Source organism: Prosthecodimorpha staleyi (assembly GCF_018729455.1).
GTDB classification, from domain to species: Bacteria; Pseudomonadota; Alphaproteobacteria; order Rhizobiales; family Ancalomicrobiaceae; genus Prosthecodimorpha; species Prosthecodimorpha staleyi.
This window is the reverse complement of sequence record NZ_JAHHZF010000013.1, coordinates 173,162-222,470: the sequence shown is the minus strand read 5'-3', so window position 1 is coordinate 222,470 and position 49,309 is coordinate 173,162. Positions and strand designations below refer to the sequence as shown.

Below are 49,309 nucleotides of genomic sequence, written 5' to 3'. Positions count from 1 at the left end.
GTCTGCACCGCGAAGGGCGTCCGGCTGTGCCGGCCGAGCGAGACGGTGCTCGACCTCCTCGACCGCCTGCCGCCCGGCCCCTTCGCCAAGGAGGACGGCGCGCCGCTGATCGACCCGGAGGGACGCAGGGTTGGCTGAATCCGACGAGACGACCCCACAATTGGACGAAACCTGCTTCCGGCTAGTTGAGCCGGAGCGGCTGTTCCCCGCCACCCTGGCCGACCACCCGCCCCGCATCCTCCTGCTCTATGGCTCGGTGCGATCGCGCTCTTTCAGCCGGCTTGTCACCGAAGAAGCAGCGCGCATTCTGCGGCGCTTCGGGGCGGAAACCCGGACCTTCAACCCGTCCGGAGTGCCCTTGCCCGACGATGCCGACACAAGCCATCCGAAGGTGCAGGAACTCCGCGAGCTGGTCACCTGGGCAGAAGGCATGGTCTGGTGCTCGCCCGAGCGGCATGGCGCGATGACGGGCATCATGAAGGCCCAGATCGACTGGATCCCGCTGTCGCTCGGTGCGGTCCGCCCCACCCAGGGCAAGACCCTCGCCGTCATGCAGGTGAGCGGAGGTTCGCAGTCGTTCAACGCCGTCAATCAGTTGCGTATCCTGGGTCGGTGGATGCGGCTGATCACGATCCCGAACCAGTCGTCGGTGCCGAAGGCCTTCACGGAGTTCGACGAGAACGACCGCATGAAGCCGTCCGCCTACTACGACCGCATCGTCGACGTGATGGAGGAACTGGTGAAGTTCACCCTCCTGACCCGCGACCGTGCCGACTACCTGGTCGACCGCTATTCGGAACGGAAAGAGAGCGCCGAGGCCCTGTCCGCCCGGGTGAACCAGCGCTCGATCTGAGCGTGTCCGAAGTGCAAAGGACGCCGGAAGCTGCGTCCGGGTCAGAGGGCGGGGACTGTCTCCCTGCCTCAGGGCGGACCATCCGACGCTGCACGCCGAGGTCGGGGCCGCGTCCGGCATGCTCGACGACGATGTGGACCTCTATTTGGCCGACAGCCGCGTCGACGAACAGAGCTGCCCGAAGGCGTTTCCGATCAGCGTCGGCGCCAGGCCTGGGTTCGCGCCAGGACGCCGGCGGAGAGCAGCGTGTACGCGACCCTGACCGCCGTTGCAGCGAAGAATATGGTCATCGCCATGGCGGCAGCCGGGGCTACGTCGCCAGCATCGTCCATGTTGAGGACGGCGATCGAGGCGAGCGTGGTCTGCGGCGAATAGAGGAATACCACGGCCGATACTGTCGTCAGCGCGTTGACGAAGAGATACATTGCAATATCGAGCACGGCAGGGAGGCAGACCGGCAATGTGACTCTCCCGAAGGTCCGGTAGAACGGTACGCGCAGCGACGACGATACGGTCTCGATCTCCTGGTCGAGTTGCTTCAGGGCCGTGACCGCGGTCAGATGCGCGACCGAATAGAAATGCGCCATGGAGCAGACGACGAGAATGCTCATGGTACCGTAGATAAAATTGGCCGGGTTGCTCGGAGAATTGAAGAAAAAGATATAGCCGAGGCCGAGGACGATCCCCGGCACCGCCAGCGGCAGCAGCGCGAGCAGTTGGAAGAGGAAGCGGCCTATGCCGAAGCCCTTCGTCTTCTCGACCAGATAGGCGCCAGTGAACACCACGATGGTCCCGAAGACTGCCGTCAAGCCGGCCATCTGCAGCGAGTTGTAGAAGCTCTCCCAGCCGCCGCCGTCCATGTTGTCGAAGTCGTAGTTCTTCAAGGACGGCGTCAGATTGTAGGGCCACAGGGTGGCGATCGACGCGAAGAAGGCCATCCCGATGACGACCAGGATGACGGCGGCGATCATGCCGCAAACCACGAAGGCGGCCCCGTCGATCGCGGCGTTCGGCTTCGGCTCGTAGGGCAACGCGCGCGACGACAAGGCCGCCGACTGCCGGCGCTGCACCCACTGATCGACGGCGAACGAGAGCATGGCGGGCAGGAGCAGGAGCAGGCCGACGACCGCGCCCATCCGGAAATTCTGCTGACCGATCACCTGCTTGTACACATCGGTCGCCAGGACATTGTACTGCCCGCCGATGACCTTCGGGACACCGAAGTCGGTGATCACCAGCGTAAAGACGACGAAGGTCGCGCTGATCAGGCCGTAGCGGGCGCCGGGTATAGTCACTGTCCAGAAGGTCCGCCAATTGCTGGCCTTCAGCGCTGCGGCCGCCTCGTAGAGGCGCGCATCCGAGGTCGAGAGCGCGGTCGTCATGATGATGAGAGCGTGCGGGAAGGTCCAGAAGACTTCGCCCATCACGAGGCCGATCGGGCCATAGATCGAGGCGCCGAACAGGAGATCCTTGGCAACGCCCTGGTTGCCGAACAGGTAGACGAGACTGATCGCCGGCAGCAACGACGGCGCCAGCAGCGGGATCTGGGAGATGAGCCGGAACACGCTGCGACCCGGCATGCAGGTGCGCGTCATGCCGTAGGCGAAAACGAAGCTGAGCAGCACACAGATGGCCGTGCTGACCAGCGCGATCCAAACACTGTTGCCGATCGATGCCGTCAAAGCCGGATTGGAGAAATACTGGGCGAAATTCGCCAGCCCGACAAACTCGCCGGACGGGCTTTCGACGCTCTTGATCAGCAGGGCGCTGAGCGGCAGGAGGACCGTGACGATCAGCCAGACGGTGAGCACGCCCAGGATGAGCCGCATTAGAACATCGTCGCGGCTGGCGCGCTGACGCACCGGTCTGGCATCGGAAGCCGCCGGCAGACCGGACGGCGGAAGAGTGCTCGCTGACATCGTCACGATGGACCTTTCAACACGGTACCGGGGCGGAGAGCCGCGCCGCTCTCAGGCGGCGGACGCGAAGACGCGCAAACGGTCGGTCGGCAGAGAGGCCAAGACACGGGCTCCCGGCTTGATGCCGAGATCGCGGACGTCGTTCATCGAAAGGTCGGCGGAAATGTTCAGGTTCGAGCCCTGGACATGAAGCGTCGTCGAGAAGTGGTTGCCCATGAACTCCATCACGCCCACGTCGACGTCGAAGACGTTCGAGCCGGCGCTCACTTCGCGTACGACAACGTCTTCGGGCCGCAGGCAAATCGTGACCGGCGTCCCGGGGGCGTAAGGTAGTTCGCCGACGAACCGGAGCATGGCTCCTTTGCAGTCTGCGGCTCCGCCGTCGACCAGCTTGCCCGAGATGAAGTTCATGCGTCCGACGAAATCGGCGACGAAGGGCGACGCCGGCCGGCGATAGACCTCATCCGGTGTGCCGATCTGCTCGATGCGCCCCTTGCTCATCACGACGATGCGGTCCGACATCGTCAGCGCCTCTTCTTGATCGTGCGTCACCATGATGGTGGTGATGCCGAGGCGCTGCTGCAGTTCGCGGATCTCGCCGCGCAGACGCGCCCGAACCCGCGCATCGAGGGCTGACAGCGGCTCGTCGAGCAACAGGAGACCCGGCGACAGGGCCAGGGCACGCGCAAGCGACACGCGCTGCTGCTGTCCGCCAGAAAGCTGCGACGGATACTTCTCGGCCTGGTCCGCCAAGCCGACCATGCCGAGAAGATACATGACGCGGTCGGCGATCTCCTTGCGGCTCTTGCCGGCCGAGACCAGGCCGTAGCCGACATTGTCCTTGATCTTCAGATTGGGGAAAAGCGCGTAGCTCTGAAAGACGATGCCGAAATCGCGCTGGCTGACAGGCAGGCTCGAAATGTCGCGCCCCCCCTGGCAGATGCTGCCCGTGGTCTGCACATCCAGTCCGGAAATGGCGCGCAGCAAGGTCGTCTTGCCGCAGCCGGATGGGCCGAGGAAGGAAACGAACTCGCCTTTGTGGATATCGAGGTCGATGTCCTGGAGGGCGGTGAAAGGACCGAAGCGCTTGGTGACGCCCCGGATCACGAGATAGGGATCGTCGGACCCGGCGGTAGCGTACATGTCTTCAGCCCTTTGCTTCGCAGGATGGCAGGATCAGGGTCGCCACTCGCCGCTGCGGCACAGCGAAGGGCCCGGCGACAGCCGTGCGACACGGCGTCCCGCCAGGCCCGAAGGGTCGATCCCCGTCACTTCTTCTCGGACTTGCCGTCGTAGCGCTTCATCCATTCAGCGAGGACGCGGTCGCGGTTGGCGGCCGACCAGACGAAGTCGTTCTTGCCGAGCATGGCTTCCACGTCGCCCTTCACATGATCGAGCTTCGCCTGCACGCCCGGATAGGCGACGATGGCGTAGTTCTCCGAGTAGAGCTTGTTGGCCTCTTCGGTGACCGACCAGTCGAGAAGCTTGCGCGCGGCCTCAACGTTCTTCGTCGTGGCCATGATGGCCGAAGCCTCCATGTCCCAACCGAGACCCTCCTTCGGCAGGATCGCCTCGATCGGAGCGCCATCCTTCTTGGTCTTGTTGGCGCGGTACTCGAACGACAGACCGACGGCATACTCGCCGGCAGCGGCCTGGCGGCAGGGCTTTGAGCCGGAATGGGTATAGGCGGCGACGTTCTGATGCAGAGCGTCCATGTACTTCCAGCCGGCCTCTTCACCCATCATCTGAAGCCAGAAGGCGACCATCAAATACCCCGTGCCGGACGAAGCCGGGTTCGGCATCGCGATCTGGCCCTTGTACTCGGGCTTGACGAGATCGGCCCAGGAGGCCGGCATCGATATGTTCTTCTTCCCGGCCTCTACCGTGTTGAAGCAGAGCGCCGAGGCCCAAATATCCATTCCGACCCACTTCGGCGGTTCGGCCGGGTCGCGCATCGAACGCTTGATCTTGTCGAGCCCGACGGGCGCATAGCCCTGGAGCATGCCTTCCTTGTCGAGCAGCATCAGGGAGGTCGCGGCCAGGCCGAACACGACGTCGGCCTTCGGAGCGGCCTTCTCGGCGAGGAGCTTCGCCGTGACGACGCCTGTCGAGTCCCGGACCCAGCGGATCTTGATGGTCGGGTTGGTCTTCTCGAAGGAGACTTGATAGGCCTTGATCTGATCGGCCTCGAGCGCGGTGTAGACCGTCAATTCCTGGGCCTGTGCCGTCCCTCCGACCAGGGCGAGCATCACCATACCGATCAGTGATTTTATCATGCTTCAATCTCACTATTGTTGGTGCCGGCGCCGCCGAGTCCGACCGGGGCCGTGAATCGGCCATCCCATGGCGCTGCGATGCCCGATGCGCCGTCGTTCCTGGCCTGCAAGCTCGGGGACGATCACGAAGGGACTACGCTCAAATCGACGCTATGGAATTTTCATGACAGCCGCATGTAACCATCCGACAGGGCGCTTCGAAGAATGTCCGCAAATCAGTTTCCATCGGCACCGGACGCTTCTTTAAGCGGCGATCGGTCTGGCGTGGATCTTCGATCCGAATAGACGTCTTGGGCGACGACCTGAGGCGGTTGATCCGGCAGCGAAATTTAGAGGGCCGCTCCGCCGTCCACCACCGCATGCCGCGCCTCTTCGCCGCCCCGACGCTCGCCCGCGCCGACCGCCGATATGAAATCAGCGAAAATCCCGGCATCGCCGACGCTCTCCCAATCGCCCGATCCATGACGCCAATTGGATCGAACTCGACTACGACAACCTGGAAAAGAAATACCCGCCAGCGCTCTCACACCATCGCTGCGCAACCGGCTCCGGCCATCGACGATTTTCCAAATCGATTTAAATGAAATTAACCAGACAGGCCCCTTACAGTTGCAACTGCGTCCCGCTGAAAGCCAAATGCATGGCCACGCATTCTGCATTCCAGAGTTATATATCAGATGATCATCCGACGAACTTGAGCGGTGATCCATTCGCTGAGTATAACGGTGACCAGAATGATCAGCAGAATTAGCGAAACTTGCGGCCAAGCGAGTGTATTCAGCGAACCTTCAAGCGCCAGACCGAGACCGCCAGCGCCAACGAGGCCGAGGACGGTGGATTCGCGGATGTTGATATCCCAGCGGAATACGCAGATCGTCGCGAATGCGGGCAGGATTTGCGGCCAAATGCCGTAGCCTATGACCTGCATTTGCCCGGCCCCGGTGGCTCGGATCGCCTCGACCTGTGTTTCATCGATTTCTTCGATGGCTTCGTACAGCAGTTTGCCGATGAACCCAATGGAGCGGAGCGCGATCGCGAAGATGCCGGCAAGCACACCGGGGCCGAGCACCGCCACGAGCAGCAATCCCCAGATAAGCGCGTTGATCGATCGCGAGGCGACGATGGCGAACAGCGCGACCGGGCGGAGGAAAAGCACGCTCGGCGTGGTATTGCGGGCGGCCAGAAACGCGAGCGGGGTGGCCAGTCCGATGGCGATCAGCGTCCCGAGTGTGGCGATGTTGATCGTGTCCCAGATGGCGCCCCAAAGCTGATCAATGTAGCTCCAGCGGGGTGGCAACATGCGACCGAAGATGTCTGCCGCCTGTGTCGGGGCATCCGCGACGAATGCCCAGATCGTATCGGCCGTCATGATCCGCCAGCAGAACACCGTGAGCGCGGCAAGCACGAGCCAGCCGAACCAGCGCCACCGTTGTTCTCCCGGGGTGAGCAGCGTCCAGTGGCGCGCGCCGTCGCTGCCGATTACGATCGCCATCTACGCCATCGCCTTTCTGATCCATCCCGAGCCGTACTCACAGATCATCACGATGCCGATGATGATCAGCAGAATCGCGGCCGCACTGTCGAATTCGTAGCGGTCGAGCGCCGTATTGAGCGTGGCGCCGATGCCTCCGGCTCCGACAATGCCGATGACAGAGCTTTCCCGAAAGTTGATGTCGACCTTGTAGGCCGTTAGCCCGACGAACCGAGGGCCGATCTGGGGAGAAACGGCGTAGTCCATCACCTGCCAGAAGCCGCCGCCGGTGGCGCGAATCGCCTCGACCTGCGCCGGGTCGATCTCTTCGATGTCGTCGGCGATCAGCTTTGACAAGAAGCCGATCGTGGAGAGCGAAAGCGTGAGGAAGCCGGCGAAAGTACCGAAGCCGAACATGGCGACGAACAGGATCGCGACGATGATTTCCTGGAAGGCCCGCGCCAGCGCGATGAATGCGCGGCAGAGACCATAGAGCCATAGCGGAGCGACGTTTCGCGCTGCACCGAGCCCGATCGGCAGAGCAAGGACCAGACCGAACACTGTCGCGCAGACCGTCATGGTCAGGCTTTCGATCAGGCCTTGCTGGATGTCTCTCCAGCGCGTTGTGAAATCCGGCTGCAGAAACCCGGCGAACAGCCGCGCGGCGCGGACCAATCCTTCTGAAACACGCGTCCAGTTGACGTCGATGCTGCCCAGTGCGAGCCACAGGTATAGGATGATCGCGCCGAGGATGACCCAGCGCAGCCACGCGCGCTCGATCAGGCGGGGGGGCTTCCAGACCAGGTGTTGGGCGGGAATGGCTTCGGTCATCACGGGCCCGCCATGGCTGCGTTGCGCCGTTCGAGAGTGGAGGCGATCGGGATCGGGGCCACGGTGTCGTTCGCCTCCTCGTTCGTCGACGTCTTGGCCCAGTCCTCTTCGCCGTAGATGCGCGTCAGTACTTCAGCATTCAGCCCGGCGGCCGGGCCGTCGTAGACGACTTCGCCGGCCCGCAGGCCGACGATCCGCGGCAGGAACATCTGGGCCAGCACGACATCGTGGATGTTGACGATCGCTGCCAACTTGCGCTCGGCACAAAGCTCCAGGATCAGGCGCATCACCTGGCGGGACGTTTTCGGGTCGAGGCTGGCGGTCGGTTCGTCGACCAGCAGCAGTTCGGGTTCCTGCGCGAGTGCTCGGGCGATGCCAACGCGCTGGCGTTGCCCGCCGGACAGGGCGTCCGCCCGTTTGTCGACAAATTCGGTCAGCCCAACGCGGCCGAGCAGTGCGAAGGCGCGCGCCACGTCGGCCTCAGGGAACCGGCGCAGCCAGCTCTGCCAGAATCCCACATAGCCGAGACGGCCGGAGAGCACGTTTTCCATGACAGTGAGGCGCTCGACCAGCGCATATTCCTGGAAGATCATACCGATGCGGCGGCGCGCCTTGCGCAGGTCGCCACCGCTCAGGTTTGTGAGGTCGAGATCGAACAGCTTGATGGTGCCCGACGTGGGATCGACAAGCCGGTTCACGCAGCGGATCAACGTCGACTTACCCGCGCCGGATGGCCCGATCAGGCCGACGATGTCACCGGGAGCCAGAGTGAGCGAGACGCCTTTGAGGGCCCGATCACCGGTCTTGTAGCGCTTTTCCAGATTGTGGATGGTCAGCACGTCAGATGTACCCCGGCGCCCCCTTGGGGCATCATCGACAGTCTGCGTCGTGCGGCTGAACACTGAACGACGCAGATCTCGGCCCCACGAGCGGATGCCTTGCTTACTTACAGGTATACTTTATGTCCATGGCCTGATCGATCTGGCGAACGACCTCCCATGTTTCCTTGTAGGAGATCCGGATAAATTTCTCTTGCGGGGGCTCTGACTTTTCGAACTCCTTCAGAAGCTCGGATCCCTCCCACTTAAAACTAAAAAACGCTTCCTGGATCTTCGCTTGCAGCTCGGGCTTGAGGTTGTGAGCGGTGCCGTAGCCGGAGGTCGGGAAGGCCTGGGATGCGTAGATCACCTTGAGCTGATCAGCCTTGACGACGCCCCGCGCAGTCATCCGGTCCCTAACGGAAGAAGCGACGGCGGCGGCCATGTAGTCCTTGTTGGCGACGCCCAGGATCGAGTTATCGTGCTTGCCGGAGAAGACCGGCTCAAAATCACGCTTCGCTTCCATTTTGAATTGATCGCGCATCAGAGCGGACGGCGCCTTGAATCCCGAGTTCGATGTCTCGGAGGTGAAGGCCATCTTCTTACCCTTGATGTCTTCGATCTTCTCGATTCCGGAGCCAGGATAGGTGATGAACTCCATTTTGTAGCCGAAATCGCCTGTCTTCGATGCCATCATCGCGAAGGGCCGAAAGCCGGCGCAATTCACGGCAAGCGGATTGGAGCCCGTGTTGAAAGCCGCGACATGCAGACGACCGGCTCGCATGGCTTCTATCTGCGCCGCATTGGACTGCACAGGGAAGAACTGCACACGTTTGCCGGTGACTGTCGCCATATGCTCCAGGAAGCCTTCCCAGACCTTTGCGTAGACTGCGGGATCTTCGACCGGCGTGTAGGCGAACACCAGAACCGGCGGATCGACCAGATCGGCGGCAGCGGTCGGAATGTCGGCCAGGAGGTCGCCGTCGGCATCCGTGTAACGGGCATCGAGCGCAAAGGCGCTGACCGACATGGTCAGGGAAAATGCAAGTCCGAGAATCGTTCTGGGGAGCGTGTTCATGGTGATCTCCTGACGCGTCCAACTCGTCGTCCGAACAACAGGAGTCCAATTACAATATCATGACAGATCTGGTGCCGAATCGGTGGGCACATGATGGAACGCTCAGGTCACCGCCAACTCCGCATCCCCACTGTCCGGCAGGGTCTCGCGAGCATGAGCCCCGAGACGAATAGGCAGGCGTCGATGCGTCCTGCTGCTCTGCGGCGCGGTGCGGCCGCGCTCGGTTGACCGCCTGGTTGTCGAGGCGTCGGCGCGCATCATGCGGCTCTTCGGTGCAAAAAGCCGGACCTTAAACCTCTGAGGCCTGCCGCTGCCCCACGATGCCGAGACGAGGTATCCGAAGGTCCGGGAGCTCCGGGATCTGGCCAGTCGGTGGTCCGACCCTGTCCGGGTTTGCACCGGATGCGGGACGGCTGCCGACACCGTTTCGGCGTGCCTGCACCCGGTATTCGAGCGAAGCAGCCATGTCACGCTGCCAGCCACTTCGCGACGTCTTCCGGCTTCGGCAGGCCGCCAGCATGTACGACCGTGCCGTCCACCACGATGCCCGGCGTCGAGGCGACACCGAACCCTGCGATGGCCGCGTAGTCGGTCACCTTCTCGACCTTCACCTGAATGCCGAGCTTGGCGGCCTGAACCCGAACCATTTCCTCGGTCGCCTTGCAGCGCGCGCAGCCTGGGCCGAGCACCTTGACCTCTTTCATCGTGCGATCCTTCTCAGTGGAATAGGGCGTTGAACAGGAAGCCCACGCCAAGAATGCCGGTACCGACCACGCCGATGAACACGGCGATCAGCTTGGTCGTCAGCACCTTGCGCAGAATGACCATCTCGGGGAATGAAAGGGCGATGACCGCCATCATGAAGGCGAGGACCGTCCCGAGCGCCGCACCCTTGCCGAGCAGCGCCTCGACCACGGGAATGATTCCGGCCGCATTGGAATACATGGGAATGCCGAGCAGTACGGCAGCAGGAACCGACCACCAGCTGTCCTTTCCCATGATGGTGGCGAGGAGCTCGTTGGGCACATAGCCATGGATGAAGGCGCCGGCCGCGATGCCCGCGATGATCCAGAGCCAGACTTTGCCGACGATCTCCTTGACGGCGTCGACCCCGGCACGGAGCCGATCGACAATCGAAAGGCGCTCTTGGGGCAGGCTGACGGCGGTCGCCCGCACGTTGCGGACCCATTCCTCCAGCCAACCCTCCAGATGAAGGCGGCCGATCACCCAGCCCGCCACGATGGCCAGCGTCAGCCCGAACGCCAGATAGGTCAGCGCGACCTTCCAGCCGAGCAGCGCGAACAGAAGCCCGAGCGCGACCTCGTTGACCATCGGCGCGGCGATCAGGAACGAGAAGGTCACGCCGAGCGGCACGCCCGCCGATACGAAGCCGACGAACAGCGGTACCGCCGAGCAGGAACAGAAGGGGGTGAACACGCCCAGACCCGCGGCCGCAACATTGCCGAAGCCTTCGGCACGGCCCGCCAGCAGCGCCCGCGTGCGCTCGGGTGAGAAAAAGCTACGAACCACGCCCATCCCGAACACGACCAGGGTGAGCAGCATCAACACCTTGGGGGTGTCGTAGATAAAGAATTTGACGGATTCGCCAAGATGGCTCCCGGCGTCCACAGGCAGATGCGCAACGGCCCATTCCGAGAATGGGACCAGTTGCCGGTATAATAGGAACCAGGCGAACACGAACAGCACCGTGCCGCCGATCCAAAGGGCCGGCGCCTCGCGAAGGTCGGGTCTCGAGCCGGCAAACGTGTTCATGCCGCGAGCCTTGTCTCTGTCAGGGCGACGACTGCCGCCTCGACGATCACCGCCGAGTGGGGCGACATCTCCGGATGGAGCCGATACCGGACCCATTGCGCGTCGCGCCGGTCGACCACCAGCCCGGCCGCCTTGAGAATCCCCATGTGGCGGGACATGCGCGACTGGCTGGCGCCGAGCCTGCGCATCAGTTCGCAAACGCAATGCTCTCCCCCGTCCAGCAGGATCCGCATCGCTCCAAGGCGGGTGGGTTCGGCGAGCGCCGACAGAACCGAAATAATGTCCGACATGGCCCGAACGTCGGCGTCGCCACACGTATGCGCAAGAGCGCATAAGCACGTAGCTCCAGACATCCTCAAGAAGGTTCGAGCGCCAATCGGCCGTTACGCCTCGACCAGATCGGCATCGGGCCGCGTCTTCGCGCCGCCGCAGCACCCGGAGACTGCCGGTGCGGGTGTGGGCGCCGCTGAACAGCCGCAGCCATCCATGGCCGCGGCTTTGGCGTCCCGGTCCGCCCGGCAATCGGCCCCCTCTGCCGCCGGAACAGGATCCCCGCAGCATGCCGCGTCGGCGATCCCGGGAACGGCACTGCAGACGCCCGTCTCCGGCAGGACGAGATGCAGCTCACGCGCTGCCTTCTCGTCCCCCGCGATGGCGGCGACGACCGACCGGACCTGTTCGTATCCCGTCGCCATCAGGAATGTCGGCGCGCGCCCGTAGCTCTTCGCGCCGACAATGTAAAGACCGGGCTCGGGCTGGGCGAGTTCGGCAGCGCCATGGGGCGGGACGGTGCCGCAAGAATGGAGGTTGGGATCGATCAGCGGGGCCAGGGCCGGTGGCGCTTCGACGGCCGGATCCAGCGCGACCCGCAACTCGGCGAGGAGCCGGAGATCCGGGCGGAAGCCTGTGGCCACGACGATCCGATCCACGTCCAGCGTCACGGACCTCTCTCCGTGCCGCGCCTCGATGCGGACCCCATCCGGTCGAGCCTGGATCCACTCGGCGGCGAAGGGCGCCAGCAATTCGAGCCGCCGCGCCTCGATCGCAGCCTTGGCGGCAAGTCCGAGAGCGCCGCGCTCGGCGAGCTTGTCGTCGAGGCCGCCGCCGGCGATCAGGTCGAGACGCTCGCGCCGCAGGGCCCAGACAACCCGGGTCTCCGGCGCCTCGGCCTGGAGCCGGAGGAGATCGAGGACGACGTTGATGGCGGAATGTCCGGCGCCGACGACGAGGACGCGCCGGCCCGCATAGTGCCCACGCTCCGCCTCGAGCACGTCCGGGATCCCGCTCGCGATCGCGGCCGCAACCGTGGCATCCTGTTCTCCCGGGACCGGCATGCCGTCGACCCCCATCGGGTTCGGGCTCGACCAAACGCCCGAGGCATCGATGATGGACCGGGCTTCGGTGCAGTGGGTGCGGCCGGCCGCGTCCCGCCAGTGCAGGACGAAGGGGGCGGCGTCGCGACCCGGGCTCGTCATCTTGTCGAAGCCCTTGCGGGTGACCCCCATGACCGTCGCGCCGAGATGCAGCCCCGCCGCGATCGCCTCGACCCGGGCAAGCGGCTCGAGGTAGCGCCGGACGATGGCGGCGCCGGTCGGGGTCTCGTCCGGGTCGGGCGCCGGCCATCCGGTCGCCGCGAGGAGTCGAGCGGCGGCCGCATCCACATTTAGGCTCCAGGGCGTGAAGACCCGGACGTGACTCCAGGCCGCGACAGCGGCGCCGACACTCCGGCCTTTCTCGAAGACGAGCGGGCGAATACCGCGCTCGACCAAATGGGCTGCGGCGGCGAGACCTACAGGACCCGCGCCGATGACGGCCACGGGCAGATCGCGGAGACCAGTCATGGCATTCCTTCCCTATTTCTAGAAATACCGAATAAATGAAGCCGAAAAACCCGATCACGCCGCCTCGCCGGAGGCACAGCCGTTGCGCATGTCGGCGCAGCACTCGTCCGAAAGGAAACCGATCAGGTCGCGCATGGCCGGATACTGTGCCCGGCAGATCAGGGTGGTGGCCTGTCGCTCTTGGGCAACTAGGCCCGTCTCTACCAGCCGCTTCAGGTGATGAGACAGGGTGGAAGCCGCGATGCCGATCCTGTCTTGGAGGCGTCCGACCGACATGCCCGCATCGCCGGCCCGAACGAGGGTCCGGTAGATCTGGAGCCGGGTCGAATTGCCGAGGGCTTCAAGCTGGTCCGCTGCTTCTTCGATATTCATAGAAATAAGATGGCGCCAGAAAGCTCGGTCGTCAAGCCTACTTCGAAAAAAATGGAAATAGCGTTGTGGCAGGGTCCGGAGCAGAGAAGGTTGGATCGCCGGTGCAATCCCTCCGCCATTCTCCCTCCACGATCCCCAAGACCTGCGCTTCAGCGCTCGAAATTCCTTTTGCGTCCAGAGGGGTTTGCGCGACGGGACAGACCCTCTGGGACCGTCCGGGCGGTGGCTGACAGTCTCTGAACGGCCTTCCGTCTCACTCTGCACGAACCTCGGCTTTTGCGGTTCCGGCGAGAATTCCCATTTTCTCCAGCATGTTGCCAATTTCGGCCGATCGCGCGGTTGCGAGCCGGACTCCGCCTTGCTGTGCAGTCCGAGAACGGGCGGTAGTCGTTCCCGGGCGCGGACAAGGGTGGGCCAGGGCACGGATGCCTCCCGCTGCCACCCTGCCGATCTTCTTCTGTGGTCCGTTGTCTTTGCCGGTTGCCGGACTTGTGCCGGGCGGTGTCGCGAACCGTCGAAATCCGCTCTCTGGTCTGGCGCTCGCTGCATCACCGTGACGCGCGCCCCCCAGTCGCCGCCGGCACGTCGGCGATCGTCGCGTAGGCCACCAGCGGCACGATGACGAGGCTGAAGGCGACGGTGATGATCGCCTTGCTGCCGATGGCTTCGACCTGCGTCAGCAGGCCGTCGCCGAGCTGGGGCAGAATCAGCGCCAACGGCAGAGCGAGGAGCATCCCGCACAGGGCCGCAATCCCGACCGCCCGGATCAGCAGATTGCGGGGAAGCAGGATCGCCAGCGGATGCGGGCGCTGCCTCGCCTCGCCGATCATCCGCCCGTCGGCCAGCGCCTTGCGGATGAAGGGCGTGCCCAACAGCACCGACAGCAGGCCGATCCAGACCGGGGTCATGGCGAGGTCGGAGCCGATCCGGTCGAGCGACAGCACGGGCTCGTCGCGCCAGATCCACGCGGTGTAGGCGGCATTGCACAGTGTGTTGAAGGCGGCGACGCCGAAGGCCTGCGCGATCAGGTAGGTTTTCCAGTTCATCTTCCGCTGCCTTTCTGCCGGTTGTCAGGCCTGGACGAGGCGGGCACCGCCTGGCTGCGGTTGCGCAAGGCAGCCCATGTCGGCGAGCGTCGCCGCAACGGCCTGGTCGAGCGCGGTATGCGGTTCGACGCCGAGCAGGCTGACCAGCCGGCGATTGTCGAGACGCATGGGGTGCTTCCACACCGGCTCGATCTCCAGAACTTCTTTCGGAAACCCGCCAAAGGGTGCCAGGAGGCGCATCATCCACCAGGGGAAACCCGCCTCCGGCACATCACGCCCGACGATCCGGCGAACCGCATCGCCCATCTGCCTGCCGGTCGCATCCCAGTGCCCGGCGAACTGCAGCGTCTCATGGGGACGCAGACGCTCGGGGATCGCCAGCAGGCCGACGAAAGTCGCCGCGAGATCGGGCAGATAGGCGTAGGCGTGTGGAACGCCCGCCGCCAGGCTGGTGAACTTGCGCACGGACCGCCCCGGCCGCACCATCGCCTGCGCGAACCAGCTCGCCCGCGTTCCCGGGCCGAAGAAGTCGCCGGCCCGCAGAATGAGCGAGGGAACCTCCGGGGCTGCCGCCGCCAGCTTCCGTTCCAGCGCGACGCGGATCCGGCCCTTCACGGTGTGCGCATTCTGGGCGCTGTGCTCGTCGATCACGGTGGTCCGCGCCGGATCGTAGTTGTAGACCGTGCCGGGCAGCACGATGCGGGCTCCGCCTGCCGCTCGGGCGGCGGCCAGCGTGTTGTCGATCATCGGCAAGACCAGCGACGACCAGTTGCGATAACCCGGCGGATTGACCGCGTGGACGATGACGCCGACGCCATCCTGAAGCGTCGCCGCGCGAATGACGGACGCGGCATCCATGGCATCGCCGGCGACGAAATGCGGCGCGGGGCAATCCTGCCGCCAGCCGGAGGTGGCCGCTTCGGCGTTGCGGGAAAGGGCGCGGACCTGCCATCCGTCGCGGATGAGCCCGGTGGCAATGGCGCCGCCGACACCACCGGTCGCACCGAGAACGAGGGCGGACCGACCGGTCGCCCGGCTGGCTGCATGTGTGGAAACCGTCTGAACCATCTGGGATCTCCTTTCGACAGGGAGACCTTCCGTCGAATCTGTTCACAAGAAAATTGCCAATTCTCCGTCATCAGACTAAAAGATTTTTATGAACAAAAACGTGGATTGGGACTCTCAGCGCGCCTTTCTGGCGGTGATGGAAACCGGCAGCCTATCGGCCGCCGCGCGTCGTCTGGGATTGTCCCAGCCGACCATGCGGGCGCGCATCGAGGGGCTGGAGGCCGCGCTGGGCACGGCGCTGTTCACCCGGTCGGTGCATGGGCTGGTGCCGACGCCGACCGCGGAAGCGATGATCGCGCCCGCCCGCGCCATGGCGCACGCCTCGGAAGCGATGCTGCGCGCCGCTTCGGCGGATTCGACGGAGGCGGCGGGCCGGGTTCGGCTGAGCGTCTCCGAATTCGTGGGGATCGAGGTTCTGCCGCCCATGCTCCGCAGCCTGCGCGACAAGCATCCGCGGCTCACCGTCGAGCTCGAACTGGACAATGCCAGTGCCGATCTGCTCGACCAGCAGGTCGACGTCGCGGTACGGATGCACCCGCCGGAGCAATCGGCGCTGGTGGCGAGGAAGGTGCCGTCGATTCCGCTCGGCCTGTTCGCCCACAGGGACTATCTGGCGGCCCATGGCCGCCCCGCCTCGAAGGCCGACACCGGCGAGCATCTGTTCATCGGGCCGGATCGCCGCCGCGGCGAACTCGCCATTGCGGCCATGTTCGGCGACCCCGCCCGCATCCGATGGATCGCCCGCACGGACAGCCACCCGGCCCAACTGGCGCTGGCCCGCGCCGGTGTCGGCATTGCCGTCGCGCAAATTCCGGCGGCGGCCCGTTACCCCGAGCTGGAACAGGTTCTGCCGGACATCGAACTGCCGCAGCTCCCGACATGGATCGTAGCGCACGAGACGCTTCGCCCCGTGCCGCGCGTGGCGGCACTGTTCGATCATCTGGTCGAGACCTTCGATGCCTACGGCAAGGGCAAGCGGATATCGATGTAGTCCGAAAATCCGTGCCTGGCGCGGATGACGGCAGGGCGATGGGCCGTGGGCGATGGGCGGCGGGCGATGGCCAATGCCGCCGGAACGCCCGGCGACCGACGGGCCGGCCGGATCATCCGGCCGATGAAGCGGTCGGGGACATTCCCAACGGCGGCGATGTCGGCGATGGTCTTGGGCGGCGCCGCGTCCGGTCCCGGCCGCGCGAGCGACGCATGAAGGTCACTTCCCGCGGCCGCGCCGCTCCTGCCGGCCAGGCCGCGGCGGGTTCCAGCAGGCGCGAGGAGGCGCGGACTTGGAGGGTCGCAGCTACTTCACCCTGACCACCGGCAACGGCAGGAACTTCACGCTGGTCGACGCCCCGACCGGCCGCGTCACCGCCGTCCTCGATCATCCCTACCGCTATCTCAGGCCCGGGCCGGACCCGACAGGCTTCGGAATCGAACGGCGCAACCTCCTTGCCGATCTCGCCTTTCGCGTCGACGGCGCGGCAACCAAGCCGGTCCGGGAGGCCGGGTATGTCGAAGAGACCCATATCGTCCGGGTTCGGTTCACCGACGCGGCGACGCTGACCGTGGTGTCGCCGTTCGGTCTTGCCCTCAATGCCGTCCTGATCGGCCTGCAGGCCCCTGGCGCGGCGTCGACCGGGGCCGATCTTTCCTTCCGTCTCGGGCTCCGCCCCGTCGCCGAGCCGTTCTGGAAGAGCCCGTTCGCGATCGTCCCCGGTCCGGGCGATCCGATCCGCACCGAACTGCGGCCGGACCTTTTGATCGAACAGGGACCGGGCGAGGGTACGCTGCTCTATCGGGCCGTCGGCCGGACGACGGTGCGCCGGGACGGTCCAGCCGGCGGCCGGGCGACGGCGCCGGTCGTGATGGCCGCCGAGGGGCCGGCGCTGGGTTTCGTGGTCGCCTATCTCGATGCGGCATCCGATCGCGAGGCGGCGATCGCGGCGATCGACGCCTGGGTCGCGGATCGCGATGCGGAGGCGCTGGCGGAGGCGGAACTGGGCGCCTGGCGGGCGTGGCGGCGGCCTGTTCCGACCTGGCTGACGCAGCCGGATGCGATCTCGGTCTGGCGGCAGAGCGAGGCTGTGCTCCGCATGGGGCAGGTTCGGGAGACACCCGCAGACGGCATGATGCTGGCCTCCCTGGCGCCGGGCGAATGGTCGATCGGCTGGGTCCGCGACGGCTGCTACGCCATTGCCGCGCTGGCCACCATGGGCCATCGTGACGAGGCACGGCGCGCGCTGCTGTTCCTGCTCGGCAACCGGCGCGCCGGACGCTACCGCGACTGGGTCGGCGGCATCCCCTACCGGGTATCGGTCGTGCGCTATTTCGGCGACGGTCAGGAAGAGGCCGACTATGCCGGCCATGCCACCCCCAACATCGAAACCGACGGCTGGGGTCTGGTGCTGTGGGCCACCCGCATCCTGGTCGAAACCGACGGCGACGCCGCCTGGCTGGCCACGCCGTTGGACGGGCGCCGCATCTACGACATCCTGCGCGAGGACGTGGCGGAGGCCATTGCGGCCCGGATCGAGACGGAGGCGCCGGTGATGCGTCCGGATTGCTCGATCTGGGAGGTGCACCAGGAGAATGCGCGACACTTCCTCTACACCAGCGTGACCGCCGCGCGCGGTCTGGCCGACTTCGCGGCGCTGGCGGCCGCATGCGGGCAGCCGGAGGATGCGGCGCGCCATGCCGCGCTCGCGGAGGCGATCGCGACGGCAATCCCGGACACTTTCCGCGATCCGGCCACGGGCCACCTGCGCGGCGCGCGCGAATCCAGCCCGGAGACCGACATCGACGGCGCGGCCTTCGAGCTGTTCGCGCTCGGCGTCGCGACCGATCTGGAAACGCCGGTCGCCCACCGCACCTACGCGGCGCTCGAAACCTTGCGGGTTCCCTCCGGCGGCTACCGGCGCAGCGCCGGCGGCGGAAGCTACGCGTCGGCCGAATGGGCCTTCGTCAACCTCCGCGCCGCCTGCGTGGCAGCGCGACGGGGCCGGCTCGACCGCGCCCGGCAGCTGCTCGACATCACGACCGACCGGGCGATCCGGCATTTCGGCCTGATCCCGGAGACCTACGACGTCGCGCCGGGCGCGCCGGCCGGCCGCTACGCCGGTTCGATCCCGATGGTCGGCTATGGCGCCGGCCTCTACATCCTGGCCCAGGCGGAACTCGCCGCCGCTGCAGCCGCGGCCGGCGGCGGGTCCGGTCCGACGGCGCCCTCAGAGCAAGGTCCGATCAGAGCGGCCCGCTCCGATCGGAAAAAGCTTGTGCAAACCAAAATACGCAGAGGATCATCCGATCCATTCAGATCGGGTGATCCTCTTGAGCCGGAGCACGACGCCTTCATCCGGCGCGAGGGCGAGTGATCCGTCAGATACCGGCGGCGGATTGATCCGATGCGTCGACAGGACGGCTCGGCTGTCGGCGGGAACAGCGATCCGGGCCGGTGCGGCGGTGACATTCAGGACCACCCGAAAGGTCCGGCCGGCATGGCTGCGATCGTAGACCAGGACCCCGCAGTCGGCCGAAATGCCGATCCAGGTGCCTTCCGAGAGGGCCGGTTCGCGGTTGCGCAGGGCGATCAGGCGGCGCGTCAGCGACAGGAGCGAGATCGGGTCGCGCGCCTGTTCAGCGGCGCAGCGCGGTCGCCCCGGCGGCGGCAGGGGCAGCCAGGGCGCCTGCGTCGAGAAGCCCGCATGGGGCCCCTCGTCCCACGGCAACGGCGCGCGCTCCGGATCGCGCCCGCGCCCGGCGCCGAACCGCGCGAAGGGATCGCGGACGCGGTCCGGGGGAACGGACACGTCCTCCATGCCGAGTTCATCGCCCTGATACAGGGTCGGGGTGCCGCGCAGCGTCATCAGCATCAGCATCGCCACGCCGGCCTGGGCGAGGCCGATGCGGGTCGCGACCCGGCCGATGTCGTGATTGCCGAGCACCCAATTGGGCCAGGCGCCGGCCGGGAGCGCGGCCTCGTAGCGCGTCACCAGGTCCAGGATCGCCTCGGCGCGCCAGGGCGTCGAGAAGAGATTGAAATTCGTCGGCATCTGCAGGCCGCTCTGCGGTGTCCCGCAATAGGCGACCAGCGTCTCGACGGGCCGGTAGATCTCACCGATCAGGACCGGATCGCCCGGATAGGCGGCCATCAGGCTACGCATCTCGGCGACGATATCGAGCACGTCGGGCTGGTTGGAACTGTTGACCGCCGCCAGACGCATGAAACCGGGATCGCCGTCCCGCCATTGCGGATTGGGCGGATCGTCGCGGAAGCCGGGATCGACCAGGAGGCCCTGCATCACATCGACGCGGAAGCCGGCAACGCCGCGGTCGAGCCAGAAGGCCATCGCGTCGAGCATGGCACGCCGGACCTCGGGATTGCGCCAGTTCAGGCTGGGCTGCTGCGGCAGAAAGCTGTGCAGGTAATATTGGCCCGTGGCCGGATCGAGCGTCCAGGCAGGGCCATCCGTCTGGCTCAGCCAGTTGTTCGGAGGTCCGCCGCCGGGCGCGGGATCGCGCCAGACATACCAGTCCCGCCGCGGCGAGGCCCGCGACGACCGGGCCTCCCGGAACCAGGGATGGCTATCCGACGTGTGGTGCGGAACGAAGTCGACGATGGTGCCGATGCCGCGCCGGCGCAGGCCGTCGAGCACGGCGTCGAAGGTTTCGAGCGTGCCGTAACGCGGGTCGACGCCGCAGTAGTCGGCGACGTCGTAGCCGAAATCGGCCATCGGTGAGGGCTGGAAGGGCGTGATCCAGATCGCCCGGATGCCGAGCCCGGCCAGATAGTCGGCACGCGCCGCCAGCCCGGCGAGGTCGCCGATCCCGTCCCCGTTGCCGTCCTGGAACGAGCGCAGATAGACCTCGTAGAGAACCCCGGTTGCCCACCAGGGCCGCGTTCCGGCGGCCATTCCGGCTCCCCCCTCCGTGCGGACCATCCCGGCCGATACGGCCGGCGCGCGCCGGCCTCGTCGGGAACGGTCCCCGCGGCTCGCGCACGATCCGATCGGAGTGACCGGCTCGGATCGGGAGAGCACGTGCAAGACCTTACCGAGGATCATTCGCTCCCGTCGGCGCCGGTGGCGTTCGAGACGCCCAGCACGCGTCGGACCTGATGAAACGCCGCCTGATCGGAAAAGAACAGGTGCGCGGTCTCCCGGACCCCGGTGCCGGGGTCTTCGACCGAGACGGCCAGAATGCGCATGCGGTGGCCTTTGAGATCGAAGTGACGGGGCAGATCCGCACCATAGGCGTGCCAGCGCGCATAGGGGCCGGTCGGCTCGGCAAAATCCACGGTTCGGTCGGACTGTGCCGAATTTGCGAAGGTGATCAGCAGGATGCCGCGCCCGGACAGGACCCGGCGCAAGGCCGCGAACGCCGCCCGGTCGTCGTCGACGAACTCAAGGACATGGTCGAGCACCACGAAGTCGCAGCTGCCGTCGGGGAGCGCGGCGAGCCGCTCGGCAAGGTCCTCCGGCCGCTCGAGGTCGAGACGGTCCATCGATCGGAACCAGCCGGGTTCGATCCCGGCGCTGGCGCCGATCAGAAGCGCATGCCGCCAATTGAGGAGCCCGATCGGCAGGCCGTGGAACAGGGTGCGGACGATGCGGTGACGTTCCAGCGAATCGCACTGCAGACACCGCGGATTGCTGCCGCTGGCGGCCAGACGGCCGCCCGGACCGGGCCCGAAGGCCTTCGAGCCGCAGATCGGGCAGACCCCCGGATCGGCATTGGTTGCGATCGGCGCGAAGCGGACCGTATCCGAGCCGGGAGATGGCTTCTTGCGGAGCATGAACCAGTCCTGCAGACCCAGGGCGTTCTCGCCGGAAAGCCACTTGCCCTTGCGCTGCAGAACAACCTCGAAACCTTCCCGCGCGAAGAGCTTCAACAGGAAGGCCTCGCGGAAGGCGATGACCCATAACGGCTGGTCTTCGGACGCGATGAAGGCATTCTCCGAAACCCGCTTGGTCAGTTCGTATATGGCATTCGGATATTTTGCGCCGAGAGCGAACCCGGGCGGAATTCGGAAGAACGTGGCAATGAACAGGCCGCCGTCCCTTATCAACGCCTTCAACCGCCGGAAATACTGGACCACTTCGTGTTCGTACATGTGGGTGAACACGGAAAGCGCGACCAGACAGTCGCTGGACTGCTCGGCCATCGGCAGGCTCACGTCGGCCAGCGGCCGGCCGGTCGGATTGTAGCGTTCGTTGACGAGATCAAGATGATGGAACCGATAGGCATCGCGGTTCCCGAAATTCCGGTTCAGCCAATCGATCTGTCGCGGCAGGCAGTCGAAGCCGGTGTAGCGGCCGGGATAGTCCCGCGCCCTCAAACCATAGGCAAGGCGGCCGTAGCCGCAGCCGACATCGAGAAGCTCGAAATCGTCGCCGATCTCGCGAGGCAGCATGGTGCGGACCTGGTCGGCCAACGCCTGTGCCATGCCCATGAAGTCCGCATCGGCCTCGCCCATGAAGCGCAGGTCGGATGGCGGGATGGTCTGCTCTTCGGGGTCCGGCCGGGGCGGCACCGGCGCGGCAACGGCCCGTGTCGGCGCCGCATCCGGCGCCGCATCCGGCGCCCCACCCGGCGCCCCACCCGGCACCCAGGTCTCGGCGACCTTCCGAAAGGCCTGCTGCACATAGCTGTGCAGGTGGAAATCGCCCGAGTCGTGTTCGAACAGCAGGTCCAGCGACGCGTCCGACAGGACCAACCGGGACGGTAGGCCCTCCAGGCGCGGCGCCGACCAGTTCACCCGCTCGACGGCGCCCACGTCGCCCGCTCCGGCAACCTCCGCCAACATGGCGACCATCAGATCCAGTTCCGGCAACGGACAGGCCAGCAGATACTTGCTGTCGATGAATGCCTTGGCGGTCTCGAAATCATTCGATCCGGAGATCAGCCGGCACTGCAGGTTGCCCAGTTGGTGGAGCGTATAGGCATCGTCGCTGTAGATGCAGAAGCGCAGAAAATCGTCGATGCCGTAGCGCACCGCCGCATGGTGCAGCCGGCTGTTGGAATTGGTGAGGAACTCGGCATAGAGGGACTGGTAGCGGGCGATCGGATCGCGCGTCGCGGTGATGTAGTGGCAGGGTTTCGAAAAGTACCTGTGCACTCCGTACGGTATGTGACCGCTGATCAGCCGGCACTTGTCGCGTTGTTCGGGTGTCGCCGTCTCGATCTCGCCATTGTAGTTGAAGATGAAGGACTCGGCCCCGAACGTCCGCTCGAACAGCCGGCGCAGCGACGTGCCGCCGGTCCGCGGAACATGGACATGGATGAAGACCGCATCGCCTTGCGGCTTCGAGACCTGATTGAACAGCATCCGAAAGATCCTCTCCGATCCCATCCCCGATGGGCGTCGCGTGCCGGCGATGCGGCGGTCGCCGGGTCCTGGCCGGCATCGGCCGGCCGATCCGTTCCGACCGGATATCCGAGCGGGTGCCGCGTCCGGCTCGCTTCATCGACACGCGCCCGCTTCGATCCGAACCGCTCGGCGCGGCAATACTTCCGCAGCGGGCCGCCGGACAGGCCGCCGCCGGCTGTCATGAACCGTTCCGGGCATTTGCGCCCTTACCGGAAGGATTCGACCACTTTCAGAATGTCCTGCACGCGCTGATCGGCCGTATGCCGTTCCACGATGATCCGGCGCAGGTCGGCACCCATCGCCCGCCGCCGATCGCCGTCGGCGAGCAGCGCGCGCGTCTTGGCTTCCAGGTCTTCGGCGCCGTTGCAGATGGCGACGGCATCGCCGAAGATCTCCGACAGACCCGCAAGATCGTCGGAGATCACCGCAGCCCCGCAGGCTCCGGCCTCCATCAGCCAGGTCGAGACGATACCCTCCCGGCGCATGCTGGCCGAATGCTGGTGCAGAACGATCCCGGCGCCCGAATAGCAGGCACGGCGCGCCTCCGCGGCGAGCGACATGCCGCACGCCGATCCGGCCGGAACCTGTCCGTCCCAGCCCGGTCCGAACGCGCGGACCGCGATTCCGGCCTGCAGCGCCGCATCGACGATGGCCGGACGTCCGCCACTGCAGCCGCCCACGAAGGCCACATCGGCGACCGTTTCCGGCTCCGCCTCGACCGGCCGGAAGACCTCCGGGTCGACGCAGGGCAGCAGCGCCGAGACCCGCTCGCCCAGGCGATACTTCAGGCGGTCGGCCAGGTTGGCCGACGCGACGAAGATATGGTCGTAGCTGTCGAATTGCGCCAACGGGAGGTCGTCCGGACCGTCCGTCAGCCACAGGATGTTGATCTTGGACGGCGCCGGCTTGTAGGCGCCGCCGCCCTGCAGCACGATGACGACGTCGTCACCCGCAGACTGACCGTAACCCCAATCGGGCCTGACATCGACGCGGGCGAAGTGCCCGGCCCGGTGCAGGGCGCGCTGCAGGCCGAGGGCCATCTGCCAAGTCTCGAATCCGTCGCGGTCATCGGCACCGTCCGCCGCAACCTTGATCGCGAAGCGCAGACTGTCCCGCACCAGGGCAGCCAGGGCCGACTTGAAGGTTTCGGCGCGGTGCCGGTAGGTGTGCTTTTCCAGAACCTCGGCGCGCAGGGCCGCCGCCAATGCCTCCCGTTCGGCCGGGTGGTCGAGATGGCGCTTGAGCAGGTCCGCCAGTTCCGCGCTGTCGGCGAAGGTCGGCAGGCGGCCGCCGAACAGATCCTGCGATCCGCCCCGGCAATTGGTGACGGCGAGACTGCCCGATGCCAGCACGTCGAAGACCTGGGCATTGAGCGCACCCCATTCCTGCCGGGCCGGACGGGAATCGTCGACGACGATCTTGGCGGAGGCGTAGATCTCCGGCAGTTCGTCATAGCGGCGCGGACCGCGCCAATGTCCGGCCGGTTGCGGCGGACGATCCCAGCCGAAGCCGTAGATTGCCACCTCGCCGGTCAGATTGATCTCGCCGAGCAGGTCGACGGCCGCCCGCGACCGGCCATCGTGGCGGCTGCCGACGAAGACGATGTCGGCCGCATCGTGCGGCACCGATGTCCCGGGATGGAAGCGCTCGTCGTTGGCGGCGAGCGGCAGCAGGTGGGCTGTCCGGCCCGTCGTCCGCGCAATCGTTTCGACCCCGAGCGACGACGTGCAGAACAGCAGATTGTAGCCCTGCAGATGCGCCGTTTCCTGCCATCGGTCGACGCGGTCTCCGATCCAGGCGACAGAGACCATGCCGGGATTTCCGTTGCGGACCGCGGCGAGATCGAAGTCGGGGCGCATCACGACCAGGACATCGGTCCCGATCACGTCGGTCGTTTCCGGAAGCGCGAAGGCGACCTCCCACGCAGAACCGGATCGCAAGGCCTCAGCCATCTCCAGGGCGATGGAGAAGTCGCCCGCCGGGGCCTCCAGCGAGACCTCGCTGACCACGAAGGTGACGCGAAGCGGCTGGTTGCGCCACAGGGTCTGGCTCTCGATCGCCGAAGCCAGCGATGCCTGCACGAACCGCCGCTTGAAGCGCTGGCTGAACAGAATGGTGTTCCGGTTCTGACTGGCGGACTGGGTCAGGACCGGATTGGGCTTCCCGGTCACCAGACGGCCCGTCCGGGTAAAGCTGCGATTGTGCAGGATGATCGCCGACAGGTCGCAGATGATGCGCGTGCCGAAATGGCGCGACATGCGCATGCAGAGGTCGATATCCTCCATGCCGTAGAAGTACATCTCGTCCAGTCCGCCGACGGCCAGGAAATCCTCGCGCCGGCACAGCAGGGCGGCACCCGTGACGGCCGGCACCTCCAGGGCCGCGCCGATGGCGGAGTAGGCGTCGTGGGTCTCGATCGCCCCGAAGGTCGGATCGTCGCCCGCGCGCAGGAACGGCGCGAACTGGACGCCGCGATGGTGCGAGGCGTATCGCCATCCGCCGCCGGCCTTGGGCAGGGGTTCGAGCAGGCCCGCGCCGACGATGCCGACCGAAGGATCCTGTTCGAGCCAGGACAGCAGAGTGGGCAGGCAGTTGCTCGGAAAGACCAGGTCGTTGTTGACCAGGAAGACATAGCGCCCCCTGGCCCGCGCGGCGGCGTAATTGTTCGACGCCGAAAAGGAGAAGTTCGCGCCCCGGGCAAACAGCCGGATATCGAGCTTTGCGCGGTACTTTTCGATGACCGCCAGGCTGTCGTCGGTCGAGCCGTGGTCGACGATCAGCAGCTCGATGCTCTCGCCGGCCATGTGCGTCGCGACGGACTCGAGCATCTGATCGAGCAGCGGCGCTCCGTTCCAGTTCAGCAGAATGAAGCTGACCTCGGGATCGCCCGAGCCGGCCGGCCGGAGCGGCGTCGGGTTCGGGCGGCCTTCGACGATGTTGGTCAGCCGGTGCGGATAGGGATCGTTGCAAGCCGGGGCGCCGACGGTGGCGCCGAAATAGTCGATCAGCGGAAAGAATACCTCAATCTTGGAGCTCCGCTCGCCCGGGGGCTTGCCGTGCAGAATGACCTCGAGCGGAACATGCCCGTCGCTGATGAAGACCTCCACGGTCCGCAGGCTGTTGTTCATCAGACGCAGCGGGAACTTGTACTGGAAGATATGGTAGCCCGAACCGGCGATGCTCTGGAGGCGCTTCTGGAATTGATCGGCGGAAACGACCGCCTCGCAGACGCCGTCGACGAAGATCGACACCGAAACCGGTTCGGAGGGTGCGAGGCGATTGACCGCCCAGCCGGAGACCTGCTGTGCCGACACGATCTCGACGCGGCCGGCATAGCGCAGCGCCGGATCGGCGATCAGGGACGGCGCCAGGATCTTCGGCAAGCGCTTGTCCGGCGCGATCGAGATCTCCTCGCCCCCGATCCGGAGCGTCAACTGATGCACCATCCCGTCGAAATGCCGGGCCGGGATCGACAGCGCGAAGCCGTGCGGGCCCTGCAGATCGAAGGCCTTGTTCACATCGGACCGGATGAGATTCGTCATCGTCCGGCCGAGCAGGACCGGTCCCTCCCAAAGCTCGACCTCGACGGCCGCTTCCGGCGCCAGGCGGTCGAAGGCCCAGCCTTGGATCGACCCGTTGGTGGTCGCCTCGACCCGAGCCGCGATCCGGCGCCGGAAATCCACCTCCAGGCCCCCGGAGACATGCTTCAGCGGCATGACCCGTTCCCCGGACACGGCGACCTGCAGCCTATGCGTCTGACCGTCGGTCAATTGGTGCGGCAGCATGCCGGCGAAGCTGACCGGTCGGCCGGCTTCAAGCGTCACCGGCACGGAGGCGACGACGCTGCCGTCGGCGAGGAGATCGAGCGTCACCGCCCGATCGCAGGCCCCGACGATCCAGCCCTCGACGAGCGTTCCACGGACCGACCAGGCCGCCTCGCTGACGACCGACAAACGCACCTCGATCGTCGCGCCGACCGGGGCCGGCGGTTCGGCTACGGCGAGAAGACCGATTCGATGGATTCCCCCATCGATCAGATCGGCCGGGATCGGGATCCGGATCCGTTCGATGCCGTCCGTAGGCGCCCGCGCAGCGATCTTCTCCGCGGCCACGGCGCGCCCGTCCACCGTCAGCGCCACCGTGATCGGCCGCTCCTTGCCGGGCCAGCAGATCTGCGCATCGACCGTCAGCAGATCGACGCTGTCGATGCCGCCGGTCGGAGCCGTCCGCTCCCGGACGATGGCGAGCATTTCGGCATTCGTGAGCGCAAGGTCCGCATTGGGCAGAACCGGCAGATAAGGTCGGCCGGCGGCGGCGACCCGGACGGATACCGCGGCGGGTGCATGGGGCGCGCGCGCCACCTCGGCCACCAACGCACCCGTATCGACATCGCCGAACCAAAGCGAAGCCCAGGCGATCTCGAAACCGACCGGGACGGTTCCCCGCCCCAGGATGCCACCGATATCCGGACGCCCGACGCCCGTCCTGGCGGCGCAGAGCGGGATGCCGAGAAACGAGATCTCCAGATCGACGATCGACCGGGGATCGGATGCCCAAAGGCACCACCCGCGCACGCCACCGGCCGTTACCTGCTCCACAGCCCCTCGGATCGATGGCGCCGCGGCCAGATCGTCCAGCGCCCAACTGGACATCGCACGGATCGTCGCGGCGCGGACCCCGGACCGGGCTGCTTCGACCCCCACCGAATCGGCATCCGACCAGGATGTCGAGAGGCTTCTCTGGCTCATGGCGGACCCTTTTCCGGTAGTCAATACTGCGGCTTATCGAGAGATTCTATCTAATGGTAGAGAAAGATGCCTATACAACCAAAAATACAGGCGCTCCCTCTTTTGACAAATGCAAACCTAATCGCACTCTCATGCTGGCGTATACTGCCTCTCCCATGAGCGTCAATGATGCGCTGGTTGCCACGCATTTTCGCGGAACAATACGATCTTCGATCGTTTTCTCGCGATTTATACGCTCTTAGATTGTGTCTTGGCGAAATGAGGCTGCCGGCGCCGCGCTTTTGGATGCCGGTCGCGGCCCCCGCCGGTCACACCGCCCGTCCAAATCCGCCGACCCGTCCGGGCGAGCAGGTGGGCGGGCGGGCGCGAAAGAGGACCGCCGCATTGCAAAATCGGTCCGTCCGTCCTAGGTCGCCAGGGGCGGGCCCAGGGCAAGGAAGGCGCCGGAATGGATATCGCCCAGTTCGGATGCTTCGACACCGGCGGTTTCGGCGATCTGCTGATGCCGCTGATCGCGCATGCCCGGTTGGCCGACCATCGGCTGACCGCACTGGCTCCGGCGGGCGGGGTATCCCTGCGCTGGCAGGATGCGCGGTCGTCGACCGCGTCCGAGCGCGCGCTGGACGACAGCTTTCGCTGCGATGCCTGTCTGATCGGCGGCGGCGACGTGATCCGGATCGGGACGGCCGATGAACCCGGCTATGGCGCCGACGATCCGATGCGCCATGTTGCCCTGCCGTCCCTGTGGCTTGGTGCAGGCCTCGCCGCCGAGCGGGCCGGCGCGCGCCTGATCTGGAACGCACCCGGCGTTGCCGGGTCCGTCTGGACGGCCGAATTGCAGCGGCTCGTGGCCACCCTGCTGGCCGCCAGCGACTATGTCGCGGTCCGCGACCGGTCGAGCCTGCAGCGGCTTCGGGACTGCACCGATGCGACCGTCCCGGTGTCCCTGGTTCCCGACCCAATCCTCGACATTGCGCGCCTCTGGCCGCGTGCGAGCCTGACGCAACGGTTCCGGGCACTGTTCGTCCGCCGCGGCCAGCCGGTTCCGGCCCGGTCGGTGGTCGTGCATATCGACGACCGCGCCGGGATTTCCGCCGCGGCCTTGGCGGAACGGGTGATGCAGGCGGCCGCGCCCGCCCGCGGCCTGCCGATCCTGCTGGCGGGCGACACCGATCGCAATGCCGGCATTCTGGCGCGCGCCGTGTCGGCCTCGCTTCCCGTCCCGCACCTTCTGCTCGATCGGCCTTCCGCCTTGCGCGACGTGGCGGCCTGCCTCGCCTCGAGCGAGGGCTATGTCGGGTCCGATCGGACCTGCTTCCTGGCGGCCTTCGCCTACGGCAATCCCGGCGTCCTGATCACCGGCGACGCCACGTCATGGGCCGCCGACCTGGCCGACCAATACGGGCTGCCGGATATCCTCTGCGGCGACTGGGCGGACGCGCCGGCGCGCCTCGCGGCCGTGGGCCATGACGAAGCGCCGCGGATCGCCGCCCTGGCGGCGGCGCAGGATGCGCTCGACACCCACTGGGCTGCGATCGAAGGCGTGCTCGCGGCGCCACCCGATCCGTCGCGCCAGGCGCAAAGGGCGGATTTCGCCCGCGCCGTCGCCGCCGACAATGCGGCGTCGCGGAGCTGGGTTGCGCGCCTTGCCGGCATGGCGGCCCGATCGGCGGCCGGCACGCGCGCCGCGCCGTCCGTGAACCTGCTCGAAACGAACCTGCTCGGGTTGCGCGGGATGCGCGACCATGTCGGCCGACAGGGCGACCGCCTGGCCTTGCATCCGCCGCCGGGCGGCGTCACCGAGGCCGTTCTCGACCCGATTCCGCTGCGCGGCGGCGACCAGTTGCGCGGCGGGGCGACGGTGGCCCATCCGGACGGCCGACCGGTCCGTTTCGGCCTGATGCTGATCGGCGAGGATGGCCGGATGCTGGGGCGGACCGATGTCGTGGCCGACGCCACCGGGGTCACGCCGTGGCGGATTGCGGTCCCGCAGGGCGTTGAAGGAACCGGCAGCCTCCTGATCGCGACCAGCATGGCGTCCACCGGAGACAATAATCGCTTCGCCTGGGCCGAACTTGTCGACCCGAGGCTGCATCCCCGAACGTTCGTGGTCTGGGATCAGGCGGGCGGTGGCGCGAAGACCTGGGATGCGGTGAGCCAGGAGACGCCCGGCACGCCCGAGAATGCCGAGAGCAACCCCTCCAGCAACGACCAGGACTCCTCGCGCATCGCGCGGTGATGGGACAGGATGCCGATCGGTTCGGCATCCGCCTCGGGCTTCTGCCTTTGCTCTCGCACGATGCGGGCCAGGCGCAGGCAGGCCTCGTCGAACGGCACCGGCCGAGGGCCGCCCGGCGCCTCCCATTGCAGGATGTCGAGATGGGCGTTGGCCAACCGGAGACCGCCGACCGCGAAGGGACGCGGGCGCGGCCCGAAGCTCGACAGGCCGGTGAAGCCGCGGGCCCGCACGATTTCCAGATGACGCTCGTCGCAGGCGTTCCAGGGGGGGACGAAAATCGGCATGCACCGGTCGCCCAGGAGGCGGGTGAGAACGACCTGACCGGCGGCGATCTCGGCTTCCACCGCCTCCGGATCGCGTCCGGCGCCGAATTCGCTTTTGCCGCCGCCCTCGGGCTGGTGATTAATGTGCCGCCAGCCGTGCTGGCAGAAATGAATGAGGTCCGGATCGGCCGCGGAGACATCCAGGGCCTCCGACGCCAATCCGGGGATGATCGAAACCAGGGCCGGCGTCCGGAAGGTTTGTGCCAGACGGATCAGCGCTTCGAAGGCGCGCGAGTTCGCGACGAGGTCGTCGTCCCGCCACCACATCCGCACCGGCACGCCCGCTTCCCGCGACAGGTGCAATTCCGTCCGGAGGACATCGAGGCCCCGTGACGACCGGGCCTCCGAGGCGGGCCGGGCGTCGGCCCGGTCGCTTCTCCCGGATGCGCCTTCGACGACCAGGACATGCCCGCGCGCGCCGGCCGCGCTGGCGCTGACGGTCACCTTCCGGCCCTCAGAAAAATGGCGCACTCCGGCGCGCTGCACCCGCTCAACCGAAAATATCCAAGGCGCGACTGAAAGTTGTAGTGCCGAACCATCGAGTATGCGCCTCGCTTCTATCGAGATCCCTATCGCCGATGCAGCCAGAAATTACAGCGAATCTCAGGATCAATTCCAGCTTAGACGAAGAGATCACATCTCGCGACGCCCGAAAATCGGGAAACGATATCAAATAAACAAATCAATACTATTCAATCTATCGATGTGAGATGAGGTCAGACTTGTCCGCTGCGCGCAACCAAGGCATAAGCCGGCCTGGTCTCGGCGGTGCTTGCCTTCGAAGAATTTTGAAATAGAAACAATTCAGAAATATCCAAGCATATAAATGCTCGTAACAATTATTGCAATATTCAATAAATATAAATTATATTTATTGAATATATTAATAATTATTTTCAAGACATTATTGTATTACTTCCACTCAGACGGCTCGCATATCCTGTAATTCTTTTCAATATAAAACAACTCATGCCCTTCTTATTTGACAATTAGGACTCTCATAAAATTCGAAATAGCGGTATTATTGTCGAAGTGATTTTTCGACGCACTTGCAAAATGACAAACAGCTGATGATATTGCCCCCCGGATCTCGCAACGGAACGATCCACCGGACGATTTTCTCTACGGAGGTGAAGGGTGTAGGGCAGATCAAGATCGATCGGCACCTTCGCCACCACGGTGGGCGGCAATGTCGGAATTGATGCCATGCGCCCCTGGAAAAATCCCGGTAGTCTTCCAAGCGTTTGGGAAATCTTGGAAATAAAGCGCGGCTGTTCCTGGGTGAGCCGGTTCGCCAACAAGGTAGCGCATGCCAGTCCTCAGTTCCGACCCGTATTCCCCCGTTGCCATAATCTTGCAATCCTGTGATTCAGGTGGTCACCTTCGTCACACAAATTCGATAGACGGGAGATTGATGCAGGTCCAGCGGGTCGGATCGAGTAGCGGAAGCTACTGTTTTTAGGATTGGCATCCTGTGCTAGCCGGGAGGATCGGTGAGGATCGGATCTCCTGACGATACGTAACGTAGCAATTCTGGAGACTATCTTTGGTTCAGCTTGGACGTCGATCCGCAACCGAAGGAATGTTAACGAACGTGTTCGTGGCGCCATCGGCGGACGCAGAATATCCAGCCGTCCCGGACGCGGCGGAAACGACGGAACCTGCGGTCGCGGCATCTTGGAACCTTGGCAATCTGCGTGAACCACCCGGCATTCGCGGCGCGGTCGAATGGTGCAACGACACCAGCCTTGGCGGGTGGTGCATCGGCACGGATGAAGACGCCCCGATCGCCGAACTCGAGCTGGTCTTCCAGGGACGGACTCTCGGGTCGATCCTTGCCGACCGGCACCGCCCCGATCTGGCTGCCGCCATCGGAAGAGCCGACTGTCTCGGCGGATTTCAAATTGATTGGGCGCAAATCCCGCCCGCCGTCATCATCCCGATCCTGGACGACCTGTCGCAAGCCGTTGCGGCGGCACCCGACGCCCCGGCGGCTCTGCGCATCCGACATCTGTCCGAAGCGATCGACTTGGACGTCCTGCCGGATGTCACCGTGCCGTTCAACAATGCAGCGTTTCTCGACCGATTGAGGGAGGTGGCGCGCCGTCCCGCGGACGACCTCCAAAGCCCCGAACCGACCGGCTGGGCATCCACCGACGGCTTCGACCCCGCCCCGGTCTTGGCGCCGGTATCGGACACGGCTGCGAACCAGGACGCGATGCCGTCCGATACGGTCGCGCCGCTGCGTCAGAATGCGGCATCGGGCCCGATACCGCGTTCGTTGTCCACGGGCATTCTCGACGGCAGCTGGCGCATCCTCGGCCGGGAAATCCAGGGATGGCTGATCCCGGCGGCACGCGGAACGATCCGCCTGGCGGTCTGGTGCGACGGCGAAAAGCTCGCGGAACTGACCGTCACGGTGGCCGAGCCGTCGGCCGACACGCCCTACCGACCGCTCGCATCCTTCACCTATCACTTGCCCCAGGCGCTCGCCGACAACCGGCCTCATCGGCTCGGCGTCACGCCGGCTGGCGAACCGGGGCGGCATCTGCCAAACGCCAGCGGTCGGAATCTGGCGCTGTACCAGGCGAAGGTGCTGATGTCGGTCGATTCCGTCGAAGGTGGCATCATTCGCGGCTGGGCTTTCGACAGCACCATGGCCGATGCCGTCGTGACGGTCGAATTGTGGGACGGAAAGCGTTTCGTCGCCAGCACCGAAACGAATGTGACCCGAAACGATGTCAATGCCAAATACGGCATCTTCGGCAACCACGGCTTCAGCCTGCCGGTTCCCCAAGCCTTGTTCGACGGCTTGGGTCATTGGCTGACGCTGAAGGTTGCCGGCGAAGCCCTGACCTTTCCGAGCCATCGCCGCCTGCCGACAAACCTCGGCCGGAACCTCCTGCAGGGCAAGAGCGACCGCTTTGCCGGCCGGGTGGAGCATGTCGACTGCGAGACCGTCGAAGGCTGGGCGGTCAACCTGCAGGCACCCTTCCGGCCCATCCGCATCTCGCTTCTGGTCGACGGCGTCTCGGTCGCCATCGTGACGGCCAATCAGTTCCAGAAGCGCTTGCAGACGGTGACCGAAAGCGGGTTCCACGCATTCAGCTTCCGGTGGCCGACGCATCTGATGAACGGCACCTGGCGCATCATCGAGGCGCGCGTCGTCGAGGGCGGGGGCGCGGTGCTGGAGTTCGGCGAGAAACGGGAACGCAGCCGCCGCGTCCTGTTCCCGCTGGTCGACTTCTTCGCCGCCTACGACAGCCTGTCCCCGCGCAGCGACACCATGGCGCTGCCGCTGACCAACATCGTCAGCCGGCCACCCCAGGCCGCCGCCGCATCTCCGGCCGGCCGCGTCAGCATCATCATCCTGAACTGGGACGGCGCCCGGATCCTCGCGCAGACCCTGGAAACCATCGCCCGGCACATGACCTCGCGGCCGGTCGAGGTCATCGTGGTCGACCACGGCTCGTCGGACGACAGCCTCGACGTGGCCGGCGGCTTCCGGTCGAGGCTGGATCTGAAGATCGTCCCGCGCCACGCGAATTTCTCGTTCTCGTCGTCCAACAATCTCGCCGCCGGCATGGCCTCGGGCGAGTATCTGTTCTTCGTCAACAACGACATCCTGTTCACCGGCGACTGCCTGCCCGCGATGGCCGGCTGGCTGGAGCGCGATCCGACCGTCGGCGTCGTCGGAATGCGGCTGGTCGAGCCGATCCCCGACCAGAGCGGCACGCTGCATTACGAGACACACCACCGCGGGATCCAGTTCCGTCCGCGGATCCAGGCGTCCGGCGAGGTGACCTATCACCCCGCGGAGGTGGCCGACGAATATTCCGATATCGGCGCCGCCTACGAACTGCCGGCGGTGACCGGTGCCGCGCTCCTCTGCCGCAAGGCGGACTTCCTGGCCGTCGGCGGCTTCGACGAGGCCTATTTCTACGGCATGGAGGATGTCGACCTGTGCCTGCGGATGGCCGAGCGGATCGGCCGGCGCATCGTCTGCGACACCTCGGTCACCGCGATCCACAATCGCAGCTACACCCGGACGGCCCGCCTCGTCTCAGGCAAGCCCAATCCGATCCTGTCGAATCCCAAATCGCAGATCGCCAACCATCAGACCTTCAACGCGCATTTCAAGCGCCGGATCGTCCATCGCACGCTCCAGTCGCTGATCGACGGCGAGACCGTCTGGCGCGCGCGCCCGCTGCGCGTCACCTTCATCGTGACCGACGCCTCCTTCTCGACCCCCGCCGGCGACTTCTACACCGCGATGGAAATGGCCTCGGCCATGCGCAAGCTGTACGGCTGGGAAACGCTGTTCGTCAGGTTCAATTTGCACGACCTGCAGGGGACAGACGTGGCCGTCGCGATGCGCCACGACTACGACCTGGGCAAGGCCCGCAGCGCCAATCCGGGACTGGTCACGGTCGCCTGGATCCGCAACCGGGTCGACGAATGGCTGGCCTCGCCGCATTTCCAATCCTACAATCTGATCTTCTGCTCGTCGGAACTGGCGATCCGCCATATCGCCGAGGCGACCGGACGGACCGCCTATCTGCTGCCGATCGCGACGAACGACGAGCGCTTCTCGCCCCGGGAACCGGTCGAGGAACACCGCACCGACATCGTCTTCACCGGCAGCTACTATCTCAGCCACGAACGGGAGGCCGTCGGGCTTCTGGACAAGGTCGACCTGCCGGGGTCCCTGGCGATCTACGGCTACGGATGGGGAGATCATCCGCGCTGGCGCCGGCACTGGCGCCGCTCGGTGCCCTATTACGAGCTGCCCGACATCTACCCGTCCGCCAGGCTGGTCATCGACGATTCGCACCCGGTCACGCGGACCTGGAATTCGCTGAACTCGCGCATCTTCGATGCGCTGGGCAGCGGGGCGTTGGTCGTCACCAACTGCCGGGGCGGCGCCAGGGAGTTGTTCGGCGACCTGCTGCCGACCTTCTCCACCGCCGAGGAATTGTCGGCGCTGCTGGCCCGCTATCTGGCCCACCCGGAGGAGCGGGCCGCCCTGGCCGCGCGGCTCTGCGCCGAAGTGCGGGAGAAGCACACCTACAAGAACCGGGCGATGGCGTTCAGGGACGCCCTGCGGGCTTTCGCCCGCAGCACCCTGCGCTTCAGCATCAAGATCGGCGTCCCCAACCACGAGGAGAAGCTCTCCTGGGGCGACTGGCATTTCGCTCTCGGATTGCAGCGCGCGCTGACCCGGGCCGGGCATTTCGCGCGCATCGACATCCTGCCCGATTGGGCCACCCAGCAGGGCGCCGGAGACGATGTCGTGCTCGTGCTGCGCGGGCTGTCGGCATGGAAGCCGGTCGCCTCGAAGATCAACCTGCTCTGGCTGATCAGCCATCCGGACGACGTGCCGCTGAGCGAGCTGGACGCCTACGACCATGTCTTCGTCGCTTCGGATTCCTATGCCGAAGTCCTGCGCCGCCGGCTCGGCGACCGCGTGTCGCCGCTCCTGCAATGCACCGACCCGGCCCTGTTTCATGATGGCGACTTTCACGACGGCGACAGGCGCGACGCCGAAGCGGAGCCCGCGGCGGTGCCGGACCTCCTGTTCGTCGCCAATTCCCGCGGCGTCCGGCGTCCGATCATCGACGATGCCGTTCGGGCGGGGCTCGATGTCGGCGTCTACGGCAGCCGGTGGGACGGGTTGATCCCCGAGAAGCAGATCCGCGGCACCTATCTGCCGAACGAACGGCTGCGCCACCATTACGCCAATGCCAAGATCGTCTTCAACGATCACTGGCAGGACATGAAGCGGGAGGGGTTCGTCTCGAACCGCATTTTCGATGCGGGGGCCTGCGGCGCCGCCATCGTCAGCGACGACGTGCCCGGCATGACCGACCTGTTCGGTGACGCGGTCGCCACCTACCGGAACGCGGACGATCTCGGCGCGACCGTACGGGCGCTGTTGTCCGACGACGACCGGCGCAAGGCCATGGGCGCCGCCCTGCGCAGCATCGTGCTCGCCCGGCACACCTTCGACCACCGCGTCTCGGACATCCTGGACATCGTCGCCCGTTTCCAGGCCCAGGCCGCCCTCAAAGAACAGGCATGATCTTGGAAGACAATTCTCCCGCCGGTTCGGACCGTCCCGACGCCCACTTCCGAGCGCACACGGCGCGCGTCGCCGTCATCGGCCTCGGCTATGTCGGATTGCCGCTGGCGCTGGCTCTGTGCGGCGCCGGCTTTCCGACCACCGGCTTCGACATCGATGCCGGCAAGACCGAGCACCTGAATGCCGGCCGATCCTACATCCAGCAGATCGCGGACGCGCGCATCGCGGCGGCCGTGGCCACGGGCCGGTTCCACGCGACATCGGATGCCCGGGCGCTCGATGCCGCCGATGCGGTCATCATCTGCGTGCCGACCCCGCTGACGCCGCAGCGGGAGCCCGATCTCGGTTTCGTCGTCGCCACCGCCCGCATGATCCGGGACCATCTCCGGCCCGGCCAGCTGATCGTGCTCGAATCGACCACCTACCCCGGCACGACCGAAGAGGTCGTGCGCCCGATCCTCGAGGAAACCGGCCTCAAGTCCGGCACCGACTTCTTTCTTGCCTACTCGCCGGAGCGCGAAGATCCCGGCAACATCCAGTTCTCGACCACCAGCATCCCCAAGGTGGTCGGCGGCGACGGCGACACGGCCCGGGCCCTCGCCACGGCCCTCTACGCGCAGGTCGTCTCGAACGTCGTTCCCGTGTCGTCCGCCAGAGTGGCCGAGGCGACCAAGCTGACGGAAAACATCTTCCGATCGGTCAACATCGCGCTCGTCAACGAATTGAAGATCGTGTTCGACCGGATGAACATCGACATCTGGGAGGTGATCGAGGCGGCGAAGTCGAAACCGTTCGGCTACATGCCGTTCTACCCGGGTCCGGGCCTGGGCGGTCACTGCATCCCGATCGATCCCTTCTACCTGACCTGGAAGGCGCGCGAATACGAGATCTCGACGCGCTTCATCGAACTGGCCGGCGAAATCAATACCATGATGCCGCGCTACGTGGTCGACCGGTTGGCCGAGGCACTGGATCTGCGCCACGGCAAGAGCCTGAGCCGCGCCCGCATTCTGCTCATCGGCATCGCCTACAAGAAGAATGTCGACGACTGCCGCGAATCGCCCGGCCTGCGGCTGATGGAACTGCTGCGCGCGCGCAAGGCGGAGGTCGAGTTCTACGATCCCCACATCCCGACGATCCCGATCACGCGCGAGCACCCGGACCTGGCCGGTCTGCGGTCGGTCGAATGGTCGCCGGGCACTCTGGCTCGGTTCGATGCGGCGCTGATCGTCACGGATCACGACCTGATCGACTACGAGATGCTGGCGCAGGGCTGTCCGCTGATCGTGGACACGCGCAACGCAATGCGTCATGTCGACCGGCATGCCGATCGAATCGTCAAGGCCTGACGGGTGCGGCCGCCGTCGGGGGCAGCCCCGCGGCATGTCCCGGCGACGGCGCATGACGACATGAAGGTTCCGAGCCCGGCGGGCGGCCGCCGGTCCTTCGAAGACCCAGGAAGCAGATCATGACCAGTGTCTCGCCCACCCCCGCCTGCACGGTCTGCGGCGGGACCGTGTTTTCGCCCGGCCCCGCCGGCCGCATGTCCGAGTCCGGCAAGCCGCCCCATTGCGCCCGGTGCGGCTCGCTGGAGCGGCATCGCGCCAATCGCGCGCTGTTCCAGCACCTGCCGATCGGGGTCCTGTCCTGGCGGCGGGGCTTGCAGTTCAGCCCGGACGTCGCCCTGGCGCCGTCTTGGTTCGCTTCGCTGGAAGTCTCCGTCTATGGCGGCCAGAACAGCCTCGATCTGCAGAAGATCGACCGTCCGGACGAAGCCTACGATTTCATATCGCTCAGCCACGTTCTCGAATTCGTGCCCGACGACCGGGCGTCCTTTCGCGAACTGACCCGCATCCTCAGTCCCGCCGGACTGATCCATCTCGTCGTCTCGCGGCCCCTCTCGCGCGAGTTCAGCCAGGACTTCGAGACCGCCACCGGCGTGCACCAGTATTTCCACCTCTACGGGCGCGACTTTGCAGTTCGGTTCGGCCTGGCCGAGGCCGGACTGCATCTGCTCATCGTCCAGACGGCCGATCCGGTCACAGGCGATACGGAGGCCGTCCACCTGATCGCGAAATCGGCCGCCGTTCTCGCCGCCGTGGGCGCCTATCTGCGCGAGGACTCCCGCTATCGAAGCCTCCAGCGACCCGCCCCGGGCGCCTGAAGGCAACCCCCGCCGATCGGGCGGGCCCGCCGAACGGGCAGGCCCGTCCCCCAACACCCATCCGCCCCGGGAGGCGACCAATGGACCCGACGACCAGCAAAGCCGCCGCATTCTGGAACGATGCGCAGCGCCGGTCGCTGCCGGCGCGGTCGCGATGGTGGCAGTTCCCGACCATTCACGCCCATATCAATCGCATGACGACCGGTCAGCCGAGGCCGGGAGCCCATGCCGGCTTCCATCACCTGATCGAGCAGGCAGCGTCGAGCGGCCCGTTCGCCCGCGCGGTCTCCGTCGGATGCGGGACCGGCGTGATGGAGATGGAACTGGTCGTCGCGGGCCTGGTTGGCGAGTTCCACCTCTACGAGATCAGCAGTGTTCGGATCGCCGCCGGACGCCAGCATGCCGAGAGGCTCGGCATCACCGACAAGGTCTTCTTCCACGAGACCGACGCCTTCACGGATTGCCGGGATCGCACCTTCGACCTCGTCTACTGGCATGACGCCCTTCATCACATGCCGGATACCGAGATGGCGGTCGCCTGGAGCCGGGAGCGCCTGCGCGCCGGCGGCGTCTTTGCGATGAACGACTTCGTCGGACCGTCCCGCTTCCAGTGGACGGACCGGATGCTCGACTTCGGCAGCCGATTCCGCCAGGGCCTGCCGGATCGCTATCTCGTCGCACCAGGCGATCCCGCGCGATCGATCCCGCGCGCGGTCCTGCGCCCGTCGATCGATTTGATGATCGCCGAAGATCCGTCCGAAGCCGCCGACAGCGACCGGATCATCCCGTCGCTCAAGGCGATCTTTCCGGACATCCAGATCAGGCTGACCGGCGGCGTCATCTATCATTCGGCGCTCAACGACATCCTGTCCAACATCGACGAGCAGGCCGACGAGGGGCTCCTGAAGACCGCGCTGCTGCTCGACGAAAGCTTGACCCTGCTGGGAGAGACCCACTACGCCGTCGCGATGGCGACCCGCTAGTGGTCAAAATCTGACATTTGCGTCCCGCAAATGTCAGAATGAATTGACGTCAGATTGAATTGACCGCGGAGTCAAAGAGTTAATGCTTCGGATTCACGAGACGGATGGGTACCATCCGTCTCGATCGAACCACGAGAGCAGGCTCCGATCACGGCGGCCCGCCGCGATCGCTTCAGGGGATTGTCGGCGGCGGCGACTTCGGAGCTTCGGCGTCCAGTGCGGGTGGCGCCTTCTTGCGGCCGTCGGCCGGTTCGTGTTCCGGCCCGATATTGCCGAACAGCCGGCACCACGCGTCCGTCTCGCGACGAATGGCATCCAGCGTCGCCCGGTTTGCGGCGCTGTCGTCGCCGGCTCTGAGCGCGTTCAGAAGCCGATAGACCGTGGCGGCGTGCGGCAGGATGCCCTGGAGGGCGTCGTCGAAGGGCGGCGGCGCATGATGGCGGAGGTCCGCCGACAGGAAGGCGTCCACCGCAGCCCGCCGGTCGTCTTCGTCGAGCGGCCAATCGAACTTGATGCGACGGCCGGCCTCGCCCAGTTCCGCGCGCCAATCGGCGAGCACACCCTCGTAGCTCACGAAGGCACGGACCCGGTCCCGCGTCGAGGCTTCCGCTTCCAGCATGTGACGCATCCAGACGAGAACGGCACGACTGGTGCCGATCCCTTCCCGACGCTCCAGCGAGGCGGCCACGGCCAGCGGATGGCGGAGCGCAATGAGGAAAGCCGGAGCAATCCCAAGACCGGCGAAGACCCGGTGCCAGAGTGGCAGAAGCCGGCACATGCGCGGGTCCTTCACGACGAACAGGGGCGACGCGCCATACTCGGACAGGACGAGGTCGGACAGGATCGCCCGGTAGCGGGCCGCCATATCCGAGCGGAACCATGCGGCGGGTACCGAGCGCCAGGACGACCACTCGATCTCGATCGCACTCAGAATTTCGTCATGGACCGCGACGATGGCGACCGGCTCCCAATATCCGCGCGGATTGAACCGCGCCGGCCGCATCAGGCGCGCCGGCGTGCCCGCCCCGAGAGCCGCGAGGCTCCCGGCCAGCGCAGAGGTCCCGCTCCGATGCATGCCCAGAACGACGAGCGCCCGCCGTTGCGGACCCCCGATCTTGCCATGCCAGTCTTCGTTCGCCACCAACTGTCCCCACGCGCCCGATACCCTCCCATTATCAAGGGTATGGAGGCTTTTGAAAATGGGGAATGGCGCGCGGCCGGATGAAGGTCTGAAGCGGCGGGACCGCCCCGCCGGATCGGAACGAGGCTAGGCGGCCTGCCGCACTTCGTAGGTCCAAACGCGGAATGTCTTCAGCACATGCGGGCCGAAGGAGTTGACCAGCGGCACGTCGGCGGCGTCGCGACCGCGGGCAACCACGATGCGGCCGATCCGGGGCACGTTGTTGCGCGGGTCGAAGGTGCGCCACGCACCGTCGAGAAAGACCTCGATCCAGGCGCTGAAATCCATCGGCTCGACGACCGGCACGCCGATATCGCCGAGATGGCCATTGACGTAGCGGGCCGGGATGTTGAGGCAGCGGCAGAAGGTGACGGCCAGATGCGCAAAGTCTCGGCAGACGCCGATGCGCTCGTGATAGACCTCGTAGGCGGTCCGCGTCGAACGCGCCTGCAGATAGTCGAACTTGATGTGATTGTTGACGAAATCGCAGATCGCCTGGACGCGTCCCCAGCCCGGCGGGATCTTGCCGAAATGGTCCCAGGCGATCTGGCTGAGACGATCCGTCTCGCAATACCGGCTGCCCATCAGATAGGCGAGCGTCGAATCCGGCAGATCGGTCACCGGGATCTCGCGCGCCCAGGGCAGCACCGGGTCCGGGTGACCGCTATCCTCGACGGTCGCATCGCCCCAGATCATCAAGTCGCCCGGCGGCGCGACGAGCCGCCGGCAGCGGTTGCCGAACAGGTCGACATAGATCGACATCGGCACTTCGGGAGTCGTGAAGGCCGTCTCCTGGCTTCGGATGTCGGCGCGCCGATCCTCATGGACCGACAACAGGCAGACCAGCGCCGTGGGCTGGTCAAACGACATGGTGATTTCGTAACCGCAACGAATGAGCATCGGCCCCACTATCGCAACTGGGTGGTGGTCAAGGTGTAGCTGTCGAGCCGCCGGCCGGCATAGGCCTTCAGCGCGACCGCCTGAATGGTACTGCGCAGCCGATCGAAGGCGGACAAACACTCGTCTTCCGTCAGTTCCGCGCCGCCACGCGATCCGGCACCGCCGAGCGCCGCCGCTTCGACGAAGAACCGGACCTCGAACATGCCGTCGTGACCGAGGAAGCGGACCGCATTGCGCGCCCGATCGAAACTACGGGTCGGATTGGGAAAAGCCAGCGTCATGATCGGCGGCCCGTTCCGGTCGGCGCCGTCTGCGTCGGCCCCGTATCGGGTGCGGCCGTGTCGGTTGGTGGGTTGCCGGTTGGGGCCTCGTCGGCCGCGACCGCCGCCGACGACGATGCCGGCAGTTCGCGCTCGCGGCGGCGCCGGGCGTTGACCCGCGCATCGAGCCGATTGAGCGACACCATGCCGTCGGTCGCTTCCGACCGGCTAAGGCCCGTCATCGGCGCACCGCCGCGGCGGGCCGGGACGCCGGTGAAGACGTGATAGACCGTCCAGGATCGATCGCTTTCGATGCGTCGCCCGAACTGATGGTCGAGGATCGCGGTGGCCGGCGCTCCGCCCTCGTTCTCCCAGACGCCGAGCGCGAGGGCTTGCCGCGCGCGGGCTCTGTCAAATCGTGGGGCGTCCATGCGGCGGCCTTTCAGTCCGGAACTGCGTCATCATCAAACGATCCAGAGTGGAACTTGTTCCCCTCACCGTCATAGATCGACATGCCGTCAGGCCGCTGTGGCATGTCGAGGGTCTCCCGAAGTTGAAGCGCGACGGCGATCGCCGCGTTTCGGTCGGCGGCTTCGGCGGTCTCCCGTCCGATGATCGCACAGGCCTTGTCCGAGGGGCGGATGCGGTAGAATTCGATCACGACCTTCATGGCCGCGCCCTCGAACCGCGGGCCGCCACGGGCATCAGGTCTTGCCCTTGGTCCGGTCGGTGCTGAAGGCTGCCGTCACCTTGTTCTGGCCGGCGCCGAGGACCGGCGGCTTGGCCGCGGGCTTGTCCTGCTTCGGCTTGCGGGTCTCGCGGTTGCTGCGCTTCTGTGCCTTAGCCATGTCCGAAGGTTCTTTCGATGAGAGCGGCTTCTTCGCCGGGCGCGGCGCGAAGCGGTTCGAGCGTGTCCTGCATGGCAACGCGCTCGTGACGTTCGGCCTCGTTGCGGATGCGATACTGCGGCTGGTCGCCCCGCGGCGGGAGCGTGCCGGTGATGCGATAGACATCCGAGGACCGCGACAGCTGCCCGAAGCCGCCCTTGAGGCGGACGGCCTGTCCGATGGCGAACAGATGCGTCTGCTCTTCGGAGCGGTTCGGCGCGGAGCCGCGACGCGGATGGTTGGCGGTGGTCATGAGCCCCTGTTGTCCTTTTCCAATGCGGCTTCGAGGTCTGCGGGTTTGATGGGCACCATCTGGCGCGTCGGTCCGGACTGGCCGATGCCCGGCAGGTGGATGAACGAGCCGACCCGGTGCCAGGCGATCTGGGAGAGGCCTTCAAGGGCTTCCTCATCATGATCGACGCGGTAGTCGCCGGCCGGCAGCGACAGGTCGAAACCCGGCAGCAGAAAGGGTTTCGAGAAGCGGACGGTGGTCTCGGTCGTGCGACTGGCCATGCGTGCGGGTCTCCGCGAGGCCCCTAGGTCCGATCGAAAGGGAGGAGCATCCTCCCCTTGGATCGAACCACGGGCTCTTCGACCACGAGGGATGCGCCGCATGCGCCGCTCCGGTTCGATCAGCAATGAACTCCGACTGCCAGTACATCCGTGGTCAGTGCCTGAATTCATTCCAGGATTCGAATCGAGCGACGGTCGCGCCGGAACAGCGCATGCCTTGGCGATCGGAAATTCGAAGGAAGATGGCGGGTCTCTGACACCGCAAAGCCATATCGGCCAAATCTACGAGTTCCTTATATGTACTTCATTGGCGCGCGACACAAGCGATTTGCGCGTGTTTGTTTTCGCGACAGAAAGAAAAACAGACGATCGACAGCCGGAGCGTTGAAAATGAACGCTCCGCGGGAGTTGTCGAACCGTCACCCTATCGCCGTGACCCAGGCCCGATCGCGCCGCCGGCCGCCATGTGCAGGCCAAGATCCCGATCCGGCCATAGCCCGGGGCGGCCGCGTTGTACTGGTTCTCGGCGGCAGCCTGCCGGCGGTTTACGCAAGCCGGCCCCGACAGGACTGCATCGGCCGATCCGCTGCCCCAACTTGATCTCGAAATCCGCCATCCTCAGGGGCGCGAGACCATGCTCGGATCGACCATTGCCCAGCCGGTGGCCGTCGCTTCGGCCTGATTCCGTTGGCGACGCAGATGATCTAGGCTGATGCCAACGCGGCGATGCCGCGACGAATCGGGCTTGGCGGGATGCCGGGAGACGGACGGAGCGGCATGGTGGCAAGGCCGGTTTGGGGATTGGCGGTGGGGTTGGCCGTCCTGTGCGGGCTGGGCCTGCCGGCGCACGGGCAGTCGACCGCCGAGGAGAGCCGCGCCGAGATCGTCGCGGCCCGCAACGGGTTGCCGGCCGATGCCGCCAAGGTGCTGTTCGGTTCGATGACACAGCCCGCGCCGCTGGCCGCCCGCTCGATCGGGTCCTACGCCCGGGGCTGCCTCGCCGGTGGCGTCGCCATGCCGGTCAACGGGCCGGCATGGCAGGTGATGCGGCTCAGCCGGAACCGCAACTGGGGCCATCCGGCGCTGATCGCCTATCTGGAACGCTTCGCCGAGGCGGCGCGGCGCGACGGCTGGCCAGGCCTGCTGATCGGCGACATGTCGCAGCCGCGCGGCGGCCCCATGCTGACCGGCCATGCCAGCCACCAGATCGGGCTCGACGCCGACATCTGGCTGCTCGCCATGCCGCAGCGCGAACTTCTGCTGCAGGAGCGCGAATCGATCAGCGCCGTCTCGATGGTCAGGATGGCGACCCGCGAGATCGACACCCGGGTCTGGACCGAGGCGCATGCCCGGCTGATCCGGCGCGCGGCGAGCGACGCGGAGGTCGCGCGCATCTTCGTGCATCCGGCGATCAAGAAGGCGCTGTGCGACTGGAAGGACGGCGGCGCGGATCGGGCCCGCTGGCTCGGCAAGGTGCGCCCCTGGTACGGGCACAACTACCATTTCCACGTCCGGCTGGCCTGCCCGGCCGGCATCGCCGACTGCAAGGACCAGGACAGGCCTCCCGAGGGCGACGGCTGCGGCACCGATCTGGCCTGGTGGCTCGGCCCCGAGCCCTGGAAACCGTCGCCGCCCTCCCCGCCGAAGCCGCCGATGAAGCTCGCCGACCTGCCCGAGACCTGCGCCCAGGTGCTGGCAACGCCCTGACGCCTGCGGCGTCCTGCCGCCGGCGTCACGCCTATCCGGCAGGCCGCAACGGGTCGGTCAGACCCGCATCGGCATCAGGACGTAGAGCGCGTTGGTCTGGCCGAAATCGTGGATCAGCGTCGGCGAGCCCGGATCGGCCAGCCGGAACACGGCCGTATCGGTCTCCAACTGGCCGGCGATGTCGAGCAGGTAGCGGCTGTTGAAGCCGATATCCAGCGGATCGGATTCGTATTCGACCGCCAGTTCCTCGGTCGCCGAGCCGGAATCCGGATTGACCACGGTCAAGACCAGACGCCCGTCGCCCACCGTCAGCTTCACGGCGCGGCCGCGCTCCGACGAGATGGTCGAGACGCGGTCGACGGCGGCGGCGAACTCGTCGCGGTCGACCTTCAGTTCCTTGTCGTTGCCCTGCGGGATGACCCGGCCATATTCCGGGAAGGTGCCGTCGATCAGCTTCGAGGTCAGCACCACGGCGCCGGTGGCGCCCTCGCCGGCGGCCGCGAAGGTCAGGCGGATCTTGCTGTCGGAGACCTCGACGCCGACCTTGGCCTCCGGATCCTCGACCAGCTTCTGGATCTCGCCGACGGTCTTGCGCGGCACGATGATGCCCGGCATGCCCTCCGAGCCGTGCGGGGCGACCATCTCGGCCTGGGCCAGCCGATGACCGTCGGTGGCGACGGCGCGGAAACGCAACTCGCCGCCGCCTTCGACGGTGTGGAAATAGATGCCGTTCAGATAGTAGCGCGTCTCTTCGGTCGAGATGGCGAACTGGGTCCGGTCGACCAGGCGCTTCAGGTCGGCCGCGGACAGCGAGAAGCGATGGCCGAAGGTGCCGGCGGTCAGATCCGGGAAATCCGTCTCCGGCAGCATCTGCAGCGCGAATTTCGAGCGGCCGGCCTTCAGGTCGAGCGTGGCGCCGTCGTTGCGGGTAGCCAGTTCGATCTGGGCGCCGTCCTGCAGCTTGCGCACGATGTCATAGATCATGTGCGCCGGAACCGTGGTGGCGCCGGGCTCGGCCACCATGGCCGGGATCGCCTCGGAGACTTCCAGGTCGAGGTCGGTCGCCTTCAGCTTCAGTTCGCCGCCCTCCGCGCGCAACAGCACGTTGGACAGGATCGGGATCGTGTTGCGGCGCTCGACCACGCGGTGCACGTGGTTCAGCGACTTGAGGAGATGCGCCCGCTCGACGGTGACTTTCATGGGGCTCGAACTCTGGATGATGCCTCGCGCGGCCGGCGTCTCGGCGCGCTGGTCGGTGGGCCTGCCCCGGCGGCACCGGTCATCCATGCGGCCCGGTGGAACCACATGGCGAACCGGTCGCGAACGACCCCGCCGGGCTGTGAAACTTGGCCGGAACGCCTTCGCGACGCAAGCAAAACCTCGCGTCGGCCGGCGACCGATCGCGGCCGAAGCGCGCGATTCCGTCCCGCCGGCGCTCAGGCGCCCGGCTGCGGCCCGTCATAGCCGCCGATGATGATCAGATCGATCACCGCGCCGTCGCCGCGCGCTGCGATGGCGGCGGCATATTCGGGCGAGGCGTAGCAGGCACGCGCCTCGTCCAGGCTGTCGAACTCGATCACCACGTTGCGATCGCGCGCCGAGCCGATCGGATTGTCGAACGGACCGCCACGCACCAGGAAGCGGCCGTTATATTTGGCGAAAGCCGGACCGTTCGCTGCCACATAGGCCTTGTAGCGCTCCGGGTCGGTCACGTCGACGCGGGCGATCCAGTATGCCTTGGCCATTCAATCCTCCTCGATGAACACGGCGATCTCGCCGATCGGCTTCTTGGTGATGCGCGGCACCGTGGCGCCTTCCGCCGGATAGCCGACGACCAGCAGGATATAGGGCTTTTCCGCGTCCGGGCGACCCAGGATCTCGTTCAAGAAGCCCATCGGCGAGGGCGTGTGGGTCAGGGTCGCGAGGCCGGCGCCGTGCAGCGCGGCGATCAGGAAACCGGTCGCGATGCCGACCGATTCGGGCACGTAATAGTGCTTCACCTTGGCGCCGTCCGGCGCCGTGCCCCAGCGCTGGCCGAAGATCGCGATCAGCCAGGGGGCGGTTTCCAGAAACGACTTGTCGGCATCGGTGCCGAGCGGGGCGAGCGCATCGAGCCAGGCATCCCCGGCGCGGCCGCCGTAGAAGGCGCGTTCCTCCGCCTCGGCCGCCTCCCGGATGCGCCGCTTCACGCGCCGGTCGCCGATGGCCACGAAGGTCCAGGGCTGCTGGTTGGCCCCGGAGGGTGCGGTGCCGGCCGTCGCGATCGCGGTCTCGATCAGGCCGCGCGGCACCGGACGGTCCGAGAAGGCGCGCAGCGACCGCCGCCGGCGCATCAGCGCCAGAAAGGCGTCGGCCCGCGCCCGCATCTCCGCCTCAGGCAGGACATCGAAGGCAAGCGGCTGAAAATCGGCTTCGGTCATGGCGCGGTCCCCGCGGCGAGACATAGCCTCATTGCGGCCTGACCGGTACCCCCTTCGCCGGCCGGCCGTGGCGCGGGAGGACCGATCGCGGCCGGCCGGTCCCCCGTGCCGGTCCTCGTGCGCCTGGGGGCCCGCCGCCGGGCCGTCACACCCCGACCGGGCCTCCCGTGCGGGGCCGATCGCGGCCGAGCCGGACGCCGCGATCGATCATGTCCTTCAGCACGACATACATTTCGGCCGCCGCGAGCGCGTCCTCGAAGGCGTCGTGCTGGACGCGGTCCGGCAGGCCGAGATCGGCCAGGATGGTGGCGAAGCGCAGGTCGATCTCGGAGCCCTGCGGCGCCTTGCCGTATTTGCGGTCGTAATAGAGCTTCGAGACCTCGATCCGCCGGTTCGGCAGCCGCAGGCCGTAATATTCGATCGTGTAGCGGTTCAGCATGGTCGCGTCGTAGTCGATCCAGTAGCCGACCAGGGGGCGCGTGCCGACGAACTCCAGGAACTCCGGCAGCACCTCGCGGATGACGCGGGCGTCGACCACGTCGGAGCCCAGAATCCGGTGCACCTTCATGGCTTCCGCCGTCATCGCCGCCTCGGGCCGGATCACGGCCCGGAAGGCCTCCGAGGTCAGGATGCGGTTGCCGCGGATGCGCACCGCGGCGATCGACACGACATCGTCCCGGCGCGTGTCGAAGCCGGTCGTCTCGCAGTCGACCGAGACCACCTCGCCGGTCGCGTCCGGCTCGAACATCCACAGCCAGCGCTTGTCCCACAGTCGCTGCTGGTCGACCAGCTTGGTCACCGCGCCGAGGAGCGCCATCAGAACAGCCCCAGCTTGAAATGGCTGCGCACGATGTCGCGGAACTGCTTGACCACGCGCAGCGCGTCGCGCAGCAGGTCGCGGTCGGTGCTGGAGAGTTCCGACGGCCGGACCAGCCGCTCCTGGTGCGGTTCGCCGACCCGGACGGCGCGCAATTGGGCGCGCAGGCGCAATTCGCTGAAGAAGCGGAAGGCGCCGACCAGTTCGCGCGCGAAGGCGGCCGAGAGCAATCCCGTCTCCGCCAGCCGCCCGATGCGCTCGACCGTGCCGGCCTCGACGAGACCGTGCTCGATGGCCAGGCTGCGGATGCCGTGCACGATCGGGAAGGTGCCGGACTTCTTCAGGTCGATCACCTCCTCGCGGCCGACCGTCGCCATCAAGGTGCCGATGACGCCGCCGGGGCCGGGAAACTGGTCGATCGCCTTGGCGAAATGCGCCAGATAGGCGCTCTCGCCGCGCATCATCTCGATGAAGCCGGTCTTGACGCGATCGAGCGGGGCCGGATCGCCCGCCACCGCGACGGCATCGAAGAAGATGCCGAGATGCATCGGCGCCTCGTCGTCGGGCTCCAGCACCCAGCGCCGGATCTGGCGGGCGAAGGCCTCCTCGGTCGCCGACCAGACCGGGTTGGAGACCATCACGTTGCCGGGACAGGGCGGGAAGCCGAACTGGGCCAGCGCGCCGGAGAATTCGGTGCGGAACCGGTCGAGATCGGCCTCGGGGACGGGCGCGGACAGGATCAGCCCGTTGTCCTGGTCGGTGCGCACGGTCTGCTCGCCGCGCCCCTCCGAGCCCATTACGATCAGCGTGCCGGCCTGCCGGATGGACGGTGGGGCGAGCATGTGGAACAGGCGGGCGAGCAGGCGTCGGTTGAGGTCGGAGGTGATCTCGGCGATGTCCTCGACGCGCACGCCCTGGGCCTGCAGGCGGCCGACCTGATCCTGGATGTCGCCGGCCGCGATGGCCAGGTCGTCGAGCCCGTGGGCGCGGTCGATGCGGCCGGGGATCAGCTGCGAATTGCCGGCGAACAGGCCGAGAATGTCGATATCCTCGAGTACGCCCGTGACGGCGCCGGCGCGCGTCACCGCCAGCCGCCGCTTGTTGCTTTTGGTCATCTTCATCAGCGCTTCGAAGACGAAATCGTCCTCGTCGACCGCGACCATGTCGTAGTGGGTCACGTCCCCGATCGGCGTCTCCAGCGGCTTGCGCGCCAGCACCACCGCCTTGGAGAGGTTCATGCCGGTGACGATGCCGAGGCGGTCGCCGTCCTGGACGAAGAGGGCGTTCACGTCGCGCTCGCGCATCATGTGGCCGGGCGCCCCCCTCGCGGGGGGGGACCGGACGGGACGGTCGCGCATTGAGGCCGCAGCGGACCGG

The 49,309-nt window shown here is 66.4% G+C and carries 42 protein-coding genes; 11 read left to right on the top strand and 31 right to left on the bottom strand.

Annotation, left to right across the window (positions count from 1 at the left end; all coding sequences use genetic code 11):
• Positions 1-130 precede the first annotated feature (130 nt).
• Complete coding sequence (gene arsH / locus KL771_RS23925; protein ID WP_449301125.1) at positions 131-853, top strand: arsenical resistance protein ArsH; 723 nt, start codon at positions 131-133, stop codon at positions 851-853.
• 194 nt (positions 854-1,047) lie between these two features.
• On the opposite strand, the gene KL771_RS23920 is transcribed toward arsH, so the two are convergent.
• The 3 genes from KL771_RS23920 to KL771_RS23910 all read right to left on the bottom strand — a co-directional run bounded on the left by KL771_RS23920 (position 1,048) and on the right by KL771_RS23910 (position 5,048).
• Positions 1,048-2,682 (bottom strand): putative 2-aminoethylphosphonate ABC transporter permease subunit, encoded by a 1,635-nt coding sequence (locus KL771_RS23920; RefSeq protein WP_261971022.1) that lies wholly within the window; start codon positions 2,680-2,682, stop codon positions 1,048-1,050.
• 141 nt (positions 2,683-2,823) lie between these two features.
• Positions 2,824-3,879: a putative 2-aminoethylphosphonate ABC transporter ATP-binding protein gene (locus tag KL771_RS23915; protein ID WP_261971021.1), complete on the bottom strand. Its 1,056-nt coding sequence runs from the start codon at positions 3,877-3,879 to the stop codon at positions 2,824-2,826.
• Between the two features lie 161 nt (positions 3,880-4,040).
• The gene (locus tag KL771_RS23910; protein WP_261971020.1) at positions 4,041-5,048 is read right to left on the bottom strand and encodes a putative 2-aminoethylphosphonate ABC transporter substrate-binding protein; all 1,008 of its coding nucleotides are present in this window, start codon (positions 5,046-5,048) and stop codon (positions 4,041-4,043) included.
• A 290-nt stretch (positions 5,049-5,338) separates the two neighbouring features.
• On the opposite strand from KL771_RS23910, the gene KL771_RS23905 reads away from it, so the two are divergent.
• Complete coding sequence (locus tag KL771_RS23905) at positions 5,339-5,632, top strand: hypothetical protein (RefSeq protein ID WP_261971019.1); 294 nt, start codon at positions 5,339-5,341, stop codon at positions 5,630-5,632.
• Between the two features lie 89 nt (positions 5,633-5,721).
• On the opposite strand, the gene phnE (KL771_RS23900) is transcribed toward KL771_RS23905, so the two are convergent.
• The 11 genes from phnE (KL771_RS23900) to KL771_RS23850 all read right to left on the bottom strand — a co-directional run bounded on the left by phnE (KL771_RS23900) (position 5,722) and on the right by KL771_RS23850 (position 15,346).
• Positions 5,722-6,540: a phosphonate ABC transporter, permease protein PhnE gene (gene phnE, locus KL771_RS23900; RefSeq protein ID WP_261971018.1), complete on the bottom strand. Its 819-nt coding sequence runs from the start codon at positions 6,538-6,540 to the stop codon at positions 5,722-5,724.
• Positions 6,541-7,350, bottom strand: coding sequence for a phosphonate ABC transporter, permease protein PhnE (gene phnE / locus KL771_RS23895; protein WP_261971017.1), 810 nt, complete (start codon positions 7,348-7,350; stop codon positions 6,541-6,543).
• Positions 7,350-8,189 carry a phosphonate ABC transporter ATP-binding protein gene (phnC, locus tag KL771_RS23890; protein WP_261971016.1) on the bottom strand — a complete coding sequence of 280 codons (840 nt, stop codon included), beginning with the start codon at positions 8,187-8,189 and terminating at the stop codon, positions 7,350-7,352. The genes phnE (KL771_RS23895) and phnC overlap by 1 nt, the downstream gene beginning before the upstream one ends.
• Positions 8,190-8,292: 103 nt before the next feature.
• Positions 8,293-9,246, bottom strand: a complete 954-nt coding sequence (gene phnD, locus KL771_RS23885) for a phosphate/phosphite/phosphonate ABC transporter substrate-binding protein (RefSeq protein ID WP_261971015.1) — start codon at positions 9,244-9,246, stop codon at positions 8,293-8,295.
• A gap of 467 nt (positions 9,247-9,713) precedes the next feature.
• Complete coding sequence (locus tag KL771_RS23880) at positions 9,714-9,950, bottom strand: thioredoxin family protein (RefSeq protein ID WP_261971014.1); 237 nt, start codon at positions 9,948-9,950, stop codon at positions 9,714-9,716.
• 13 nt (positions 9,951-9,963) lie between these two features.
• Complete coding sequence (locus KL771_RS23875; protein WP_261971013.1) at positions 9,964-11,019, bottom strand: permease; 1,056 nt, start codon at positions 11,017-11,019, stop codon at positions 9,964-9,966.
• Entirely contained in the window at positions 11,016-11,309 is a 294-nt protein-coding gene (locus KL771_RS23870; protein ID WP_261971012.1) for an ArsR/SmtB family transcription factor, read from the bottom strand. The genes KL771_RS23875 and KL771_RS23870 overlap by 4 nt, the downstream gene beginning before the upstream one ends.
• 93 nt (positions 11,310-11,402) lie before the next feature.
• On the bottom strand, positions 11,403-12,860 hold the full coding sequence (locus tag KL771_RS23865) for an FAD-dependent oxidoreductase (RefSeq protein ID WP_261971011.1): 1,458 nt from the start codon (positions 12,858-12,860) through the stop codon (positions 11,403-11,405).
• A 54-nt stretch (positions 12,861-12,914) separates the two neighbouring features.
• Positions 12,915-13,232: an ArsR/SmtB family transcription factor gene (locus KL771_RS23860; RefSeq protein WP_261971010.1), complete on the bottom strand. Its 318-nt coding sequence runs from the start codon at positions 13,230-13,232 to the stop codon at positions 12,915-12,917.
• A 548-nt stretch (positions 13,233-13,780) separates the two neighbouring features.
• The gene (locus tag KL771_RS23855) at positions 13,781-14,278 is read right to left on the bottom strand and encodes a hypothetical protein (protein ID WP_261971009.1); all 498 of its coding nucleotides are present in this window, start codon (positions 14,276-14,278) and stop codon (positions 13,781-13,783) included.
• 24 nt (positions 14,279-14,302) lie between these two features.
• On the bottom strand, positions 14,303-15,346 hold the full coding sequence (locus tag KL771_RS23850) for an NAD-dependent epimerase/dehydratase family protein (RefSeq protein ID WP_261971008.1): 1,044 nt from the start codon (positions 15,344-15,346) through the stop codon (positions 14,303-14,305).
• Between the two features lie 88 nt (positions 15,347-15,434).
• Between KL771_RS23850 and KL771_RS23845 the strand changes: the two genes are divergently transcribed.
• Positions 15,435-16,337, top strand: coding sequence for a LysR family transcriptional regulator (locus KL771_RS23845; RefSeq protein WP_261971007.1), 903 nt, complete (start codon positions 15,435-15,437; stop codon positions 16,335-16,337).
• Positions 16,338-16,629: 292 nt separating this feature from the next.
• Entirely contained in the window at positions 16,630-18,714 is a 2,085-nt protein-coding gene (locus KL771_RS23840; RefSeq protein ID WP_261971006.1) for a hypothetical protein, read from the top strand.
• Here the strand turns inward: KL771_RS23840 and KL771_RS23835 are convergent.
• The 3 genes from KL771_RS23835 to KL771_RS23825 form a co-directional block, all read right to left on the bottom strand.
• Positions 18,640-20,253, bottom strand: coding sequence for an alpha-amylase family glycosyl hydrolase (locus KL771_RS23835; protein WP_261971005.1), 1,614 nt, complete (start codon positions 20,251-20,253; stop codon positions 18,640-18,642). The genes KL771_RS23840 and KL771_RS23835 overlap by 75 nt on opposite strands.
• 146 nt (positions 20,254-20,399) lie before the next feature.
• Positions 20,400-22,667, bottom strand: a complete 2,268-nt coding sequence (locus tag KL771_RS23830) for a class I SAM-dependent methyltransferase (protein ID WP_261971004.1) — start codon at positions 22,665-22,667, stop codon at positions 20,400-20,402.
• A 248-nt stretch (positions 22,668-22,915) separates the two neighbouring features.
• On the bottom strand, positions 22,916-27,457 hold the full coding sequence (locus KL771_RS23825) for a glycosyltransferase family protein (RefSeq protein ID WP_261971003.1): 4,542 nt from the start codon (positions 27,455-27,457) through the stop codon (positions 22,916-22,918).
• Between the two features lie 448 nt (positions 27,458-27,905).
• On the opposite strand from KL771_RS23825, the gene KL771_RS23820 reads away from it, so the two are divergent.
• Positions 27,906-29,696 (top strand): polysaccharide pyruvyl transferase family protein, encoded by a 1,791-nt coding sequence (locus KL771_RS23820; protein WP_261971002.1) that lies wholly within the window; start codon positions 27,906-27,908, stop codon positions 29,694-29,696.
• Between the two features lie 1,908 nt (positions 29,697-31,604).
• Here the strand turns inward: KL771_RS23820 and KL771_RS23815 are convergent.
• Complete coding sequence (locus KL771_RS23815) at positions 31,605-32,144, bottom strand: hypothetical protein (RefSeq protein WP_261971001.1); 540 nt, start codon at positions 32,142-32,144, stop codon at positions 31,605-31,607.
• A 156-nt stretch (positions 32,145-32,300) separates the two neighbouring features.
• Between KL771_RS23815 and KL771_RS23810 the strand changes: the two genes are divergently transcribed.
• The 4 genes from KL771_RS23810 to KL771_RS23795 all read left to right on the top strand — a co-directional run bounded on the left by KL771_RS23810 (position 32,301) and on the right by KL771_RS23795 (position 39,248).
• Positions 32,301-36,101, top strand: coding sequence for a glycosyltransferase family protein (locus KL771_RS23810; RefSeq protein WP_261971000.1), 3,801 nt, complete (start codon positions 32,301-32,303; stop codon positions 36,099-36,101).
• Positions 36,098-37,450 carry a nucleotide sugar dehydrogenase gene (locus tag KL771_RS23805; protein ID WP_261970999.1) on the top strand — a complete coding sequence of 451 codons (1,353 nt, stop codon included), beginning with the start codon at positions 36,098-36,100 and terminating at the stop codon, positions 37,448-37,450. Before KL771_RS23810 ends, KL771_RS23805 begins: the two co-directional genes overlap by 4 nt.
• 119 nt (positions 37,451-37,569) lie before the next feature.
• Positions 37,570-38,265, top strand: a complete 696-nt coding sequence (locus KL771_RS23800) for a class I SAM-dependent methyltransferase (RefSeq protein WP_261970998.1) — start codon at positions 37,570-37,572, stop codon at positions 38,263-38,265.
• Between the two features lie 80 nt (positions 38,266-38,345).
• Positions 38,346-39,248, top strand: coding sequence for a class I SAM-dependent methyltransferase (locus tag KL771_RS23795; protein WP_261970997.1), 903 nt, complete (start codon positions 38,346-38,348; stop codon positions 39,246-39,248).
• 172 nt (positions 39,249-39,420) lie between these two features.
• Here KL771_RS23795 and KL771_RS23790 read toward each other — a convergent pair whose 3' ends face one another.
• The 8 genes from KL771_RS23790 to KL771_RS23755 form a co-directional block, all read right to left on the bottom strand.
• Positions 39,421-40,389 (bottom strand): sulfotransferase family protein, encoded by a 969-nt coding sequence (locus KL771_RS23790; RefSeq protein ID WP_261970996.1) that lies wholly within the window; start codon positions 40,387-40,389, stop codon positions 39,421-39,423.
• Between the two features lie 126 nt (positions 40,390-40,515).
• Positions 40,516-41,328: a transglutaminase-like domain-containing protein gene (locus KL771_RS23785; protein WP_261970995.1), complete on the bottom strand. Its 813-nt coding sequence runs from the start codon at positions 41,326-41,328 to the stop codon at positions 40,516-40,518.
• Between the two features lie 8 nt (positions 41,329-41,336).
• Positions 41,337-41,609 carry a DUF1488 family protein gene (locus tag KL771_RS23780; protein ID WP_261970994.1) on the bottom strand — a complete coding sequence of 91 codons (273 nt, stop codon included), beginning with the start codon at positions 41,607-41,609 and terminating at the stop codon, positions 41,337-41,339.
• The gene (locus KL771_RS28320) at positions 41,606-42,019 is read right to left on the bottom strand and encodes a hypothetical protein (RefSeq protein ID WP_315901523.1); all 414 of its coding nucleotides are present in this window, start codon (positions 42,017-42,019) and stop codon (positions 41,606-41,608) included. Before KL771_RS28320 ends, KL771_RS23780 begins: the two co-directional genes overlap by 4 nt.
• An 11-nt stretch (positions 42,020-42,030) precedes the next feature.
• Positions 42,031-42,258, bottom strand: a complete 228-nt coding sequence (locus KL771_RS23770) for a hypothetical protein (protein WP_261970993.1) — start codon at positions 42,256-42,258, stop codon at positions 42,031-42,033.
• A gap of 34 nt (positions 42,259-42,292) precedes the next feature.
• Positions 42,293-42,436, bottom strand: coding sequence for a hypothetical protein (locus tag KL771_RS23765; protein WP_181184010.1), 144 nt, complete (start codon positions 42,434-42,436; stop codon positions 42,293-42,295).
• On the bottom strand, positions 42,429-42,728 hold the full coding sequence (locus KL771_RS23760; protein WP_261970992.1) for a hypothetical protein: 300 nt from the start codon (positions 42,726-42,728) through the stop codon (positions 42,429-42,431). The genes KL771_RS23765 and KL771_RS23760 overlap by 8 nt, the downstream gene beginning before the upstream one ends.
• Positions 42,725-42,988, bottom strand: coding sequence for a hypothetical protein (locus KL771_RS23755; RefSeq protein ID WP_261970991.1), 264 nt, complete (start codon positions 42,986-42,988; stop codon positions 42,725-42,727). The genes KL771_RS23760 and KL771_RS23755 overlap by 4 nt, the downstream gene beginning before the upstream one ends.
• 100 nt (positions 42,989-43,088) lie before the next feature.
• On the opposite strand from KL771_RS23755, the gene KL771_RS23750 reads away from it, so the two are divergent.
• Positions 43,089-43,376 carry a hypothetical protein gene (locus KL771_RS23750; RefSeq protein ID WP_261970990.1) on the top strand — a complete coding sequence of 96 codons (288 nt, stop codon included), beginning with the start codon at positions 43,089-43,091 and terminating at the stop codon, positions 43,374-43,376.
• Positions 43,377-43,765: 389 nt separating this feature from the next.
• The gene (mepA, locus tag KL771_RS23745; protein ID WP_390867577.1) at positions 43,766-44,695 is read left to right on the top strand and encodes a penicillin-insensitive murein endopeptidase; all 930 of its coding nucleotides are present in this window, start codon (positions 43,766-43,768) and stop codon (positions 44,693-44,695) included.
• A 57-nt stretch (positions 44,696-44,752) separates the two neighbouring features.
• Here the strand turns inward: mepA and dnaN are convergent, their stop codons facing one another.
• The 5 genes from dnaN to KL771_RS23720 form a co-directional block, all read right to left on the bottom strand.
• Positions 44,753-45,895 carry a DNA polymerase III subunit beta gene (gene dnaN / locus KL771_RS23740; protein WP_261970988.1) on the bottom strand — a complete coding sequence of 381 codons (1,143 nt, stop codon included), beginning with the start codon at positions 45,893-45,895 and terminating at the stop codon, positions 44,753-44,755.
• A gap of 236 nt (positions 45,896-46,131) precedes the next feature.
• A complete protein-coding gene (locus KL771_RS23735; protein ID WP_261970987.1) occupies positions 46,132-46,440 on the bottom strand; it encodes a DUF1330 domain-containing protein in 309 nt (102 codons plus the stop codon).
• Entirely contained in the window at positions 46,441-47,115 is a 675-nt protein-coding gene (locus tag KL771_RS23730) for a nitroreductase family protein (RefSeq protein WP_261970986.1), read from the bottom strand.
• Positions 47,116-47,260: 145 nt separating this feature from the next.
• On the bottom strand, positions 47,261-47,932 hold the full coding sequence (locus KL771_RS23725) for a 3'-5' exonuclease (protein WP_261970985.1): 672 nt from the start codon (positions 47,930-47,932) through the stop codon (positions 47,261-47,263).
• Positions 47,932-49,221, bottom strand: a complete 1,290-nt coding sequence (locus KL771_RS23720) for a putative nucleotidyltransferase substrate binding domain-containing protein (protein WP_261970984.1) — start codon at positions 49,219-49,221, stop codon at positions 47,932-47,934. Before KL771_RS23720 ends, KL771_RS23725 begins: the two co-directional genes overlap by 1 nt.
• Positions 49,222-49,309: the final 88 nt, after the last annotated feature.

Bases quoted from the DNA above. Each gene is read 5' to 3' on its own strand.
- KL771_RS23830 (WP_261971004.1), bottom strand. From the start codon at position 22,667: ATGCTGTTCAATCAGGTCTCGAAGCCGCAAGGCGATGCGGTCTTCATC.
- KL771_RS23755 (WP_261970991.1), bottom strand. From the start codon at position 42,988: ATGGCCAGTCGCACGACCGAGACCACCGTCCGCTTCTCGAAACCCTTT.
- mepA (WP_390867577.1), top strand. From the start codon at position 43,766: ATGGTGGCAAGGCCGGTTTGGGGATTGGCGGTGGGGTTGGCCGTCCTG.
- KL771_RS23910 (WP_261971020.1), bottom strand. From the start codon at position 5,048: ATGATAAAATCACTGATCGGTATGGTGATGCTCGCCCTGGTCGGAGGG.
- KL771_RS23800 (WP_261970998.1), top strand. From the start codon at position 37,570: ATGACCAGTGTCTCGCCCACCCCCGCCTGCACGGTCTGCGGCGGGACC.
- KL771_RS23805 (WP_261970999.1), top strand. From the start codon at position 36,098: ATGATCTTGGAAGACAATTCTCCCGCCGGTTCGGACCGTCCCGACGCC.
- KL771_RS23875 (WP_261971013.1), bottom strand. From the start codon at position 11,019: ATGAACACGTTTGCCGGCTCGAGACCCGACCTTCGCGAGGCGCCGGCC.
- KL771_RS23770 (WP_261970993.1), bottom strand. From the start codon at position 42,258: ATGAAGGTCGTGATCGAATTCTACCGCATCCGCCCCTCGGACAAGGCC.
- KL771_RS23735 (WP_261970987.1), bottom strand. From the start codon at position 46,440: ATGGCCAAGGCATACTGGATCGCCCGCGTCGACGTGACCGACCCGGAG.
- phnE (WP_261971017.1), bottom strand. From the start codon at position 7,350: ATGACCGAAGCCATTCCCGCCCAACACCTGGTCTGGAAGCCCCCCCGC.
- KL771_RS23725 (WP_261970985.1), bottom strand. From the start codon at position 47,932: ATGGCGCTCCTCGGCGCGGTGACCAAGCTGGTCGACCAGCAGCGACTG.
- KL771_RS23780 (WP_261970994.1), bottom strand. From the start codon at position 41,609: ATGACGCTGGCTTTTCCCAATCCGACCCGTAGTTTCGATCGGGCGCGC.
- KL771_RS23760 (WP_261970992.1), bottom strand. From the start codon at position 42,728: ATGACCACCGCCAACCATCCGCGTCGCGGCTCCGCGCCGAACCGCTCC.
- KL771_RS23730 (WP_261970986.1), bottom strand. From the start codon at position 47,115: ATGACCGAAGCCGATTTTCAGCCGCTTGCCTTCGATGTCCTGCCTGAG.
- KL771_RS23795 (WP_261970997.1), top strand. From the start codon at position 38,346: ATGGACCCGACGACCAGCAAAGCCGCCGCATTCTGGAACGATGCGCAG.
- KL771_RS23820 (WP_261971002.1), top strand. From the start codon at position 27,906: ATGGATATCGCCCAGTTCGGATGCTTCGACACCGGCGGTTTCGGCGAT.
- KL771_RS23865 (WP_261971011.1), bottom strand. From the start codon at position 12,860: ATGACTGGTCTCCGCGATCTGCCCGTGGCCGTCATCGGCGCGGGTCCT.
- KL771_RS23750 (WP_261970990.1), top strand. From the start codon at position 43,089: ATGCGCCGCTCCGGTTCGATCAGCAATGAACTCCGACTGCCAGTACAT.
- KL771_RS23825 (WP_261971003.1), bottom strand. From the start codon at position 27,457: ATGAGCCAGAGAAGCCTCTCGACATCCTGGTCGGATGCCGATTCGGTG.
- KL771_RS28320 (WP_315901523.1), bottom strand. From the start codon at position 42,019: ATGGACGCCCCACGATTTGACAGAGCCCGCGCGCGGCAAGCCCTCGCG.
- phnD (WP_261971015.1), bottom strand. From the start codon at position 9,246: ATGAACACGCTCCCCAGAACGATTCTCGGACTTGCATTTTCCCTGACC.
- KL771_RS23835 (WP_261971005.1), bottom strand. From the start codon at position 20,253: ATGGCCGCCGGAACGCGGCCCTGGTGGGCAACCGGGGTTCTCTACGAG.
- KL771_RS23920 (WP_261971022.1), bottom strand. From the start codon at position 2,682: ATGCGGCTCATCCTGGGCGTGCTCACCGTCTGGCTGATCGTCACGGTC.
- KL771_RS23765 (WP_181184010.1), bottom strand. From the start codon at position 42,436: ATGGCTAAGGCACAGAAGCGCAGCAACCGCGAGACCCGCAAGCCGAAG.
- KL771_RS23860 (WP_261971010.1), bottom strand. From the start codon at position 13,232: ATGAATATCGAAGAAGCAGCGGACCAGCTTGAAGCCCTCGGCAATTCG.
- phnE (WP_261971018.1), bottom strand. From the start codon at position 6,540: ATGGCGATCGTAATCGGCAGCGACGGCGCGCGCCACTGGACGCTGCTC.
- KL771_RS23870 (WP_261971012.1), bottom strand. From the start codon at position 11,309: ATGTCGGACATTATTTCGGTTCTGTCGGCGCTCGCCGAACCCACCCGC.
- KL771_RS23785 (WP_261970995.1), bottom strand. From the start codon at position 41,328: ATGCTCATTCGTTGCGGTTACGAAATCACCATGTCGTTTGACCAGCCC.
- dnaN (WP_261970988.1), bottom strand. From the start codon at position 45,895: ATGAAAGTCACCGTCGAGCGGGCGCATCTCCTCAAGTCGCTGAACCAC.
- KL771_RS23850 (WP_261971008.1), bottom strand. From the start codon at position 15,346: ATGGTTCAGACGGTTTCCACACATGCAGCCAGCCGGGCGACCGGTCGG.
- KL771_RS23880 (WP_261971014.1), bottom strand. From the start codon at position 9,950: ATGAAAGAGGTCAAGGTGCTCGGCCCAGGCTGCGCGCGCTGCAAGGCG.
- KL771_RS23855 (WP_261971009.1), bottom strand. From the start codon at position 14,278: ATGAACTGGAAAACCTACCTGATCGCGCAGGCCTTCGGCGTCGCCGCC.
- KL771_RS23845 (WP_261971007.1), top strand. From the start codon at position 15,435: ATGAACAAAAACGTGGATTGGGACTCTCAGCGCGCCTTTCTGGCGGTG.